This is a genomic window from Rurimicrobium arvi, from assembly GCF_039540495.1.
Classification (GTDB): Bacteria; Bacteroidota; Bacteroidia; order Chitinophagales; family Chitinophagaceae; genus Rurimicrobium; species Rurimicrobium arvi.
The window spans coordinates 1,013,474-1,071,144 of record NZ_BAABEZ010000022.1 but is presented as its reverse complement, the minus strand read 5'-3'; the positions used below and the strand labels follow the sequence as shown (position 1 = coordinate 1,071,144).

Annotated in this window: 46 protein-coding genes (1 of these 46 cut by a window edge); 30 read left to right on the top strand and 16 right to left on the bottom strand. The window is 49.5% G+C overall.

Going from position 1 to position 57,671, the window contains the following annotated elements:
* Positions 1–3,352, bottom strand: partial view of a T9SS-dependent choice-of-anchor J family protein gene (locus ABD846_RS11440; protein ID WP_344826925.1) — the 5' portion only. Its footprint begins 446 nt before the window's first position; the window shows 3,352 of its 3,798 coding nt (coding positions 1–3,352); it begins with the start codon at positions 3,350–3,352; its stop codon lies off the left edge, out of view.
* Between the two features lie 485 nt (positions 3,353–3,837).
* Positions 3,838–4,737 (bottom strand): NAD(P)/FAD-dependent oxidoreductase, encoded by a 900-nt coding sequence (locus ABD846_RS11435; RefSeq protein WP_344826921.1) that lies wholly within the window; start codon positions 4,735–4,737, stop codon positions 3,838–3,840.
* Between the two features lie 127 nt (positions 4,738–4,864).
* On the opposite strand from ABD846_RS11435, the gene ABD846_RS11430 reads away from it, so the two are divergent.
* The 7 genes from ABD846_RS11430 to ABD846_RS11400 all read left to right on the top strand — a co-directional run bounded on the left by ABD846_RS11430 (position 4,865) and on the right by ABD846_RS11400 (position 12,699).
* On the top strand, positions 4,865–5,248 hold the full coding sequence (locus ABD846_RS11430; RefSeq protein WP_344826918.1) for a Fur family transcriptional regulator: 384 nt from the start codon (positions 4,865–4,867) through the stop codon (positions 5,246–5,248).
* A gap of 110 nt (positions 5,249–5,358) precedes the next feature.
* Positions 5,359–6,429 carry a sensor histidine kinase gene (locus ABD846_RS11425; RefSeq protein ID WP_344826915.1) on the top strand — a complete coding sequence of 357 codons (1,071 nt, stop codon included), beginning with the start codon at positions 5,359–5,361 and terminating at the stop codon, positions 6,427–6,429.
* Complete coding sequence (locus ABD846_RS11420) at positions 6,426–7,124, top strand: LytR/AlgR family response regulator transcription factor (RefSeq protein ID WP_344826910.1); 699 nt, start codon at positions 6,426–6,428, stop codon at positions 7,122–7,124. Before ABD846_RS11425 ends, ABD846_RS11420 begins: the two co-directional genes overlap by 4 nt.
* Before the next feature lie 110 nt (positions 7,125–7,234).
* Entirely contained in the window at positions 7,235–8,722 is a 1,488-nt protein-coding gene (locus ABD846_RS11415; protein WP_344826908.1) for a DUF3500 domain-containing protein, read from the top strand.
* A 119-nt stretch (positions 8,723–8,841) separates the two neighbouring features.
* Entirely contained in the window at positions 8,842–10,080 is a 1,239-nt protein-coding gene (locus tag ABD846_RS11410; protein ID WP_344826905.1) for a HupE/UreJ family protein, read from the top strand.
* Between the two features lie 171 nt (positions 10,081–10,251).
* Entirely contained in the window at positions 10,252–10,668 is a 417-nt protein-coding gene (locus tag ABD846_RS11405; RefSeq protein WP_344826902.1) for a CBS domain-containing protein, read from the top strand.
* Positions 10,669–10,833: 165 nt separating this feature from the next.
* Positions 10,834–12,699 carry a PAS domain S-box protein gene (locus ABD846_RS11400; protein ID WP_344826898.1) on the top strand — a complete coding sequence of 622 codons (1,866 nt, stop codon included), beginning with the start codon at positions 10,834–10,836 and terminating at the stop codon, positions 12,697–12,699.
* A gap of 5 nt (positions 12,700–12,704) precedes the next feature.
* Here ABD846_RS11400 and ABD846_RS11395 read toward each other — a convergent pair whose 3' ends face one another.
* Together ABD846_RS11395 and ABD846_RS11390 are read right to left on the bottom strand one after the other, a co-directional pair.
* Entirely contained in the window at positions 12,705–13,100 is a 396-nt protein-coding gene (locus ABD846_RS11395; RefSeq protein WP_344826894.1) for a response regulator, read from the bottom strand.
* Between the two features lie 124 nt (positions 13,101–13,224).
* Positions 13,225–14,412 carry a GAF domain-containing sensor histidine kinase gene (locus ABD846_RS11390; RefSeq protein WP_344826891.1) on the bottom strand — a complete coding sequence of 396 codons (1,188 nt, stop codon included), beginning with the start codon at positions 14,410–14,412 and terminating at the stop codon, positions 13,225–13,227.
* Positions 14,413–14,605: 193 nt separating this feature from the next.
* Between ABD846_RS11390 and ABD846_RS11385 the strand changes: the two genes are divergently transcribed.
* The 3 genes from ABD846_RS11385 (at position 14,606) to ABD846_RS11375 (ending at position 20,621) form a co-directional block, all read left to right on the top strand.
* Positions 14,606–16,342 (top strand): GEVED domain-containing protein, encoded by a 1,737-nt coding sequence (locus ABD846_RS11385; protein WP_344826888.1) that lies wholly within the window; start codon positions 14,606–14,608, stop codon positions 16,340–16,342.
* A gap of 6 nt (positions 16,343–16,348) precedes the next feature.
* Positions 16,349–16,780, top strand: a complete 432-nt coding sequence (locus tag ABD846_RS11380; RefSeq protein ID WP_344826884.1) for a PH domain-containing protein — start codon at positions 16,349–16,351, stop codon at positions 16,778–16,780.
* A gap of 88 nt (positions 16,781–16,868) precedes the next feature.
* Entirely contained in the window at positions 16,869–20,621 is a 3,753-nt protein-coding gene (locus tag ABD846_RS11375; RefSeq protein WP_344826881.1) for a DEAD/DEAH box helicase, read from the top strand.
* Here the strand turns inward: ABD846_RS11375 and asnB are convergent.
* Positions 20,614–22,503 (bottom strand): asparagine synthase (glutamine-hydrolyzing), encoded by a 1,890-nt coding sequence (asnB, locus tag ABD846_RS11370; RefSeq protein ID WP_344826878.1) that lies wholly within the window; start codon positions 22,501–22,503, stop codon positions 20,614–20,616. The two genes, ABD846_RS11375 and asnB, sit on opposite strands and share 8 nt — an antisense overlap.
* A 1-nt stretch (position 22,504) precedes the next feature.
* Positions 22,505–23,626, bottom strand: coding sequence for a glycosyltransferase (locus ABD846_RS11365; RefSeq protein ID WP_344826876.1), 1,122 nt, complete (start codon positions 23,624–23,626; stop codon positions 22,505–22,507).
* A 49-nt stretch (positions 23,627–23,675) separates the two neighbouring features.
* On the opposite strand from ABD846_RS11365, the gene ABD846_RS11360 reads away from it, so the two are divergent.
* The 8 genes from ABD846_RS11360 to ABD846_RS11325 all read left to right on the top strand — a co-directional run bounded on the left by ABD846_RS11360 (position 23,676) and on the right by ABD846_RS11325 (position 33,393).
* Positions 23,676–24,722: a glycosyltransferase family 4 protein gene (locus tag ABD846_RS11360; protein WP_344826873.1), complete on the top strand. Its 1,047-nt coding sequence runs from the start codon at positions 23,676–23,678 to the stop codon at positions 24,720–24,722.
* A 45-nt stretch (positions 24,723–24,767) separates the two neighbouring features.
* The gene (gene kdsB / locus ABD846_RS11355) at positions 24,768–25,502 is read left to right on the top strand and encodes a 3-deoxy-manno-octulosonate cytidylyltransferase (RefSeq protein ID WP_344826871.1); all 735 of its coding nucleotides are present in this window, start codon (positions 24,768–24,770) and stop codon (positions 25,500–25,502) included.
* Positions 25,503–25,527: 25 nt separating this feature from the next.
* Positions 25,528–26,604 (top strand): iron-containing alcohol dehydrogenase family protein, encoded by a 1,077-nt coding sequence (locus tag ABD846_RS11350; protein WP_344826868.1) that lies wholly within the window; start codon positions 25,528–25,530, stop codon positions 26,602–26,604.
* Positions 26,605–26,758: 154 nt separating this feature from the next.
* Complete coding sequence (locus tag ABD846_RS11345; protein ID WP_344826865.1) at positions 26,759–27,172, top strand: hypothetical protein; 414 nt, start codon at positions 26,759–26,761, stop codon at positions 27,170–27,172.
* Between the two features lie 50 nt (positions 27,173–27,222).
* The gene (locus ABD846_RS11340; protein WP_344826863.1) at positions 27,223–30,018 is read left to right on the top strand and encodes a PKD domain-containing protein; all 2,796 of its coding nucleotides are present in this window, start codon (positions 27,223–27,225) and stop codon (positions 30,016–30,018) included.
* A 102-nt stretch (positions 30,019–30,120) separates the two neighbouring features.
* A complete protein-coding gene (locus tag ABD846_RS11335) occupies positions 30,121–31,434 on the top strand; it encodes a cryptochrome/photolyase family protein (RefSeq protein ID WP_344826860.1) in 1,314 nt (437 codons plus the stop codon).
* An 11-nt stretch (positions 31,435–31,445) separates the two neighbouring features.
* A complete protein-coding gene (locus ABD846_RS11330) occupies positions 31,446–32,690 on the top strand; it encodes a DUF2130 domain-containing protein (RefSeq protein WP_344826856.1) in 1,245 nt (414 codons plus the stop codon).
* A gap of 67 nt (positions 32,691–32,757) precedes the next feature.
* Positions 32,758–33,393, top strand: a complete 636-nt coding sequence (locus ABD846_RS11325) for a nitroreductase family protein (protein WP_344826854.1) — start codon at positions 32,758–32,760, stop codon at positions 33,391–33,393.
* Here the strand turns inward: ABD846_RS11325 and ABD846_RS11320 are convergent, their stop codons facing one another.
* Complete coding sequence (locus ABD846_RS11320; RefSeq protein ID WP_344826851.1) at positions 33,394–34,050, bottom strand: NUDIX hydrolase; 657 nt, start codon at positions 34,048–34,050, stop codon at positions 33,394–33,396.
* Positions 34,051–34,105: 55 nt separating this feature from the next.
* Between ABD846_RS11320 and nadB the strand changes: the two genes are divergently transcribed.
* Complete coding sequence (gene nadB / locus ABD846_RS11315; protein WP_344826848.1) at positions 34,106–35,701, top strand: L-aspartate oxidase; 1,596 nt, start codon at positions 34,106–34,108, stop codon at positions 35,699–35,701.
* 7 nt (positions 35,702–35,708) lie between these two features.
* Here the strand turns inward: nadB and ABD846_RS11310 are convergent, their stop codons facing one another.
* The 4 genes from ABD846_RS11310 to prfA form a co-directional block, all read right to left on the bottom strand.
* Entirely contained in the window at positions 35,709–36,908 is a 1,200-nt protein-coding gene (locus ABD846_RS11310; protein WP_344826844.1) for a hypothetical protein, read from the bottom strand.
* 51 nt (positions 36,909–36,959) lie between these two features.
* On the bottom strand, positions 36,960–38,438 hold the full coding sequence (locus ABD846_RS11305; RefSeq protein WP_344826841.1) for an O-antigen ligase family protein: 1,479 nt from the start codon (positions 38,436–38,438) through the stop codon (positions 36,960–36,962).
* Positions 38,438–39,412: a Wzz/FepE/Etk N-terminal domain-containing protein gene (locus ABD846_RS11300; RefSeq protein WP_344826837.1), complete on the bottom strand. Its 975-nt coding sequence runs from the start codon at positions 39,410–39,412 to the stop codon at positions 38,438–38,440. The genes ABD846_RS11305 and ABD846_RS11300 overlap by 1 nt, the downstream gene beginning before the upstream one ends.
* 64 nt (positions 39,413–39,476) lie before the next feature.
* Positions 39,477–40,562: a peptide chain release factor 1 gene (gene prfA, locus ABD846_RS11295; protein ID WP_344826834.1), complete on the bottom strand. Its 1,086-nt coding sequence runs from the start codon at positions 40,560–40,562 to the stop codon at positions 39,477–39,479.
* Positions 40,563–40,747: 185 nt separating this feature from the next.
* On the opposite strand from prfA, the gene bamJ reads away from it, so the two are divergent.
* The 3 genes from bamJ (at position 40,748) to ABD846_RS11280 (ending at position 44,062) form a co-directional block, all read left to right on the top strand.
* Entirely contained in the window at positions 40,748–41,182 is a 435-nt protein-coding gene (bamJ, locus tag ABD846_RS11290) for a BamJ family beta-barrel-assembly machinery protein (protein ID WP_425568037.1), read from the top strand.
* A 91-nt stretch (positions 41,183–41,273) separates the two neighbouring features.
* On the top strand, positions 41,274–43,559 hold the full coding sequence (locus ABD846_RS11285; RefSeq protein WP_344826832.1) for an NADP-dependent malic enzyme: 2,286 nt from the start codon (positions 41,274–41,276) through the stop codon (positions 43,557–43,559).
* Positions 43,556–44,062: a DUF1905 domain-containing protein gene (locus ABD846_RS11280; protein ID WP_344826829.1), complete on the top strand. Its 507-nt coding sequence runs from the start codon at positions 43,556–43,558 to the stop codon at positions 44,060–44,062. Before ABD846_RS11285 ends, ABD846_RS11280 begins: the two co-directional genes overlap by 4 nt.
* Positions 44,063–44,064: 2 nt before the next feature.
* Here ABD846_RS11280 and ABD846_RS11275 read toward each other — a convergent pair whose 3' ends face one another.
* Together ABD846_RS11275 and ABD846_RS11270 are read right to left on the bottom strand one after the other, a co-directional pair.
* Positions 44,065–45,081 carry a glycosyltransferase family protein gene (locus tag ABD846_RS11275; protein ID WP_344826826.1) on the bottom strand — a complete coding sequence of 339 codons (1,017 nt, stop codon included), beginning with the start codon at positions 45,079–45,081 and terminating at the stop codon, positions 44,065–44,067.
* Positions 45,082–45,091: 10 nt separating this feature from the next.
* Positions 45,092–45,940: a UDP-2,3-diacylglucosamine diphosphatase gene (locus tag ABD846_RS11270; protein WP_344826823.1), complete on the bottom strand. Its 849-nt coding sequence runs from the start codon at positions 45,938–45,940 to the stop codon at positions 45,092–45,094.
* Between the two features lie 171 nt (positions 45,941–46,111).
* On the opposite strand from ABD846_RS11270, the gene ABD846_RS11265 reads away from it, so the two are divergent.
* From ABD846_RS11265 to rpiB, 3 genes are read left to right on the top strand one after another with little or no spacing between them, the layout of a single operon-like run.
* Entirely contained in the window at positions 46,112–46,834 is a 723-nt protein-coding gene (locus ABD846_RS11265; protein WP_344826820.1) for a carboxypeptidase regulatory-like domain-containing protein, read from the top strand.
* Between the two features lie 54 nt (positions 46,835–46,888).
* Positions 46,889–47,749 carry a twin-arginine translocase subunit TatC gene (gene tatC, locus ABD846_RS11260; RefSeq protein ID WP_344826818.1) on the top strand — a complete coding sequence of 287 codons (861 nt, stop codon included), beginning with the start codon at positions 46,889–46,891 and terminating at the stop codon, positions 47,747–47,749.
* A gap of 4 nt (positions 47,750–47,753) precedes the next feature.
* On the top strand, positions 47,754–48,212 hold the full coding sequence (gene rpiB, locus ABD846_RS11255; protein WP_344826815.1) for a ribose 5-phosphate isomerase B: 459 nt from the start codon (positions 47,754–47,756) through the stop codon (positions 48,210–48,212).
* Here rpiB and ABD846_RS11250 read toward each other — a convergent pair.
* Both ABD846_RS11250 and frr read right to left on the bottom strand, forming a co-directional pair.
* Complete coding sequence (locus ABD846_RS11250; RefSeq protein ID WP_344826812.1) at positions 48,209–49,099, bottom strand: sterol desaturase family protein; 891 nt, start codon at positions 49,097–49,099, stop codon at positions 48,209–48,211. The two genes, rpiB and ABD846_RS11250, sit on opposite strands and share 4 nt — an antisense overlap.
* 90 nt (positions 49,100–49,189) lie before the next feature.
* Positions 49,190–49,753, bottom strand: a complete 564-nt coding sequence (gene frr / locus ABD846_RS11245; RefSeq protein WP_344826810.1) for a ribosome recycling factor — start codon at positions 49,751–49,753, stop codon at positions 49,190–49,192.
* Between the two features lie 100 nt (positions 49,754–49,853).
* Between frr and ABD846_RS11240 the strand changes: the two genes are divergently transcribed.
* The 4 genes from ABD846_RS11240 to ABD846_RS11225 are packed head-to-tail and all read left to right on the top strand — an operon-like array spanning position 49,854 to position 55,288.
* Positions 49,854–51,098 carry an ABC transporter permease gene (locus tag ABD846_RS11240; protein ID WP_344826807.1) on the top strand — a complete coding sequence of 415 codons (1,245 nt, stop codon included), beginning with the start codon at positions 49,854–49,856 and terminating at the stop codon, positions 51,096–51,098.
* Positions 51,099–51,115: 17 nt separating this feature from the next.
* Positions 51,116–52,039: a ribosome small subunit-dependent GTPase A gene (rsgA, locus tag ABD846_RS11235; protein ID WP_344826803.1), complete on the top strand. Its 924-nt coding sequence runs from the start codon at positions 51,116–51,118 to the stop codon at positions 52,037–52,039.
* Positions 52,033–53,073: a hypothetical protein gene (locus ABD846_RS11230; RefSeq protein ID WP_344826800.1), complete on the top strand. Its 1,041-nt coding sequence runs from the start codon at positions 52,033–52,035 to the stop codon at positions 53,071–53,073. Before rsgA ends, ABD846_RS11230 begins: the two co-directional genes overlap by 7 nt.
* On the top strand, positions 53,033–55,288 hold the full coding sequence (locus tag ABD846_RS11225) for a hypothetical protein (RefSeq protein ID WP_344826797.1): 2,256 nt from the start codon (positions 53,033–53,035) through the stop codon (positions 55,286–55,288). Before ABD846_RS11230 ends, ABD846_RS11225 begins: the two co-directional genes overlap by 41 nt.
* An 11-nt stretch (positions 55,289–55,299) precedes the next feature.
* Here the strand turns inward: ABD846_RS11225 and porT are convergent, their stop codons facing one another.
* Positions 55,300–56,007 (bottom strand): type IX secretion/gliding motility protein PorT/SprT, encoded by a 708-nt coding sequence (porT, locus tag ABD846_RS11220; RefSeq protein ID WP_344826794.1) that lies wholly within the window; start codon positions 56,005–56,007, stop codon positions 55,300–55,302.
* Positions 56,008–56,139: 132 nt separating this feature from the next.
* On the opposite strand from porT, the gene lysA reads away from it, so the two are divergent.
* Positions 56,140–57,351 carry a diaminopimelate decarboxylase gene (gene lysA / locus ABD846_RS11215; protein WP_344826791.1) on the top strand — a complete coding sequence of 404 codons (1,212 nt, stop codon included), beginning with the start codon at positions 56,140–56,142 and terminating at the stop codon, positions 57,349–57,351.
* Positions 57,352–57,671 lie beyond the last annotated feature (320 nt).

The window sequence follows — 57,671 nt, the reverse complement described above, 5'->3', positions numbered from 1 at the left end:
TAATCAAGGGGTTCGGCGATGGTAAGATGGTAATGTTTACGGAAGCTGAGGTGTTTACGCATCCTTCCCTGGATCGCACCTTAACGCTGTATGTTCCGGAGTTACGGACAATCAGGCTTGAATCTGTGGACCCGAATACCGGTGCCCCGTAGCGTTGCCATTGGTAACTGAAGGAAGGAACAGGATTGGCATCCAGTCGTACCCCCTCGTTTTCGCAGGCTGTTGTAACCCCTCCGGGAATGGTAATCACCGCAACCGGTTTAGGGTTTATGGTTACGTTGATGCTGCGGGATAAGGCTTTGCAGGGAGCCGTTCCGTCATCGGCTGTAAGCGCATATGTGCCGGATGTCGTTACGTTGATCGATGCGCCGGTTGCGCCGGGAATGGGGACGTTGTTTCGCCTCCATTGGTAGGTAACTCCGGGTTTGGATGTGCCGGTGAGCACCAGTGAATCACCTTCGCAACCGAAACTGTCTTTAGGAGTGATGAGGTTTACGGTGAAGCCCGGATCTACCTGGCGCAACTCCACTTCGTTGGATATCGCCGGACAGGGGGAAACGGGAGAGGTTACTATTACTTTGTATTTGCCGGACGATGTGGCACTGAAATCGCTGAACTTCCATCCCGGTATCGGCGCGCCGTCTTTGATCCAGTCGTATACACCACCCGGGAAGTTGCTTGCATTCAGTTTTACGGTGTCTCCGAGACAAAATATTACGGGCGATGCGGAAGGACTGATCGACACCGGCGGATGCGGGGCGAACTGTGGTATGGAATAGATGCCGGACAAATTGGTGTCGTGCGAATTGCTGCAGACCACCCTTATGCGGTAGTCATATCCGCCCAGCGTGTCTGCTGCTAATGTTGAGTCGGTGGCCCCGGCTATATTTTTCCAGCTGCTGGTTCCTGAAGGGGTACGCTGCCATTGGTAACTGATCCCTGTGATTGCGCTGCTGGTCGCTCCGATGGTTTTCAGTGTGATAAAGGTGCCGGGGCAAACTCCTGTGCCCGAAGGCACCGATCCATCTATTGTACCCGCAACCGGCATGCCCGAACAGGGACGGAATTGCATTCCGATATCATCAATACTCATGTAAAACGGAACGCCTGTTGCATTGCAGTAGATGCCAAAGTTGTAGATGCCGGATTTACTTACACTGAAGGTGTCGGCATACTGAACAAAGGTTGTGTTTTTAGCATTGCTGACCGTTTTCAGCGTTGAAGTCATTGCCGCAGCCGTCGCATCGTTGCCATACTTTACGTTCAGCGTAGTCCAGCCGCTGAGTCCATCGTTCACGTACCAGAACGAAAAGATATATTGTACACCGGCGGTAAGCCTCATTGCGGGTGTGAAAATATAATCGTTGCAGGACCACCTGAAGAACGCATATTTACTGCCTCCGGGCGTATGGTTTGCCCTGCCGAGTGTACCCGGAGCTACCTGTGACTGCACGAATGTTCCTAGATTGGTGGCAGACATACATATAGGCAATGTATTCGGTGCATTAATGGATTCGAAGTTTTCAAAATAGGGTAAGTCGTAGGGGCCCGTGGGCACAAGTACCGAAGGCGAGATAGCTGAATCCCCGGTCAGTGAACACCGTACGATGCAGCGGAACCAGGTATTTACGCCAAAGGCGCCGGTAGTGAATGGCAGTGTATTTCCCCCGAAACTAGGCCGGCCCGGAGCATTGCTCCACCGGGAACCCACGCTGGAATCCTGCCATTCGTAGGTAAGTCCCAGGGCCGGTGGCATGGCGGGAAGATCGAGTTCTACCGAGCCTGAGCTGCAGATACGGATGGGTAATGCCGCCGGTGCACCGGTAAGCGGTTTGCCGCCGCAGGGTGGAACTTCCTGTAGTCCGATATCGTCAATAGTGAGTCTGTTGGGAGCAAGCTTACTGATGCAGTTGATACCGAAATACTGCACAGCGCTGCTTGTTGCAACAAAGCGAACTGTATACTTGCGATAGGCGGTGTTCGTCAGATTACTCAGTCGCGGGAACAGCTTAGTCGTCATGGCTGCCGCATTGGGAGCGCTTCCGTAATTCAGCGAAAGCGAATCCCATCCTGCAACGCCGTCGGTCACATACCAGAATGTAAACTCGTAGGTTTTGCCCGCAGTAAGCTGTATACCGGGCGTAAACAGGTAGTCGTTTGCGCTGAATAAAAATGATGCGTATTTGCTTCCTCCGGGTGTATGATTGATCTGGTTGGCAAATCCGGTTGGATTGATCTGTGTTTCCACACGCGCAGTGGCGCTCATACAATTCGGAAACTGGTTTACCGCGGTTATGCTCTCAAACGTTTCTGAATAGGGCGGGATGATCGCGCATTTTGTGGTCACGGAAACCGATTTTGATGTGTCTGAAAGGCTTACCGCAGCACAGATCGTTCTCCTCCTGTAATAGACAGTTTTACATGCAGACGGAGCTGCCGTGTAGGTAGTGGCGGTTGCTCCCGGTACCGGCGACCAGGGTCCTCCGCTGCTCACAATGGAAGAATCCCATGCGTAAGTAAGTCCGCTCACCGTTATTGTAGATCCCGTAACACTCAGGGTGGCCGTTGCGCCGGGACAGATGGCTGTCACTCCTGCTGAACTTACTGCAGTTCCGCCTGCCGGTCTGCTATTGCACGGAGGAGGTGGATTCCAGATGTAATTCAATCCGGAGGCTGGAGCTATGGTAGGGGAGACCGTCATTGATGCAGTGTTTAACGTACCTGCAGCAGATGCAGCCCAACTGCTGGTGGAGGTGCGGTTGTTGAAGTCCGTACTGCTGCCGCGCAGGCCCACCTGATTAGGAGAGGAAGTGGTAGCGGTGACGGTCAGGGTATTGTACACAACGCGTATTTCATTGGTGCTGGTGTTCAGCCGTATCTGAAATGTATAATTCTGCGCGGTGGAAAGAAAGTTCGCCAGGTTCGTCCATTGAAAAATCACTTCCGATCCGATTGTCTGCGTGCGTAGCGATGAACCTGTTTTGCCGGCCAGGTCGCGGCAGAACGCAGAAATGCCCGTTCTGGCTGCAGCATCGGTAGTTGAAATATATCCTGTACGCATTCCTCCTGTGGGACTTGTTGCCCCGAATTGAAGAAAGCCGTTCTCGCTTGCCCATACCTGTGTATATGCCGTTCCGAGAAACGTGAACGAAGGGATAGTGACTGAGAAAGAAGCATCGTCCATCGTAGCTCCTGAAGAAAGCAAAGTGCCGCCGGTAATGGGCGTGTAAGTGCCCGAAGCGCTTGAAAAGACATAAGACGCTGCCGTTTGTGCAACTGATCTGCCGGGAGATAATAATAGCGCTATTCCCAAAATGACAGTCAGCCTGAGCGTACATACAAAACGTTTCATAAAAATGTTTTTGTGTGGTGAGATAAATCCGCTCAGGCAACAGATGCAAATCTTACAGCCGGCGGCATTTTTTTAAATACATATACGGTTGCTTTTTTGTTGTGTATTTGCGGAATCCGGATGAAAACCGTTTTACGCGAATGCTGCAGGTCTGTAAGAGAGGCCGTATCAGCCGGGCTGTCTGGTAATCGTTGAATTCCGGCGTCAGACGTCTTTGGTTTCGGAAGGCGGGTGGCGCACTACGCAAGTCTGATACAAATGTGCAGCTGAAACGGTTAATATTGAAATAATTTCCAGACTTTTTTTTCTGGTCCTCAGAATTTAAACGATATGCTGCTATGTGATCCGGTACTGTAGTGAAGCACAAGTCTGCCTTAGCTTATGATTGATAAAGCATTGCGCGCTACGTCAGCGCTCCGAAGTCCGGAACGGCAACCAGGTTTCTTTCAGTAAACTACGCCTGCGCGGTACGCCGATTCCCGGACTCAGACAAAGTGCTCGTCCGTGAGTTCTTTGTTAACGATTGCCCCGGCAAGATTTCCCGACGCAACCGCGGCTGCAACCGAGCGCATTGCGGAACTATTATCGCCACAGGCATATACTCCCGGAACAGAGGTTTTCTGAAGGTGGTCTACTTTTACATGTCCGTGTTCCGTAAGTTCACATCCGAGCTGGAACGGAATGCCCGAATGGGGCTCAAACGGCAGGGCCGCATACATTGCGTGGAACCTGCGTGTATGACCGTCGCTGAATTCCAGTTCACGCAACTGCCCGTTATCATGCTTTATCCTGCTGAGCGGCGTTTCGATAATATCGATATTATGGCGCATCAGTAACGCGGTCTGCTCATTGGTGAATGATGCTTTGCCATTCGTTACTATAGAAACATCAGGGCTGAGATTACGCACGAGTCCGGCCAGATGGAGGGCGCGTTCTCCATCGGCAAGAATGGCGGTCCGTTGATTTCGGTTTTCGTAACCATGACAGTAAGGACAGTGGATCACGGAAATACCCCAGCAATCGGAAACTCCCTCAATATCGGGAAGCTTGTCTTTGATGCCGGTAGCGCAGATCAGCTTCTTTCCGCTGAAGCTTTTACCGGATTCAGTTACTATTTCAAATCCACCCGGAATTTGCTTGGCCGTTTCGGCTTTGTCCATGAGAAAAGATACTGTCTTGTATTGCTGCACCTGCTCCCTGGCCTTCGCTGCAATGTCTGCCGGCTTCTCGCCGTCACGGGTCAGAAAATTATGGGAGTGAGGCGTCTGCTGGTTGCAGGGTTGCCCGCTGTCAATAATGAGCACCTGCCGGAGTGAGCGTCCGAGAGCCAGGGCGGCGGACAGACCGGAGTAGCTGCCGCCGATGATAATTACTTCGTATTGCATAGTTTATTCTTTTTTGTAGTGTACGGTTATTGTATTTATCCTTTGAGTATCCTGGTATTTCTGATCAATGCAACAATGTTGCAAATGTAGTATTATCTTTGCTGTGCAACAATGTTGCAATAAGATAATGAAACAATTCCGCAATACTGCTGCCCGGACAGAGATTTTAAGGTATATATGTGAATCGGGTAAAGCCCTTTCTCATCCGGATATACAGGAAGGATCCGGGATTTCGTGCGACCGGGTAACTATTTACCGTGTGCTGAACCGCCTGCAGGAAGAAGGGTTGGTACATAAGGTGATCGACATTGACGGAACTGTCCGTTATGCTGCGTGTCATACTTGCGGAGCCGGTAATGCACATACTCATGGTCACGTACATTTCAGTTGCAGTAAATGTCATTCCGTAACCTGCCTGGAACGGGTGCAGCCCGAGCTCAGGCTACCACGTAAATATAAAATGCAGGAAGTACATTTTATAGTCTCGGGCATATGCGCGGCGTGCTCCTGAAGATTTATCCCGGTAAAGCGGCAGTTTGTACCTATCTGTATTGAAGGTCGGAATAATCGGATATTTTTGAATGCCTGATCCCGATATTGCGCAGGCAAGCCATCCAAGCTATGAATGTACAAGAGATCCTCCGTAAGGCTTCCAGGAGACTTATTTTCCTGCATGTGCTGGGATGCCTCATATTTATTGCAATCCCTGTCCTCGGAGAACGCCGCGGACCCGGAAATCACTATTATGCCGAAATACTGGAATATGGATTCACCATTTTCTTTTTCTATCTCAACTATTACTTTCTGCTCCCGCATTTCTTCTTCCGTAAGCGTTACGTAGCATTCGTCTTATGGGCTTTATCCGGTTTCGCTGTTGTGAGTGTGCTTCCTGAAATAATAGTCGGAGATGTATTTTTGACACGGGGAGATCTGTTAAATACTAGGGGTACGTCTGTTTACCATCTGCCACCACCACATCACCCGCATGGCTTGTTCCCGGCGCTGAGCAATACCGTTTTCGGTCCGCTTGATGAAAATTTTCTGAAGTACAGCGTGATGTTTGTGATGGCAATGACTCTGCGGTTTTCGGTTCAGATAAGAAGTGTGCAAAAACAAATGGCAGATGCGGAGATCGGTTTTCTGAAGGCTCAGATCAATCCTCATTTTCTGTTCAATACACTTAATAGTATCTATACGCTCACTGTGGAAGCGGGTGCGGACGACGCGGCTAAAGCAATTGTACAGCTTTCGGCGCTGATGCGCTATGCCGCAGGAGATGCTAATGCCGAAATGGTACCCCTGGATAAGGAGTTGAAGTATATTGATAATTATGTCACCTTGCAGCGGATGCGGCTGAATGAACGCGTTCATGTTTTTTACGCTGTTAATGCCGACGGAGCAAGCGGCAATATTGCGCCTTTCCTGCTGATACCGTTCATAGAAAATGCATTCAAATACGGAGTAAGTACGGAAGAGGCTTCCGATCTCCGGATCAGTATTTCGGTTCAGGGCAAATCATTGCATATGCTCGTACGCAACCGAAAGGTGCATGCGCAGATTGCTGAATCCGGCACTTCCGTCGGAATTGCAAATACGCGCAGACGGCTTGAATTATTATATCCGGGCGCTCATCACTTGGATATACGCGATGAAGCTGCTTTCTTTGAAGTGAAATTGGCATTAGATATATGATACGCGCGGTAGCACTGGATGACGAACCTTTAGCGCTCAGGTTGCTGAAGGCATTCTGCTCCCGGACCTGCCTTGTGAGCCTGGATGCGGCATTTACCAGTCCTGTGGATGTGATGGTGTATGCAGGCAACCACGATTTCGATCTGATATTCCTGGATATACAGATGCCGGGTATTTCGGGGATCGATTTCCTGAGACAGTTTCCCCGCCCCGTGATGGCTATTTTCACTACGGCTTTCAGTGAGTTTGCGGTCGAGGGGTTTAACCTGCGCGCCGTCGACTATCTGCTCAAGCCGTTTGAATTCGATCGATTCCAGCAGGCTATAGAGCGTGCCCGTCTTTATTCCGGATTCGGAAAGGAGGCACGGGTGGGGGAAGATATTTTTGTAAAAGCGGACAACGGTCTGCAACGTATTCAGACAACGCAGATCCTGTATGTTGAAAACGTGGCGAATTACGTGAAAATTCATTTGGATGGTGCACGTTATGTCCTTGTACGTTCCAGTATAAGAGAAATGGAGGAAAAATTGCGCGGCAACGGATTTTTAAGGGTTCATCGATCCTACATTATCCCTGTGGCAAAGGTCGTTTCGGTACGCGGCCGTACGATCTACCTGGGTTATATGGAAATACCGGTGGGTATCAATTTTATAAAGGAAGTACAGCGGGTATTTTCACAGGGGCCGAATCAATGACGTTGCCTCTGTGCCGGGGGCTTGCCGTTCGTACCCGATACAGATAAGTTCATACCAAATGAACGGGGTTGCGTTCTGTGCTCCGGTAATTTTACCATAAATCAATTCCTATGCTACAGTCTATCGCTAACACCAGCGCACAGGTACCCGGGAAAGCCGGTAAATGGGGCCGGTTTTTTATCGCCGCGTCCGGTGTATGTCTTGTTTCCCTGTGCTTTATATCCCTGAGAGATTCCGCCCGGGAGCATCTTGCTGATTTTTCCTGGCTGTCTGGCGGCGACCGGCCGCAAATGGCTGATGTTGGGATTCCGCTTGCCAAAACAACGGGAACCACATCCGTAACCGATGTGGTGAACAATGCACTTGCTTTTAAGACAATGCTCACAACGGCCCAGCAGGCTACGCTTCAGCAATCGTATACCACGAGTCTTGCCCGTAAATGGAGCAATCTTCCCTGTGGCGCCTCCTGCCGCAATGGTATCCAGTTTGGTACGCTTACAAGTGCACAGCTGACTGCAGCAATGGCTGTGATACAGGCTGCGCTGGGTACGGGTACCAATGATGGTTATGATGAGTTTCACAAAAACTACATTGCAGAAGCGTATCTGCATGCTGCCGGTGGAGGAAGCGGATACGATACCACTCTGCGTTGGATATCATTTCTGAATACGCCATCAGAAACAGGTGCGTGGATGCTGCAGTTTGGCGGTCACCATTACGCGGCGAATATCTCTTTTAACAACGGACATGTTATCGGTGCGACACCTTTCTTCCAGGGACTTGAACCGAAATCATTTACATGGGGATCAGATACGTATGCGCCGCTGGACGATGAGAAAAGCGCTTTTGCTGCGATGCTTGCATCGCTGAGCAGCACAGACCTTGCGAGTGCCAAGCTGTCTGCAAGTTTCAGCGACTGTGTAATGATTCCCGGTGAGACAAATGGAGGAACGAGTACATTCCCTGCTTATAATATGGGTATTTCCTGTGGCTCACTGAGTTCGTCACAGAAAAGTCTCGTGCTGGATGCTATCTCACGTTACGTGGAAGATATGGATGCGACAACAGCCACGGCTATCATGGCTGTATATACCGCTGATATCGACAATACGTATATCTCCTGGCGGGGAACAGGAACTGCAGGTTCAGCAGCCAGCTTCTTTGTGACGAATGGAGACTATGTTCGGATTTCGGGCCCGGAGGTATGGGTCGAATTTACCTGTCAGAATGGGATAGTGGTATCCGGGCAAATCCATTATCATACTGTATGGCGCGACCGTGCGCATGATTACGGGTTGGATCTTACAGGCCCGGCCATTGACGGCAGTACTACGGGTATCGCCGGCGTTGTGAAGAACACCTCCCTGAGTGTCTATCCGAATCCTGCCAGCAATCAGATTTCCTTAAACTGCGGCAACAGTGTCAACGATGGCAGACTGATGATCATCAGTGCAGCTACGGGACAGGTAGTAAGAACACAGGATCATCTGAACGGCAGCTCATTCAGCGCGGATGTCTCCGGTTTGCCTTCGGGGTCATACGTGTTAAAGCTGATCGACCAGACTGCGGTATACAGCAGTAAGTTTTTTAAATTTTAGGGTCACATTTACCGGCGGCGGCAATTCGCTGCCGCTTTTTTTTCAGCAATTTTATGAGGAACCTCGTCTTGATTTTGATGTTATTGCTGGGCGGGATATACTGCTGCCATGCACATCCTATGCCGCATTCCGTTATGTTGCTGGATGTAAAGGAAGATGGTATCCGGGCGGAATTGCAGTGGCCGCTTAAGGAGTTTGATTTTGTCTTTCCGGACGCAGCTCTGGATTCTGATGTGTCCACACTGGTTGCACGCAGAGGTGCCTGGTTGGATCACTACCTGCTGCAGCATATGCGCATTACCGATAATAGCGGACGCAGATGGAGTGTAAGGGTGCTCGATAAAAACGTCTTACGGGACGAACAATTTCTGACCGGAACCTATAATGAGCTGGTATTCCATTTGTGGCTTCAGCCTCCCGGACAAAGCTCCCCACGCAGCTTTACCTTGTACTATGATGCTGTAATGCACCAACTGATCACGCATAAAATGATGATCCGGATCCGTCAGGATTGGGACGGAGGCCTGTCAGGAAAGGATAGTGCGGCAGCCGAACTGGGAATGCTGATGGTCAATCCTTCCGATAACTCTGTTCCTCCGGTTGTTGTTAATCTCGACGAGGGCAGTAAATGGAAAGGTTTCAGACAGATGTTCTTCCTGGGTATGGAGCATATAGCAGATGGTACCGATCACCTGATGTTCCTGCTTGCGTTACTGTTACCTGCGCCACTTATTGCCTCCGGCGGAAGGTGGTGTCAGTCGGGTGGCGCGCGTTATGCAGTACGTAACCTGCTGAAGATAGTGACGGCATTCACAATCGGTCATTCGCTTACATTGCTCGCAGGTGCGCTGGGTTGGCTGCGTCTTCCGGCTCAACCTGTGGAAGTGCTGATCGCCTTATCTGTATTGATCGGATGTATTCATGCGCTGCGACCTTTATTTCCCGGTAAGGAGTTATTTATTGCCGGCGGCTTCGGCCTGATCCATGGACTTGCGTTCGCAGGCACATTGTACAATCTCGATATCGATGGCACGAGAATGGCGCTGAGCATTCTCGGGTTTAATCTCGGTATCGAAATAATGCAATTGTTTGTTGTATTACTGGTTGTTCCGTGGCTGATCCTGTTGGGTCCTTTTGCTACATACGGATATGTACGCACAGCGGGAGCTTTGTTCGGCGTGGTCGCTTCACTGGCATGGATAACAGAGCGGGTCAGCGGAAATGCCAATGAGATTTCCGCCGTGGTAAGCCGGTTACTGCTTCATGCACGCTGGATGATTTTGCTGTTGGCTGTTCTTGCGCTCTTCAAATATGTTCGCTTCTTTTATACTGCAGGTCACAGGAAGCGTTATTTATAACGGGTTCTTATAGTGTCCCGAACCTTTTCAGCATTCAGTATAATTTACAGAATGACTGTCTGAATGCAAGCAAATTCGGAATGATTTCTTTCATGTGAATGGCTGTTATTGCTCATGAGAAACATGATAACGCACAGGTACTTTTGTTCTGTATCAATTCAAACAGAAATTATGAAAAAGAGAGAGCCGGTGTCGCACATCATGACTAAAAACGTTATATCCGTGAGAGAGCAGGATTCGTTGGAGGAAGTCGTTTCCGTACTCCGCAAAAACCGTATCCGTCATATTCCGGTTATGAACGGGCATAAGGTGTCCGGAATTATCAGCAGCACGGATATTAACAGGCTTACATTCGGAACCTTGTTTGAAAACCAGGATGGCGCAGACGAAGCCATACTGCAGATGCTTTCCGTTCCGCAGGTGATGACTTCGCATCCGCAGACAATCTCATCCGAACTTACCATTAAAGAGGTCGCTGAATTGTTTGCTCAGTCAGATTTTCATGCGGTACCTGTAGTGGACGCAGGTGAACTGAAAGGGATCGTTACTACTACCGACGTGATCCGCTATATGCTGGATCAGTACTGATGTGACTTTTGCGAATGATATCCCGGCCTCTGTAAAAGGGTCGGGATTTTTGTTGCTTAATTTGTGAAAGCAGAGTCTCTGTTTGTAAAATAGCCGGTTTTATTTGTAAAGTTCATGGTATCGGCATATATTGTAGTATACATAACCAGTGAACTGTTTCCCCTTATGAAATATGCCGGTCCGCTTAAGATTAGCATCGTCTACCTGCTTACCGGTTTCATCTGGATCTATGGAAGTGACTCTTTCACCCAAGCTTTTTTTCCTGCCGTATCCCAGCAATATCTTTTTCAGACCGTCAAGGGTATCTTTTACGTAGTGTCGACGGCGCTGCTCTTGTATTATCTGTTGCTGCGTTTTTATAAAGCGCAACAACAGAAAGTAGATGAACTGCGCGAATCAGAACAACGGTACCAGTTTCTTTTTCTTTCCAGCCCGCTTGCAAAAATTATTTACGACGCAGATACGGGCAAGATACAGGAGGTGAATGAGCGGGCAAGTGTTTTTTTAGGTTTTTCAGAAGAGGAATTGCTGCGTCGGCAGGTAACGGAAGTGTTTCCGGAAAAGGACTTGACTGAACTGGCGGTCCTGGAAGGTGTGGTGCGCTATGTAAAGCCGGATGGAATGCACCTGAGTCTTGAGGCGGCGGCGAGTGCTTTCAACTACAAGGGAGCACACATGATTTTATTGTCGCTCGATGACGTGAGTGCGCGGGAAGAAGCGCAGCTGCTGCTGGAAGAACACAGACGAAAACTGATAGCCGCACAGAAGATTGCCAACATTGGTTACTGGCAATCCTTCAATGGCCTTTATTGGTCCGACGAGGTCTATAAAATATGGGGTCTGAACAAAGATACCTATGAGTTGAACTACGAAAGTTTCCTGCAAACAGTTTACCCGGAAGACCGGTACCTGTTTTTTTCTGAATATGAGGATGTGGACAAGGATGAACTGGAGTATGATATAGAACACCGTTTTATGAGACCGGACGGCAGCATTCGCTGGGCGCGCCAATGGGGTATACTCATCCGGAAAGACAAAGACAGCCCTTTCAGAGGAGAGGGCACGGTGCAGGATATCACCGATGTGAAGAACATTTCCCTGTTTCTGGACAAGGCATCGAGGATGGCAATGATTGGCGCATGGGAGTGGAATATATCAGACGAGCACGTTCGCTGGTCTCCGATCACGCGGGAGATTCACGAGGTGCCCGAGGACTATGAACCCAGCCTGGAAGGAGGCATTGCGTTTTATACAGGCACATCACGTCAGGCAATACTGGAGCTGATCCATATTGCCGTCAATAGCGGTCAGAGTTGGGATATAGAAGCCCAGATCATGACCGCAAAGGGAAATGTAAAATGGGTTCGCTCGCTTGGTCAGGCGGAAATGGTCGATGGAGTATGTGTAAGGCTCTACGGAAGTTTTCAGGATATCGACCGGCTGAAGCGCTCCGAGGTCGCGATTATTGAGGCATTACAGACGCAGGTGCTTACTCTCGAGCGTATGCGTGATGGTTATATTTCCGTAGACCGTGAGTGGACGGTGCGCTATTGGAACAGCAGCGCGGAGCAATTGCTCGGTCGTAAGCGCGGGGAAGCACTCGGAAAAAATCTGTGGGAGCTGTATGCAGATGCAGTGGATTCTGATTTTTACCATCATTTTGTGTCGGTTATGGAAACAGGATCTTCGGCAAGCTTCGAAGCATTTTACCCTACTACAGATGCATGGTATGAGCTCGACGTGTTCCCTTCCGATCAGGGAATCGCGATCTTTTTCAAAGATATCACCGAAAGGAAAAATTATTTGCAAACAGTCGAAAGGCAAAACCAGACCCTGAAAGAGATTGCCTGGTCACAGTCGCACGAAGTGCGTTCTCCGCTCGCTCGCTTGCTTGCGTTGGTCCGTCTGCTTGAAGATATGCGCCCGGACCGGGATGATGAATTGAAAGAACTGCTGCAGCTGATTACCGGTTCTGCGCATGAACTGGATGATATTATCCGGAAAATAACCGTCAGTACCAGCTCGCACTGATAAAGCTACCTTCTTCCGTCGGCAATCTCTTCGAGCAGTTCCGGAGCTATTGGTTTGGTTACAAAATCGGTAACCAGGGAAAATGAACGGGCGCGTTCTATATCCGCAGGGTTGATGGAAGACGATACCACATAGAGTTTAGGCGTTACCGGAAGTGTTATTTCCGTTAACGCTTCCAGAAACTGCCATCCGTCCATTACGGGCATATTCAGATCCAGTAAAATCACTTCGGGAAAAGCTTGCTCCAGTTGTATACGTTGCTTCAATCCTTCAATTGCTTCCTTCCCGTTACGATAAACAAGCGTTCCGGTTGCGAAAGAGCGTAATTCCATTTGTTTACCGGCTGCAAAGACGAAGATCGGATCATCGTCGATGATACAGGCCAATTGAAAAGGTTCCATAAATACGTTTACTAGGTATCCAAAGATATATCTTTTTCGTTGTATATTCTTTCTGTTTAGATGTATTCTTTCGCCAGATAACAACGGATATGCCTGGTTACGGCGTCCGTCAATCTGCCTGTAACTATTGTTTATGGATGGGAAGTGTGATTGTGAATTGTGCTCCTTTCTGCTCAGGGTCCGATACAACCTGCATGTTTCCTCCCAATGAAGCGACCAATTGCTGTACCAACGGCAGTCCGAAGCCGAATCCCGTTTCTCCCGAAGTGCCGGTGGTAGACTCGGCTTTGCCGGAAGCGATCTGCTCGATTTGGGCCGGACTGATCCCGGGTCCGTTGTCGCTGATCTGAATAAGCATAGTGCTTTCGTGTTCTGCCGGAACTATATGCAGCAGTACGGATACAGCTCCTCCCTGCGGCGTGAACTTTATAGCATTGGATATCAGGTTCCCGCAAATCTGCAATAATTTGTTTTTAAGCGTAAGGAGCCCGGTGCCGTTGTCTGCGGATGATACGGTGAGTGTGATGTTTTTATTTCTTGCCTGCGGCAGATAGAGTTGAATAAGCTTCGACTCAAGCATCTGCAGGGTAAACGGCTCCTCCGGCGCAGCAATTTTACGGGAAAGGATATCGTCTGCCATTTCGAGCAGGGAGTTGCCGCTCGAAGCAATGAGTTGCATCATTTCGATGATCTCTTCAGTGTTGGTGTTGCCTCCCTGAGCGTGGATATATTCCGCAATACCGATAATGCCACCCAGAGGACCACGTATATCATGAGCGACCTTAAGCTGTGCGCCGGATATGTCTTTAAGCTGCTGCTTAAGCATATCTATATCTTTCATCGTCTGCAAACGCTGTACTACTTCCTCTGCAATGATCTTGAGCAGTTCCAGTTTCTCCGGGCTAAGCGGTTTGTGCTGCGGATCCAGTACACAAAGCGTACCGATGTTGCAGCCGGACGCCTGTAGCGGAATGCCCAGGTAATACGACAGGTGCGGCTCTTCCTTCACATAATCTTTATCACTGAAGCGGTCATCCGCTGTGAGATCGTTTATTTCCAGGTATTGTTCCTGCTGGATCGTGTAATGGCAGATGGAATCCTCGCGCGGAAGCTGTTCTATTTTCAGACCATGCGAAGAAACAGTCCATTGGGTATACGCATCGATAAGGTTGATGAGTGAAATATCGGTGCCGGCCACCTTCGCGGCAAGACGGGCCAGATCGCTGAAGTGATTCTGAAAGTCTGAATAATCTATTTCAAGCTCCATTAAAGCCAGGAGCCGTTCCATTTCTTTTGAAGTAGCGTGCTGCATACGGTTTAAGTCCTCCTTGCGAATATACTGTTTTCAGGCCCAGACAGATGTCGCCGCAACGTAAAACTTATCTGAAGTTTACAGGTTCACATAGGTTGCCTGTACATGTTCTGAGGTTTACCTATGGTAAAGCTTGCGCCAGATACTTTTTGTATAAAGAAAACGTTAATTTTACAGCGCAAAAAAATCACCCATGAAAAAAATATTTGTTGCGGTAGTTTCACTCATCGCTGCACATGCCGCTTCGGCACAATACAAGTGTGGAAATGATCTGTTAGATCAGAAGATCCGCAAAACAAACAGCAGGTATGAAACGGTAAAAAAAGGCGCCAGTCTGAAGTGGGCTGAGTTTTATCGTATGCAGGAATTGTCCAAAATGGTAGTAACCGGCACGGATACCAGTTATGAAATTCCGGTGGTGGTTCATGTAATGCATACGGGCGGCGCAATTGGCACGATATACAATCCAACTGATGCCGCGATCATCAAAATGATCGACTATCTGAATAAAACCTGGGCTGCCACCTGGCCGGATTACTATGATGTTGCACACGGAGGAACAAAGTTTCCGTTTGTGTTCAAGCTGGCTAAGCGTGGTCCCAACTGCTCTTCCACTACCGGTATCAACCGCGTGAATGCTTCTGTTCTGAGTGGCTACACCACCTACGGAGTTTGTCCTTTTGAAACAGAGCCCGGCCCTACGGACGCCGAACTGAAGACATTGAGCCTGTGGCCACCGCAGGATTATTTTAATATCTGGCTCGTAAATGATATCGAAAATGGCGGCGCCGGCGGCTACTGCCCCTGGCCCTGGTTTGCGGATGGCGCATTGATTGATGGTGCGGTCGTATTGGCGGAATATACCCTGCCGATAAGCGGATCCAGCTATTATCAGGCACTGCCGCATGAAATCGGTCACGGTTTCGGTCTGTACCATACATTTCAGGACGGCTGTCATGCCCCCTCTGCTTGTCTTACAGCCGGTGACGAACTGTGCGATACGGAGCCGCATGATTTTATCGACATGTCCTGCTACGCAGGTAAGATCAATACCTGTACCGGTGTGACATACGCTGGTGTGGAATATAATTTCATGAACTATACAAGTTGTCCGGAGAAATTCACGCCCGACCAACGCCTGAGAACAATCAGCACCATGCGCGGCTACCGCTGGGGCCTCGTGAATTCGATGGGCGCTGCAGCTCCGGACCCTGCTTTTGTGGCACCTAAGACAGCCTGTGCGCCTGCGATCACTGTTCCTTCCAATACCGAGAATGCCGGCCCCTGCAATATTGCCATCGGCACGATGAATACATCTTCCGGAGGCTACAATACGGATGGTGCGTCTTACCTCGACAGGACCTGTATCCAGCAGGCCTTCACGCTGGACGGAGGAAAAACGTATAACATTGATATCTCAACACGCAATACCGCACAAACAGTCGCAGCATGGATCGACTATAATAACGATGGTATCTTCCAGACTACGGAAAAGATTTTCACCCACACAGGTTTCTCTGCGGATGAGACGCACAGCGGTTCGTTCAAAATTCCTTCCGGAGTTACGTATGCAACGAATCTGCGCATGCGTGTGAAAGGGGATGTAGGCGTGATCTCTGATGCGTGCCTGAATGTAAATGTGGGTCAGACGGAAGACTACACCGTATATATCAACAAGCCTGCGTCTATCAATGAATTTGCTGCCAACAGCAGCTTCCGGCTGATGCCGAATCCTGCAGCGACAAGCGTGCGTATTGAAGGCGGTGAAGCGGACAATTATACCATCCGTTCCGTGGACGGACGTGTGGTGATGGACCTCAAACAACAGCGTGTTGCGGATATCAGTGCACTCGCTCCCGGATTTTATATGGTCTGGGCAGAACAGGACGGGGTATGCGTTGCGGTGGAAAAGCTGGTTGTTGCGCATTAATTTTACATGCCATTTAAGTCTGCAATTCAGTGGGGTTTGTTTATTCCGCTGATCATTATTCTGATCGGAACAGGCGTGTGGATCGCCTGTTCCGGTTTTTGGGGGATATTGGTTCTGAATCTGCTGTTGTCCGTATTTATCGTGCAGATGATCACCGGCACTTCGTATCGCATTGCGGACGGTAATCTGTATATACGCTGCGGAATTACCTTCCGGCAGACGATTCCGGTCAGTTCCGTACGCAGGATCAGTACTACCACCAGTATTTTAAGCTCACCGGCAGCATCTTTGCGCAACCGGCTCGAGATTAAATATGGGAAATATAATTCTGTGATCGTTTCCCCTGCGGATGGAGCCGGCTTCGTTGCTGCACTGCAGGCCGTAAACCCGGAAATTGAGTGGCGGGATATGCGCGGCGGAAAGCGCCGGAGTAAGTAAATCTTTGTTTCCAAAGAGAATCTCCGCACCTTTCATCCATATTGCGTATTTTTGGAGATTGCTTTTTTGAACAGGATCCTGATTTTCTATGTCTTTACCCGCTTTATTGCGTTTTATTTATAATCATGGTTCCGGTCAGGTGATTACCCGCGGTAAGAAGATCTTTTTCAACAGGGGAGTATCCCTGCTGGATACTGATTACCATATCGAGCAAGTACGCTTCCGGGTCCGCAACGATGTTTATAATAACCACTATACCGTAACCGTATCCAAATTTCTGCAGCCCGATCAGGTTTCTGTGCGCTGTCAGTGCCCGTATAATCTCGGCGAGATATGCCGTCATGAGGTAGCCGCACTGATGCATCTGAACGATCTGATCCAGAGTGGCTTCTTTCAGAATACACAGGTACGCTATCAGCAACATCATACGGTGGTGCGTATGCGGGATATCAATCTGCCGATGCTGCGCATGTTTACAAATGAAGACATGATGCAGCGTGCTACGGAGCTTGCATCGCAGCGCGTATGCGAAGTGCTCTCGGCAAAGAACGAAAAAGTAACAGGCAGATTGCAGCTGGAAGAAGATGCGGAACCGCGTGAAATTGTGCTGCTGCAGAATGAAGACAGGTACTTCGATACTTCCTGCTCCTGCTCTGAAACTGCTTATCCCGTTTGTATCCATAAGCTCACGCTATTTGTACAATTACACAACGAACACGGATCTCAATATTTCCGCGGTCTGCAGAACTGGGATGAACAGAAGAATAAGCTGCTGCGTCTGTACGGCTATTCCCTGAATGACGACCTGGAAGGTAAGTTTGAGTTCATTTACCAGGACGGGAAACCGTTTTTGCGGGTACTGGATCCATCCATTAAGAAAATTGGGGCGGCTCCGGCTCCGGTAGTTCCGGTGGTACAGGAGGCCGAACCGGAAAAAGAGGAGGAAGAAGATGAAACCCGTTCGCTTGGCCTGGTGCTCGAAGCTGCAACGGAATGGTATCCTCACTGTTCTGTGCAACTGGTGATGGGCAACGCCGACGAAGAACGGCAGGCATTCACAGGCCCTATAGAAAGGGTAGACCTGCAGAAATATCTGAATGTGGATGCGTTTGAACCGCATGAGCGGGAATGGATCGCACTGGCGCGTAAAGCCGCACCGGAAGAACTGGTACGGTACCTGAAGAAATCACTGCCCTTCGGGGATTTCATCGGCGATTATAACGCAGTGCTGAAAGATAAGCCTGAAGCAGAATTGTTTCATCCGATATGGGAATATTTACTGCCGAAGTATAAAAGCCTTTTTGAGCAAAGCCACGATTCCGGTCTTTGTTTTGTGCATCTGCCCGGTAAATCTTTTTCGACAAAGGGGCTCATGCCTGTACGCTTTGCTGCGGAACCGGCTTTGCCTCTGCTCAAAGTAAGCAGACAGGGAAAAAAGTACCGTGTTACACTGGGCTGGCAGCTTGGAGAAGAGCTTGTAGCCTATAAGGAAGTGCGCTCACTGAACAGCGCTCTTCTGGAGCGCAATGGGGTATTGTATGCAGTACAGACCATCGATGAAATTGCGATCATAGAGGCCATCGGTCCCGATGGTATCCTGAACCTCGAAGCGGGAGCATGGCCGGAGTTCCTTAAGGAAAAACTGGTGCCCTGGAAAAAGATCGTTCCGGTCGATTTTCCCGCTGATATGGTGCAGATACAGGAAGATATTCCTGTACAGTTCCGGCTATACCTGTTTGAACAGGGAGAATCGCTGCACATGAAACCCGCCTTTCTGTATGGAAATATGGAGGCGAGAATGGGCGATCCTGTGGAGCTCACTGAAGCGAAAGACGGGATGGTTGAGATCATCCTGCGTGATACCGTACGGGAAACGGAGTTCTGCAATATGCTTCAGGGGTTGCATGAGAATATGCTGTACAGCATGCGCGAAAAGCAATTTTACATCCATTCCAAAAATGTGCTGAAAGCTACCTGGGCGCCGAATTTTAATGCACGGATGCAGGAATGGGACGTACAGCTGCTCGGTTATGATAATCTCAAAAACCTGCGCGTAAACCGGAATATACCGGAAGCAAAAATCAGTATATCCAGCAATATCGACTGGTTTGAAACAACCTTGAATATCGCGTTCGGCGACCAGGTTGTTTCCATTGCCGAAGTGAAAAAGGCATTGGCGCGCAAAGAGAATTTTGTGAAGCTGCCGGACGGTACCGTTGGAGTATTGCCGGAAAATATGCTGCAAAAGTTTACCCTCCTCACAAAAATGGGGGAGATAGACGGCAACAAACTTAAAGTCCGGAAAATACATTTCAGCATTCTCGACGAGTTGTTGTCCGAGGTGGACGAAACGAGTCTTCAGGAAGAGCTTGAATCGAAAAAGGAAACGCTCGACCGTATTATTGATAACGATTACTCGAACATACAGGCTCCGGAAAGCCTTAAGGCCGTACTGCGTCCTTACCAGCTTGCCGGTTTTCAATGGCTGATGTTCCTGAAGGAAGCCGGCTGGGGCGGTATCCTTGCCGACGACATGGGTCTCGGTAAAACAGTACAGACTTTATCCTGGCTTTCCCATTATAAGAAAGAACATCCTGAAGCTAAATTTCTGGTGGTGTGTCCCACAACGCTTACCTATAACTGGGAAAAGGAAATTCAGAAATTCACGCCGCATATTACGGCATTGATCCATCATGGCCCTAAACGGGCGTCCAACCCTGCAGCTTTCGAACAGATTGATGTGGTGATCACCTCATATGGTACGATCCGAAGCGATATCAAGATGTTTGCAGATATGGAGTTCGATTATGTGGTGCTCGATGAATCGCAGGCGATTAAAAATCCGAAGTCGCTTGCCACAAAAGCTGTCTCATTACTGAAAGCAAAATACAGACTGGCACTCAGCGGTACACCTATTCAGAATAATACCTTCGATCTGTATGCACAGATGAATTTCCTGAATCCGGGTATGCTCGGTTCCCGCGATTTCTTCATGAATGAATTTGCCGTACCTATCGACAAGTTCCAGGAAAAAGACGCGAAAGACCAATTGCGGAAACTTGTGTATCCGTTTATGCTGCGTCGAACCAAAGACCAGGTTGCGCGCGATCTTCCGGAAAAAACGGAAACGGTATTGTACTGTGAAATGGGCAAAGATCAGCGAAAGGTTTATGAAGCGTACCGCAGCAGTTATCAATCCAAAATACTCGGCATGATCGACGAGCAGGGATTGCAGAAATCCCAGTTTCATATTTTACAGGGACTCACGCGCCTGCGGCAGATATGTGATTCTCCTGCTATTGTGAACGACGGGGAAAAGTATGAAAATCATTCGGTGAAGCTGGAAGAGCTTACGCGCGAACTGGTTGAGAATACGGGTAACCACAAAGCGCTTGTGTTTTCGCAATTCCTCGGCATGTTGTCGCTGATCCGCGATGAACTGAAAGCTCAGAATATTCCGTTTGTATACTTCGACGGGGGCACCTCATCCGCCGACCGTGAAAAGGCGATCAGAGAATTCCAGGAAAACGATGCATGCAAGGTATTCCTGATCTCATTGAAAGCCGGGGGAGTGGGTCTGAACCTTACCGCCGCGGATTATGTGTATATCGTAGATCCGTGGTGGAATCCCGCCGTGGAGCAACAGGCTATCGACCGGACACACAGGATCGGTCAGACGAAGAGCGTATTTGCATACCGTTTTATCTGTAAGGATACGATCGAAGAAAAAATGCTGTTGCTGCAGGAAAGGAAAAGGTTGCTGGCCGAGGATCTTATCACAGACGATTCTGCGATCATGAAGCGGCTCACACGTGAGGATATTGCGTTCCTGTTCAGTTAGCCGTAAACTGCCGGAGCCAGCTTTCAATCGCAGCCAATGCAAAAAGAGTATAGGCTCCGTCGGTCCTGTTGTTTATCGTGTCATTGTAAAACCGTTCGACCTGCTGTCTGTCGAAGTATTCCGGCCATTGGCTGCAGACCTGCATGACCCTTTCGCGCAGGTTTTCGCGGAAGGCTGCATCTTCCTGTAACCATGAGCGTATGGGTGCACCGAATCCGGTTTTGGGTCGTTTGATAATATGCTCCGGAACATAGCGGGACGCTACTTTTTTCAGGAGATATTTTGTTTCGCTTCCTTTCATCTTCAGTTGCGGCGGCAGGAGCGCACTTAGTTTTGCAAGCTCCGTATCCAGGTAAGGCACCCGGATCTCCACGCCGTGCGCCATGCCGATCTTATCCAGGTAATTCAGGTTGTGGGCCGCGAGGAAGCAATGAGTTTCCAGTTGCAGCATCTGGTTCAGCGGATCGTGTTCTTCCGGGATAGCAGCAAGCAAACCGGCACAGTAAGTATCAATTGTGTCGAGGGTCAGTTGCTCCCGCAGGTCGGCCGAGAACAGGTTCATGGCTTCACTGCGGTTGATCCACAGAAAGGATTGTAGCATACGTTCGTTCGGTGGAGCCAATGACAACCGGAGCAGTTTTTGCAAACGCCGGACTTTCCCCGCAGGGAGCATTTTTAGTAATGCGCCGCCGGCTTTTCTCAGGCCCGCGGGTATATTGTCGAGTGCATTGTAATAGTACAAAGCCTGGTGTCTTCTGTAGCCGGAAAACAGGTCGTCTGCGCCGGTTCCTCCTATCAGCACATCCTGTCCCGCGTCTTTCGCACGCGCAGCAATGTCCGAAACAAAGAAACACGCCGGATCTGCCTGCAACTCTTCCAGTGCATATATTATTCTGTCCAGATCATGTATCAGATCGGGTTGCGCGTTTACAGTATGCAAACGGCATTGTATTTGTTGCGCAAATGATACTGCATGGGCATAATCGTCCGCAAAGCCTTCCTGCACGAATGCAGCACCGGCTTTTACGCTGTAAGCATCTAACTGTCTGCCGGGATATAATCGTTTCGTGAGTCCTGCCAATAAGCTTGAATCTACGCCTCCGGAAAGAAAAAAGGAAACAGGCTTGTCAGATAACAGTTGCCGCTGCATGCTTTGCTGCAAAGCGGTATCAAGCTGATCGATCCAGTCTGCTTCTGTCTGCACGGTGTATTGCCTGGTGTATAACGGTCTTGCCCAGCTGACCGTTTGACGGCGTTGCGACCGCATGTCTATTGTTATGAATTTTCCAGGCCCGAGCCGCTCAATTTCCCTGAAGCCGCTTGTTTCCGTAAGGTTATATTGCAGCATCAGGCATTCAAGCATCGATTCCGTGCGGACACTTAAAGGAGAAGATGAAAGCAATCTCAATGTCTTCAGTTCCGAAGCGAATGAAAATGCGTTTGGCAGCTCATCCCGGAAATAAAGCGGCTTTACACCGAAGCGATCGCGTGCCAGTATCAGTTGCTGCTCCCCCCGGTCATAAAAGGCAAACGCGAAAATGCCATTCAGTTCTTCGAGTATATCCGTGCCATAACGGATCAACAGATGGAGCAACGTTTCTGTGTCAGAGTGGGAACGGAATGAAATCTCCGGCAACTTATTACGCAGTGCCGTATGATTGTAAATTTCGCCGTTGTATATAAGGACATAGCGTTTGCTTTCGTCCTGCATGGGCTGGGCTCCTGCATCGCTGAGGTCTTGTATTGCGAGTCGCGTATGGAACAGCTGCAATGTATTGTCCGCGTAATATCCGCTGCCTTCCGGCCCGCGGTGATGCAGGGAATCCGTAATCGGTTGGATATTCTCTACAGGTATTCCTGTCTTTCCGGCTATCCCGCACATATTATCGTTTGGCGATCTTTTGCAGCAAACTTAATAATTTTTGGGCGCGACCTTCAGGAGTTTCCATTTTTGCGAGCCGTGCAAAACCTTTTTGAGTGAGGGTTTGCCGCAATGCTTCAGAAGATGCTATGGCTTCAATCCTGGCTGCAATATCCTGTACATTCAGCGGATCAAAATACAAGGCTGCATCGCCGCAGATATCGTGGGCAAAAGGTCTGTCGGAACACAAAATTGGTTTCCCTGTCTGCATGGCCTCCGGAAAACTTGCAGAAAAAGTTTCCAGCAGCGAAGGGATGAATGCGGCATCGCATTGGTCGTAACAACTCTGTAGCTGGTCTGTTGTCACCGGACCGATATTCTCCAGATAACCGGCAACGGAAATCTGCTGCGCCAGTTTCTGAAACGCAGACTCAGGAAGTGTCAGTAAAAAGGTAACTTTTCTGTTAGTTGCCGCCAGTTGCCCGATCAGCGAAGGCAGTATTTCAAAGTTTTTATGCGGGTAGTAGGCGCTCAGGTAAAGCAGTCGGAGTCTGTCGCCGTCAGGTGCAACAGGTGCGTAACGCAGTAACCCGGGATACGTGTTGCCGATGACGCTGATTGCGGAACTGCTGATGTGTACTTCCCTGGATAAAGCTTTGGCTGCAGTCTCTGTCTCTACCCAGAAATGATCGGCATTATTTTTCAATTCGCGGAAAAGCAGCATACGGCGCAACGCGTAGGACAGTTTGCTGAAAAGCCCTTTTCTGAAACGCTCCTTTATGAATGCATCGCTGCTGAACAGAAATACGCCGTTGGCGAAGCCGCACAGATGCGGGCCTTCCGGTCGCCACAGTGACGGGCCGAACACCGTAAATATTGCGTCGGGCCCGATCTTTAGTTCCTGCTGCTGCATGAAGCGGCGATGGCGCGACATTTGTACAGTTCCATACACGGGTTTTTCCGCGAGTCGGGTAATATGCAGCCACGGACGCTGCATAGACAAATCGGACTCGCCGAAATATGGAGAAAGAAAAAAATGAAATTCATGGCCCGCGTCGGACCTGCCCCACTCATACATAAGGCTCCGTGTTACCTGGAGCGCTCCGCCGCTGCTGAGATTGGTTGCATTAATGATGAATTTCATGTCGTACGACTAAGGTACAGGATTTTGTTCTGAGTGGTATCTTTGAGCAATGGCGAAGCGCATTTTATTCCTTACTGCCCGGTTGCAGCCCTATCTGTGTTCCGGCATAAATGCACTGATGGCAGCGGCGGATGTGGAAATTCTGGTCTATACGCAGCGTTGTCCGGAAAATGAATTGCTCCGTTTCAACACCGGACCGCTACGGATATTCACCTATGATTACGAACCGGAAACTTTCTTCTGGAAAGAGATCCGGTCTTTTAAGCCCGATCTTGTGTTTTGTGCGGGATGGATGTACCGGATATACCTCTCCTGGTGCCGTACCCTGAAAGCGGATGGGGCGCACACTGTCTGCGCCATGGATACACAATGGAAAGGGAGCTTTCGTCAGCGAATACACCTGCTGATCGCTCCGTTTACAATACCGTCATCTTTTACCCATGCGTGGGTTCCCGGTTCACGTCAGTATTCCTATGCGCAGCGCCTGGGTTTTCGTAAGGAACAGATAATGGAAGGGTTGTATGCGACCGATACGCGCCTCTTTTCAGCAACCTGGCCCGTATCTGCGAACAGGCAGGCAACAGCCTTTCCCAAACGCTTATTGTACGCAGGGCGACTGGAACCTCACAAGCTTCAGGGACTTGTTAAAGCCTTTCGCGACATAGCGGATACAGAAAGAAGAGGCTGGATATTGACCATCGCGGGAAACGGCTCTATGTCTGATGATCCGCTGTTGCGGGCCGGCAATATCCGTCTGTTATCGCATAAGAGTCAGCCGGAACTCGCGCAGCTGGCTTCGGAAGGCGGCGTGTTCTGCCTTTGCAGCAGCGATGAACCCTGGGGGATGGTGATACAGGAGTTTGCTGCGGCAGGTATGCCCTTGCTGGTATCGCATCAGTGCGGCGCCTCCGATCTTTTTTTAAAAGGTAACGGATGGATATGCGACGGTAGAGATACAGCAGATATACGTAAACAACTAAAGCAGATTTTCGCCGTATCGGATAAGGAACTGTTCCGGATGGCAGCCGAAAGCCGCAAAATAGCGATGCATCCTGACCCGGAAGATTGGGCGGCTGTTTTATGCGCGCTTGTGTAAATCTTTTTTCGGCATTTCCTGATCATAAAGCTAATTTTGGACTCTATGAAAGCAGTAGCTTTAATACCTGCGCGCATCGGGTCTACCCGCTTCCCGCGTAAGATGCTGGCCTCTCTGAGAGGAAAGACCGTTATCCGGCGCACATACGAATCTGCCGTACGTACGGGCTTGTTTGCCGATGTAATCGTGGTAAGCGACGATGACGACATTATTGCCGAAGTGATCAGCTGTGGCGGTAAAGCGGTAAAAAGCAGCCGCACTTTCGAAAGTGGTACGGACAGGATTGCGGAAGTGGTGGCCGGCATGGAAGCGGATGTTTTCGTGAACATTCAGGGCGATGAACCTTTTGTACAACGTGAGCCGCTCCGGCAGCTGCTGGGTTTATTTGAAGAATCCGGCACCCTGGTAGGGTCGCTCGTTCAGGAGCTGAGCCATCCGGAGTTCATCGAAGATCCGAACTTCGTTAAAGTCGCACTGGACCTGCACGGTAATGCCTTGTTTTTTTCCCGTAGCGTAATCCCGTATCCGCGTAATACACAGGCAAAACGCACCTATTATGAACATATCGGCGTATATGCGTTCACCAAGCCTGCGCTGATGCAATTTGTCAGCTGGCCGGTAAGCCCGTTAGAGGATATCGAAAAGGTGGAATGCCTCCGTTTCCTCGAAAACGGAATCCGGATGCGCATGGCAATTACCCGATATATGGGTGTGGAGATAGATACACCCGAAGATATACAACGGGCGGAAGCGATTATGGATGAGAAAGGGTGGGAGTAAATAATAAAAGAAAGCAACATACTATATGCAATTCAGAAATTTTAAAATGGTGGACTATGTGGTGTATGGCCGCGGATGTTTCGCCCAACTGGATGAAATCCTTGCTCCGCGCCGGAGCGACGGTAAACCCATGATCTTTTTGCTGGACCATCATTTCGAACAGGATGCTGCGTTTCAAAGCCGTATTCCGCTCAGGGGAACAGACGAACTGATCATTGCCGATGTGACGCATGAGCCCAAAACGTCTTATGTGGATGAGATCACCCGTAATATCAGGGAACGTCATGGGGTTGTTTCCGGCATTATCGGGATCGGCGGCGGCTCCGTAATGGATCTCGCAAAGGCGGTTGCGATCATGATGACCAATGAGGGTAGGGCACAGGACTATCAGGGATACGATCTGGTAAAGAACAAAGCGGTTTATAAAGTGGGCATTCCAACTATTTCCGGCACTGGCGCTGAAGTATCGCGCACATGCGTACTCACCGGGCCCGAGAAAAAGTTGGGTATGAATTCGGATTTTACACCGTTTGATCAGATAGTCCTGGATCCGGAATTGATAAAAGGCGTACCTAAAGACCAGAACTTCTATACAGGTATGGACTGCTATATCCATTGCATTGAGTCCCTGGATGGAACTTTTCTGAATATGTTCAGCAAGTCATATGGTGAAAAAGCGCTGGAAATGTGCCGTAACGTGTATCTGCGTAAGGATGTCTGGGATGAAGACAGCGATGAGCAGCTGATGATGGCGTCATATGCAGGCGGGATGAGCATTGCTTATTCCCAGGTTGGGGTCGCACATGCCGTAAGCTATGGACTTTCCTACCTTTTGGGAACCAAGCACGGCATCGGGAACTGCATCGTTTTTAATCATCTGCAGGAGTTTTATCCCGAAGGGGTGGCTGAATTCCACGAAATGGTCAGAAAACATAATATACATATTCCAACGGGTGTATGCGCAGGTCTGAGTGATGACGAGTTCAACAAGATGATTGATGTTTCCCTGGGAATGAAACTTTTATGGGAAAATGCACTGGGTAAAGACTGGGAGCGCCAGATGACGCGTGAGCGGCTGAGAGCACTGTACGAAAAATTATAATGGTTAATAAATTGTTAACACGATTAAATGCAGCCAACCTCTGCAAAAAAGCAGACGTCTACCGTTAGTTAGACGGGTTTATGTTCGATTAGGAAAATTTGGAATTTAAAAAAGCGAATCGTAAATTCACATCCAAAATATAGAAATCTAAACTATGAAAAAGATATTTGTAACCTTCGCAATTGTATTGGGTCTTGGTACCGTATCTAAAGCCCAATCGGCTGTTGTTAACGCCAATGAAGAGGCGGTTAAAAACTACGATGGCGTGAGAGGTAACTTCTTATACCCGTTGAACGACCGTGAAAAAGTTAATGTTAACTATGATCTGACGCCGAAGCATCCCACTTCTGTAGCTCATGTTACCATTCATACACCTAATCCTATGCCTTTTTCCGCAAATATCACCGATGCAGCGGGTAAGGTTGTTCATACATGGAAACCTGAATCTCAGGTATATCTGTACAAAGCAGACTGGAACATTGAAAAGCTGCCTGCAGGCAAGTACAATGTAAATCTGTTCATGGGTGACAACAAACAAAGCATTTACACATTCCAGTTCAGCAAATAGTCGATCTGGATTGCCGCTTCTATAAACTTTAATACCCTTAAAAGATTAAAATGAAAAATCTTTTCTCAAAATTGCTCGTGGCGTGCTCCCTGTTATGGGGTACGCAGGCTGAGGCCCAGCTCTCGGCCCCGAACGCGTTTATTTACGGAGATTACGTTGAGGTCGGAGTTTCGGTAACCGGAGCTTTCGGAGGATGTACTCCGCCTTCAGGCTATCACCCGAACGTAGCCGGATCTTTAGGATTCGTTTCTGATCCTGATAAAGACGGTTGGGGTGTTGCTGCTCCCGGTAGTGCAAACTACATGGGGGATTACTTCGTTCCGGGTTCTCCGTACGAAGGTTGGGATCTTCAGTATAACGGTAATACTTATCGCTATCGTAACTGTCCTTCCAGCGGCAGCTGTCCGGGTTCTGCCTGTGCGAATGTGTCTGCCACCCTTACCGGTACAGATTATTCAACAATCTGGCAAGGTACAAACGGTAACCTTCAGATTACTCAGAAAACGGTAGTTAAAAAGGATAAGGTGTACTTCGTTATCTTCGTGGATATCGAAAACGTGGGTTCCTCTACGGTGAATAACATTTATTATTTCCGCGGACTTGACCCGGATAATGATCAGCCATGGCCCGGCGGCGGTTTCCCTACAGACAACCGCGTGGTATTCCAGCCGAATGCAGTTTCCAAAAACTGTCTGGTGACGGCTAATGGTCGTGGTTATCCGACTCAGGCTTACCTGGGATTGGGTACTAAAGACTGTCGCGCTAAGTGCTGTATTTTCAACCCCTGGCCTTTCAGTGCACAACCTTCTGATGTGTACAACCAGTCAGGTACCGCTTCCACTTCTTCCGGATTCTATTATAACGTAGGTACAGCCACCATCAATCAGGATATTGCAATTGGAATGGTATTTAACCTCGGAACACTTGCTCCGGGTCAGAAAACATCCCTTGCTTACACTTACATCCTGAAACAGGCTGACCTTGACTCTGCTCTGGGCGAGACCGCTCCTAAATTTGAATCAGCAGGTTCTCCTTACTCTCCATATTCCACTTTCCGTGTTTGTCCGGGTAAAACCGTTAACCTGCGCATCATCAATGGTGGTCAGTACAAATGGGTGTGGACTACTCCTTCTTTCCCGAACTACATGACTGCTACCGGAACTTCTACCCTGATCGCTCCGGGCGGAACAATCCCAACCGTAACCGGATCTGTTACTTATCCATATGGTGCGGTGTACGGAGACTCACTGGTAGTAACTGTTTGGGGACCTAAAACCTACACTGCTACGGGTATATCCAACTGTGATACGCAATACCTCGTGTTTTATGTAGATACGATCAGCTTCTCCGTTCCACCTTCGGTTGTATCCCCTGTCCGCTACTGTGAAGGAGCTACTGCTTCGGCTCTGGCTGCTACAGCTGCAACGGGCGCTACGCTGAACTGGTACACCGCTCCTACCGGAGGAACGCCGACAGGAAGTGCGCCAACGCCAAGCACCGCTTATACCGGCTCTTCAGGAACAGATTTTGATACGGTGAATTACTATGTAAGTCAGACAAATGCCGCAGGTTGTGAAACTCCGCGTGCACGCATACAGGTAATCGTTACCAAGAAACCAACTGCACCTGTTGTGAAAGATACTATTTACTGTATCTGGGATACTGTTGCTCAGGTTTCCGCTACAGGCAGCAACCTCAAATGGTATGATGCCGCCACAGCCGGAACCAGATATGCACTGCCTCCGACTCCGAACAACACATCTGCAGGAACACAAAGTTTCTGGGCGACTCAGACCATCAATGGTTGTGAAAGTGACCGTTCTCAGTTGAATGTGGAAATCAGTCAGGCAATTGCAGCATTCGTGAAAACAAAAGATTCTCTTTGTGGTCCTGAATTGCTCTCCCTCACAAACAATTCAACAACGAGCTCTCCGGGCAGCTACACTTCCCTGTGGGAATTCGGTGACATGGCTACATCTACAGACAGTAATGCTACTCACTCTTACGCAGATGCTCGCGGTACCTACACCGTTCGTCTGACGGTTACCAACGCAAATGGTTGTCAGGACAGCGCTAAACAGGTTGTTGAAGTGTTCCCTGTACCGGTTATGTCCGTAACTGCTGACTCCGTTAAAATCTGTCAGGGTGAGGCGATCAACTTCTCCGGTTCGGTTACTCCGGGATACCGTAGCCTGTTCTGGGATTTCGGTGACGGTGATCCTGCTTACTCTACGTTGAATGTTCGTCACTCTTTCACAAAAGGTGGTGTGTTCAATGTACAACTGAAAGGAGATTACCCTGCATGTCCTGCGGCTGTAGCTTCTATTACGATCGAAAGCGTATCTATCCCGAATGTAAACCTGGGTGATGATATTGATTTCTGTCCCGGAAGCACTCCTCTGGTTCTGAAAAACCTGTCTTCAGCTTCAGTTGATAAGTATGAATGGAACACTGGCGATACAACTGCCACATTGACCGTTTCCACTCCTGGTTTCTATTCACTTCGTGCTCAGAACTGGAGATGTGCTTCTTCAGACAGCATTACGATCAACAAAGCCTGCTTCCTTGAAGTGCCTAACGCATTCTCTCCGGGTTCAGGTAGCGACTATACTGCATACTTCCTGCCTCGTAACCTGCTGGCGAAATCTGCAATCACTTTCCACATGCAAATCTTCGATCGCTGGGGTCAGCTGATCTTCGAAACAGATAAGCTTGATGGTAAAGGATGGGATGGTAACTACAAAGGTCAGGCAATGCCAATGGGCGTTTATGTATACATGATCCGCATATCATTTGAAAATGGTACCAGCGAATCTTACAACGGAAATGTAACCCTGATGCGTTAATACATCGGGTTCCTATAAATGCAAAGACGCCGCAACTCAGTTGCGGCGTCTTTGTTTTAGAAATTACCTGTACGTACTTTTGACTGGTTGAATCTTTACCTCATGCACAAAAAGCAATCTGTGGCAATATGCTGGTTCCGTCGTGATCTGCGGCTTAACGACCATGCGGCATTATATCACGCACTCAGGTCAGGCTTGCCGGTATTACCTCTGTTCATCTTCGATACCACTATCCTTTCCCGTCTGGAAGATAAAGCTGACAGGCGGGTGGATATGATACACCAGGTTGTGGGCGGATTACAGGAACAATTACGTACACTGGGTTCAGATATGCTTGTCGCACACGGTACACCGGAAGAGGTGTTCCGGCATCTGCTGCAGGAATATAATGTGGCGGCTGTTTATGCCAACCGCGACTATGAACCGGCTGCAATTGAAAGGGACAATACTATTGCAGCAATATGTACGGCAGCAGGAATTGAGTATCACAACAGTAAAGACCAGGTTATTTTCGAGCCGCAAGAGATTCTGAAAGACGATGGAACACCTTACACTGTTTATACACCTTACAGCAAAAGATGGCTTGCCAGGCTGAACCCTTTTTTCCTCAAGGCATACCCGGTGGAGCAATATTTTTCTGCGCTGTTGCAATTCCGTGATAAACAGCTTCCATCATTACAGCAACTGGGTTTCAGGAAAACCGACTTTACATACAAAGCGCCTGAACTGCCGCATCAGGTGATTGCCCGCTATGGTGAAACGCGCGATTTTCCGGCGGTAGAGGGTACCTCGCACCTTGCACCGCACCTGCGCTTCGGTACGATCAGCATCCGGCAACTGGCTGCATTCGCCCAAAAGAAGAACCTTGTTTATCTGAAAGAGCTTGCGTGGCGTGAATTCTTTATGAGCATCCTGTTTCATTTCCCGCGTGTGGAACAACACCCGTTCAAACAAGCGTATGCCGGGATCAAGTGGCGTAATTCTGAAGCGGAATTCGACGCATGGCGCAAGGGGCAAACGGGCTATCCGATGGTAGATGCCGGGATGCGCGAACTGAATACTACCGGAACAATGCACAACCGCGTAAGAATGGTCGTTGCGAGTTTTCTGACGAAGCACCTGCTGATCAACTGGCAGTGGGGTGAAGCCTATTTCGCAAAGAAGCTGATGGATTTCGACCTCTCAGCCAATAATGGTAACTGGCAGTGGGCAGCAGGCTGCGGATGTGATTCCGCCCCTTATTTTCGTGTGTTCAATCCGTCCGAACAAGTGAAGAAATTCGATCCCGATTTGAAATATATCCGTAAGTGGGTGCCGGAACTCGATAGTCTGAGTTACCCGCAGCCGATAGTCGAACATAGTTTTGCCCGCGACAGGGCATTAAAAGCGTACAAAGAAGCATTGAATAATCAGTAAGCGTCAGAAACATGTCACAGACAAAAATTACCTGTCCCAATTGTAATACACAGTTTGAACCCAATGATGCACTGCGCGATGAAATGCGCCGTCAGATGCAGGAATGGAAAGTGAAGCAGCAGCGCGAATTTGAGCAGAAAGAGCAGGAGTTCCGAACATCGCAGGAACAGCGTGAGCAGGAATTGAAGCGTGAGTTCGAAAAGCAGCGCACCGTGATCGCACAGGAGGCAGCAAAGGAACAGGAAGCCCGCATTGTCCAGCAATACGAACACCAGATACGACATCTCAACGAAGCGAATCTTCAGAACGAAGAACGCTTGAAGGCCGCGCGAGAGAAGGAGTTGGAGTTTTTGCGCAAGATGAGCGAATTGCAGCATAAAGAACAGGAAATGAATATCCGCATGCAGGAACAATTACTTCAGGCTCGCTCAGAATTGTCGCAGCAGGTGCGTAAAGAGGAAGAAGAGCGCTCGCGCATCAAAGAACAGGAATACCAGTTTAAACTGAAAGAGATAGAACAGCAGCTGGAACAGCAGCGTAAGCTGGCAGAGGAAATGAAACGCAAAGCGGAACAGGGTTCTATGCAATTGCAGGGAGAAGTGCAGGAGATTATGCTCGAAGCCTTACTGAGACAACGTTTTCCTATGGATCAGATTGAGGAGGTAGGTAAAGGACAACGCGGAAGCGACTGCATACAGCTGGTGCGCAACCAGTTCGGACAGCCCTGTGGTAAAATAGTTTATGAAAGTAAACGCACCGCGGCCTTTTCAAACGATTGGATTGATAAAGTAAAAGCAGATATGCGCAGCCAGGGCGGGGACATTGCCGTTATCGTGACACAGGTGCTGCCAAAAGAAATCGAATCGTTTGGCATGAAAGACGGTGTGTGGATATGCTCGTTCCGCGAGGTGGCCGCACTGGCATTACTGCTGCGTGAACAGATATTGAAAGTGTATCAGGTAATCCAGAGCCGTGAGAATAAATCAGATAAAATGTCGTTGCTGTACGAATACCTTACCGGCAACGAATTTTCCGAGCAATGGAAAGCCATACGTGAAGGTTTCCAGTCCATGAAAATGTCCATCCAGAAAGAGCGGGATGCAATGGAGCGATTGTGGAAGGCCCGCGAAAAGCAACTGGAAAAAATATTGCTGAATGCAGCCCATATCCGGGGATCGGTGGACGGAATAGCCGGTCTGCAGCAGATCAACCTGGATCTGAATGCGGATGACGATGAATTGCTTCTATTGGAATAGTCGATGAACTTATTATTTTTTGCAGGCAGCTTCAACGCTGAATAATAGTAATTTGCACTCCAGGAATATGAGTCTGAAAGATGTTTTACACTGGCGCTATGCCCCAAAGCGAATGACCGGAGCGGCCGTTCCGGAGGAGCATATAGAGGCGATATTGAAAGCAGCGCAGTATGCACCCACGTCGATGGGGTTGCAGCCTTTTACCATGATCCTGATCCGTAACCGGGAAATGGTGGAACGTATCCGACCGATCGCTTATAACCAGCCTCAGGTCTCGGAAGCTTCCCATTTACTGGTATTCGCTTCTTATTCGGTGCTTACAGAAGCGCATATCGATAAATACCTTCAGAATATTTGTGCTACCCGTGGCGTGACGATGGAAAGTCTTGACGCATTCCGCAGGTCTATGCTGCGCTTCATGGAAAACAGCTCTGATGAAGCTATTCGCGTATGGGCCGAACATCAGACTTATCTTGCGCTTGGTTTTGCAATCGCAGAAGCTGCCCTGCTGAACGTGGATGTAACCCCTATGGAGGGCTTTGATCCTGTTCAGCTCGATCAACTCCTAGGATTACAGGAGAAGGGACTGCGTAGTACAGCATTGCTTGCTATCGGTTACCGTGATGCAGAGAATGATTTCCTGGCGCATGAAAAGAAGGTGCGTCGTAGTCTTGACGAACTGGTTATCCGCATATGCGGGTAATCAGGGATTCGGATAAACCAGATCCCTCAATACAAGTTCCAGTTCCGCTATCATAATAGCTGTAGCTCCCCATATGATCGTATTGCCGGCAATGCGGTATGCATTCACTATTCGTTTGATATCCGGAAAAGCCGGAGATACGACCTCCGTCTGTGTTTTCGATTCGGGTGCAAATAATTCGCGTAAGGGAATACGCAATACAGATTGCACTTCCGAAGCGCTCAAACTAAGGTTGTCTACATCGTCTATGAAGCCGACGAACGGCGATACATTAAAATTGCTCACCACCACATATACGGGACTCAACTGTCCCGCCACACGGATTCTGCTGCTCTCGATACCTACCTCTTCGAAGGTTTCGCGTAAAGCAGTTGTAAGAAGATCCGGATCCTCCGGTTCCCTTCTCCCTCCCGGGAAGCCGATCTGACCACTATGCGCATGCCCGTCTTCGGTACGCCGTATTGCAAGCAGGTGCCATTCTCCGTCTTCCGGAAATAATAAAGCCATCACAGCACTCTCTTTAACAGTAGGAGGCAGCTTATCCGGCATGGCCTTGATATTCGGAAACATCATCTTCAAGGCTTCCTTAGATGGCAGCGGCGCTTTCAGCGATTGTTCCAGTACTTCGGGCAGATGTGGGAAACTCATCAGATTCATACACCAAAGTTATTGTCTGATACAGTAATATTGTAAGCATTTTCAGCAGTTTACTATGCAGACAGACTTCCTGGTTATCGGCTCCGGCATTGCGGGCCTCTCCTTTGCGATCAAAACAGCAAAGAATTTTCCCGATAAGGAGATCACGATCCTGACAAAGGCGAATACCGATGAAACCAATACCAAGTACGCTCAGGGCGGCATAGCAGTAATGAGCGGTCATGATTCGGATACATTCGACCAGCATATCCAGGATACACTGATAGCCGGAGACGGACTCTGCAACCGGGAGATCGTGGAAATTGTAGTCAAAGAAGGTCCCGAACGCGTGGCGGAACTGATCGAATGGGGAGCCAACTTCGATAAAGACAGTAAAGGCGAATATCTGCAGGGAAAAGAAGGCGGTCACTCCCAGCACCGCATCCTGCACCATAAAGACATTACCGGTTTTGAGATAGAACGCGCACTGCTGACGGAGATGCAGCAATATCCGAACATCAAAGTGTACAACCACTGGTTTGTGATCGATATTATCACCCAGCACCACCTTGGTTATCTGGTTACCAAATCCACTTCAGATATTGAATGCTACGGCGTTTACGCACTTAACCTGCACAACGGTAAAACCGAGCGCATTCTTTCCCGGGTTACACTGATGGCGTCCGGCGGAGTAGGGCAGGTATACCGGACTACTACCAATCCGTCTATTGCCACCGGAGATGGCATCGCGATGGTATACCGCGCGAAAGGCCGGATCGAGAATATGGAATTTATCCAGTTCCATCCTACGGCAATGTACCAGCCGAATACCCATCAATCGTTCCTGATTACCGAAGCGGTACGGGGCGACGGAGGTATCCTGCGCAATCATAAAGGCGAAGCGTTTATGGAACGTTACGATAGCCGGAAAGACCTTGCTCCCCGCGATATTGTAGCGCGTGCAATCGATAATGAGATGAAGCGTTCCGGTACTGAATTCGTGTACCTCGATTGCCGTCAGATGGACAAAGAACGTTTCCTGCAGCATTTTCCCAATATTTATGAAGCCTGTAAGCGTAACGGTATCGACGTATTTGAGCAGATGATACCTGTCGCGCCCGCCGCGCATTATTGCTGCGGGGGTATCAAAACGGACGAGCACGGATGCTCTTCCATCCGGTATTTGTATGCATGCGGTGAATGTGCGGCAACAGGCCTGCATGGAGCCAACAGGCTTGCCTCCAATTCGTTGCTTGAGGCATTGGTTTTTGCGCATCGCTGTGCAGAACATGCAACGGCTTTGTTCCACAATACATCCTGGAAAACGGAAGTGCCAGCCTGGGATACAAGCGGTACCACAGATCCGCGCGAAATGATCCTGATCACTCAGGGGCTTAAGGAATTGCAAAGCACGATGAGCGATTATGTCGGTATTGTACGTAATAACATCCGTCTCAAAAGGGCGATGAGGCGCCTTGATCTGCTGTTTGAAGAATCCCAGGAATTATACGCATCCACTACGCTGTCGCCGCAATTGTGCGAACTCCGCAACCTGATCACTATAGGCTATCTGATTGTGAAATCTGCGGAATTAAGGCAGGAGAGCAGAGGGCTGCACTTTACAACGGATTATCCCGAAAAGGCCGCTATTCTTCAGAATGTAGTACTGTAAAAAATGATTACCGCTTATCCGGATTGTAATCATATGCCACTTCGTAGGGCGTATGCTTCAGATTGTGCGCAATCCGGCCAATCGGAAGATCTTCAATTTGCGGCGTGGGCTCGCACACGTAATATTTTTTATCCTTGTAGATAATGGGTTTTCCTGCCTGCTGCTGGAACTGTACCGCAATGGTTACGTGCTTCGGATAGAGCAGTACGATCATCGGCAGATTGTAAATTTCTTTCACCAGAGAGAAAAAGAAGGCAGCCCGGTCGTCACAATCACCCACACCCTTCTGCAGCATCTGCTCGGGTGCAAGCCTTTTTTCCCGCCCGAATTGTTCCTGGTCGTTTTTGTAAGCAAACGCATTGCGTGAAAAACGCATCAGGTAATCCACTCCCTTTTTCTGACTCATCCCTTTCACGGCTTCTTTCAGTTCGGGGATCAGTGAATTATATGTTTTTTTGCTGAGCGGAATATTGAAATACGCTTCGTAATCGACCACCGGATAATTGACGAAGATGTTTTGCACATCCGGGTTTACCATCACCTTAAAAGTGTAGTTCCTCTTACCGTATGCAAACCGGATATCCTGTTCCTGATATTGCTCGTTCGTAAAGTCGGGCATACGTGTCACACGATAAGAGAAATTCTTTACCGCTTCAGGGTCTTCGATGGGGACTTCAAAAAAGCTGAGGTGATCGAAATCAAGCTGACTGCCATAATCATGATAATTCAGGCATACATATTGGCGGCCATTTTTGCGGAAGAACGGGATGTCGTAAATATTATCATCACTTCTCACATAAAAAAGCAGCTTATGCTCCGAAATCGCCAGACGCGCATCGAAGCCCGACTTGCACATCAGGAACCATTTATACAACGTATACAATTCAAAATTCTCCTGCTTGGCACATATTTCCTGGGCGGTTTTGCGAACCAGCTGATAATAGAACCAATCATCCAGTTTGTTTTTCTGACGGTAATACAGCAGACGGTTCACCAAGGCCTGATAAGGCTTCATGCTCGCTGCTTTATAAAAGCCGATCACAGAATCTGCGTTCCAGTTTTGTTTATCAAAGCGGATGGATTGCCAATAGTCGGTCTGGATTTTAAGGGAATCGCCGTAAAAGTCAAAACTACGGGTAGGGTCAGCAGATACTTGTACAGAGCTGACCAATAGCATGAAAAGCACTATGTAAGACCGCAATTTCATTTCCCCTGGTTGAGTGAAATGAAGTTACGAAATGGTAACAATAAATTAATATTAAATTTTTGGAGGTGCAGCCGTTGCTTCAGGTTCCTCTTTCTGCTGAGAAACGCGGCTCTTGTGGTCGAGAACTATCAGCAGGGAAATGCACAGATAGAAGATAGACCCGATCTTATGTGTTTCTATAAGTTCGGAGAAGAAATTGTTGACGAAGCTGGCCGCAAACACCATAGCGACGGCCATGGTACAGGCTTTATAGAACCTGTCTTTGTGCCGGTGAAAAACCCTCTGTGCTTTCGCAAAAAACGCAAATACCAGTAGGGCATACAGCAGCATAGCGGGTGCTCCCTGTTCCACCAGCATGAGCAGGAAGTAATTGTGTGTGGTGGAGCGTTCCGGATTCCGACTTACATACGTAACGAACGAAGTATTGGTATATGGCTTGTAATAAAAATAGAACGAGTTTGGCCCCCAGCCTTTAACAGGCTCGTCTGTACTCATTCTTACGGCACCGATCCAGCGGTAAATACGCTCCATAGAGCTGATGTCCCTTCCCTTAAAAGTAGCAATCAGATGCTCTTTGAAGCTTTTGTGCATATAGGTGTTCCGGAAATCGGGACGGTAATCGATGTAGCGGTTGTTTGTAGCCGCATAGCTCACTATAAAAATAATGAATGCATAAAAGGCGGGCATGATCCAGTTCACCAGCCTGAAACGGATGGCAGCCATAATTGTAAACGAAAATATTACTGCCAGTACGGCTGCACGCGCATAAGCGAAGTGAATCGCCGCAGCGTAAAACGCGATCAGGAACAGGAAAAAAGTCCGGAGGAACAATCCTTTACCCCGGCTCAGGTAGAATGCCACGCAGATCACCGGGAATATCATCGAGAGGAAGGTCGAATAATCCACGTGGTTGTAAAACAGGTAGCGCACCGCAACCTGTATCAGCTCAAAGGAAAAGCCTAATCGCCAGTGTTTGTAGAACACGATGGTTACCAGGATAGTGGTGGGGATAAACAGCAGCCAGAATGCTTTGATCCAGTCTTTTTTCTCCCGGAAAATAAATACCGGTATCAGGAAAAACGAGGCCAGGAACCAGGTTTTTGCTGCCAGGAATTTCAGCGAGAGCAATGGTACGTGTGAATAGATTACTGATACAATCAGCCACAGGTATTGTGCCACGATGATCATGGTGAGTCCATTGCGCCAGAACCATTCCGGTATTATCTTCGGCTTTGCGGCGATCAGTACCACCGAAAGCAGCAGGAACAGCCACATGATCGGTTCGTCTGGTACGGATGTGGAGAGGCTGTCGCCGAGAAACCATATCTGTATGGAAGCGGGAACGGAAAACAGCAGTATCCAGAAACCGGTTTTCCAGTTAAAGAACAGCAGGAATGCAAACAGGAGTCCGAACGGCACCGCCAGGAACAGCGGGTTGCCTGAAAAACCGAATACGGCAACACACAGCATCAGTAATACGATGCCGGCGAGCTGCACGGTTTTAGCGTTCTTATCCAGCAAGGCAAGCATCAGCGTTCTGTTTGCGCAAGCGCCTTAATGTAAGCGGTGAGGGCGAATAATACCACACAGAAGAAAAATGCACCGAAAGCACAGGCTAAGGCGGTAAGCACAAGGCCCAGGCCGGAGGCTTTCACCGGAGGCTTAGGGGTACTCACATAATGCAGGATCTTTACCTCGTCGCTGCCGCTGGTCTCAAATTCAAGCGCTGCCGCAGATAATTCGGCATGAGCGATCACAAGCTGGTCTTTCAGTGTTTCCAGATTCTGGATCTTTTCCACACCTTCTCCGGCATTTACCTTTCCGGCTCCGCTCACTGATCCCACGATCAGGTTTTCGCGGGTAGGATTCAGGATGTCGTATATTTTATACTGATCCCGCAGACGCGCCAGGGAATCTGTGTACACCTTTATTTGCTGCTCCAGCATTTTTGTGCGGCCCAGGATCTGCTCCCGCGCATTCACTTTTACCTTGGCGATATATTTGCGGAATTTATCATCGGTCACGGAAACGATCATATCCAGTGTTTTTGCGGCACGCTCAGGATCTGTATCCGTGAAACTGCACATGATACTGATGTTTTCGGTGCGCTTAACCTCGAAGCTGCTTTTATAGCGCTGTTCCGCTGCAAGCCGATCTTTGGGTTTTGCAGGATCGAGCTGCCAGGCCTTGTACAGGTCTGCTGCGATCAGTACGGAATCCTGTACGTCTTTCGACTCGATCATGGTCATTGCTTTATCCACGTCACCTTCCGTTCCGAAGTAATCCACGAAACGCAGGTTTTCGGTATGACGCTGGATATTATTCCGGTCGCCATACATCGGGTTCAGCATATAAGTTTCCGCGTTGGCGGTATATTCCTTGTCTTTGATCAGGTGACTTACAGCTCCGAGCAGGGTGGCGGCTATTGTAATACCCGCAATTGTCTTGAAGTTGCGCTGGACTACTTTTACGATCTCAACCAGATCGAAAGTGGGTGTATTCATCAGAATATACTTTTATAAAACAGATAGGTCCGCAAAATAAGCTTTTGCGCGACAAGTTTCAGGATTAAATGATTGTTTCCCCGGCCTGCATTTTCTCCGCATTCTCGGCAAAAGCCAGTGCTGAGATCATCTCCTGGATTTCACCATTCATAAATGCATCGAGCGTGTACACCGTCATGTTGATGCGGTGGTCGGTAACACGGCCCTGTGGATAGTTGTAGGTACGGATCTTGGCAGACCTGTCTCCGGTACTCACGAGACTTTTACGGCGGGAAGCAATTTCCTCCTCCGCTTTGCGCACCTGTTCTTCGTAGAGTTTGGTACGCATCATCTGTGTTGCCTTCTCGCGGTTGGCCAGCTGTGTACGCTCTGTCTGACAGGTGATCACGGTTCCGGTAGGTACGTGGGTAAGGATTACTTTGGTTTCTACCTTATTTACGTTCTGGCCTCCCGCACCGCCGCTTCGCGCGGTTTCCATTTTCAGGTCGCTCTCTTTAAGCTCAAAATCAATTTCTTCTGCTTCCGGCATCACTACCACGGTTGCTGCAGATGTATGCAGCCGTCCGCTGGCTTCGGTAGCCGGTACGCGTTGTACGCGGTGTACGCCGCTTTCGAATTTAAGTGTGCCATAAACATCTTCTCCCTGCACTTCCAGCTGAATTTCCTTGTAGCCGCCCACGGTTCCTTCTGTTTCGCTTACCACGCTCACTTTCCAGCCTTTGCGCTCACAATAGCGCAGGTACATGCGCATCAGGTCGCCGGCAAAGATGCTTGCCTCATCGCCACCCGTTCCCGCACGAACCTCCAGCACAGCATTTTTCTCATCCTGGGGATCTTTCGGGATCAGCAGCTGGCGGATTTCCTCTTCCAGCACTTCCAGTTGCCCCTGCTGGGCATCCAGCTCCTCTTTGGCCATCTGGCGCAATTCCGGATCACTTTCCGTTTCCAGTACTTCCTTGCCGAATGCAATTCCATCCAGGCAGGCACGGTATTTTTTGTAAGGATCCATTACCTTTTCGAGCTTGCGGTATTCCTTGCTCACGGTAGTGAAACGCTTATTGTCGCTCACCACCTCAGGATTGGTCAGTGCAACGCCTAAATCGTCGAAGCGGGCTTTGATCGCTTCCAGTTTCTCAATAATAGAACTCATATGATAAATTCCTTCCTTTGCCACCCGGCAAAAGGAGTGCAAAGTTACTTTTTTAAAGCGCATTTCCCGGTAAAACAGCCTATTTGTTTAAAAAACAGCAAAGGACTGGTTAATACTTTACGGTATAAAGATTATACCTGCGGGAAACAAAGGAATTCGTTTAATTTAGCCGCAAAATCTATAATATGAGTATCGCTGATCGTTTATTTCAATCGAAGCAGGAACTCTCCAGGAAGAACCTGGAGGCAGGGACCAAATTCCTGGAAAATAATAAAACACGCGAAGGCGTGGTGACGCTGCCCAGCGGCTTACAGTACGAAATTATTAAAGCTGCCGAAGGTCCGAAACCCGGCGCGACTGATAAAGTAACCTGTCATTATCATGGAACGCTGATCGACGGTACCGTTTTTGACAGCTCCGTACAGCGCGGTCAGCCCGCTTCTTTCCCGCTCAATATGGTAATCCGTGGCTGGACAGAGGCTTTGCAGCTGATGTCCCTGGGTAGCAAATGGCGTCTGTTCCTGCCTGCCGACCTGGCTTATGGCGACCGTCATGTGAGTGCGGCTATCGGGCCCAATTCCACACTGATATTCGAAGTGGAATTACTCGGAATCAACTAATGTATAAGATATAGGAAAGCATCGGGACGAATTAAGTATCGTTCCGATGCTTTCTTTTTTTATTTTTACCGACTGTAAAACCAAGTCAAACATGACCAATCTGATCAGAAAAGAAGATGCGCTGGAGTACCACGAAAAGGGCAGACCCGGTAAAATCGAGGTGATCCCCTCAAAGGAAACCAAAACCCAGCGCGATCTTTCTCTGGCTTATTCTCCCGGTGTGGCCGAACCCTGCAAGGAAATTGCGAAAAATCCCGAAGACGTTTATCGTTATACTTCCAAAGGCAACCTCGTTGCGGTGATTTCCAACGGGTCTGCTGTACTGGGACTAGGCAATATCGGACCCGAGGCCGGAAAGCCGGTCATGGAAGGAAAGGGACTGCTGTTCAAGATATTTGCCGATATCGATGTGTTTGACATCGAGCTCAATGTGCAGGATGCCGACCATTTTGTTTCCGTGGTAAAAGCGCTGGAGCCTACTTTCGGGGGAATCAACCTGGAGGACATCAAGGCTCCGGAATGCTTTGAGATTGAGTCCCGCCTGAAAAAAGAACTGAACATTCCGATCATGCACGACGATCAGCATGGTACTGCGATCATTTCTGCGGCAGCACTTCTGAATGCGCTCGAGCTTGTCGGTAAAAATATTGCAGACATCCGGATCGTGGTGAGCGGCGCGGGTGCAGCAGCAATTGCATGTTGCAAAATGTACCTCGCGCTCGGGGCAAAAGTGGAGCATATATATATGTTCGATGTGAACGGAATGGTTGTTTCCTCCCGCACCGACCTCAGCGAGCAGATGAAACAGTTTGCACAGAACAAGCCTGCGGTCTCTGTCCGGGAAGCGTTGTCCGGTGCCGACATGTTCCTCGGATTGTCCGTTGGCAACATCGTCACTGCAGACATGATCACCCCTATGGCGGAACGTCCTATTATCTTCGCTCTGGCGAACCCGGAACCGGAAATTCCGTATGAAACCGCACTCGCCGCAAGACCCGATGCGATTCTCGCAACCGGACGCAGCGACTATCCCAACCAGGTCAATAACGTACTCGGCTTCCCTTACATTTTCCGGGGAGCACTGGATGTACGTGCCACTGCTATCAATGAAGAAATGAAGCTGGCTGCCGCTAAAGCGTTGGCTGCGCTTGCCAAAGAGCCTGTTCCCGATATAGTGAACGTAGTTTACAGTCAGAAGAACCTCCATTTCGACGAAACCTACATTATTCCGAAACCAATCGATCCGCGCCTGCTCACCACAGTCGCACCTGCCGTTGCACGCGCCGCTATGGAAAGCGGTGTGGCACGTAAGCCCATCAGCGACTGGGAGAAGTACGAGGCGGAACTGTACAGCCGTCAGGGTGAAAATGAAAATATTCTGCGCTTCATTATCAATAAGGCGAAGCAGTCCCCCAAACGGGTGGTGTTTGCTGAAGCGGAAAATCTGAAAATACTGAAAGCGGCGCAGCAGGTGCGCGATGAAGGAATCGCCGAGCCGATTCTGCTGGGCCGTCCGGAAAAAATATCCAATCTTATCCGTGACAACGACCTGTCGCTTGAAGGCGTGCTGATTATCGATCCCAAAAGCGACGATCAGGAATGCACCCGCGAACGCTACGGAAAGCTGTATTTTGAAAAGCGCCAACGCAGAGGCGTGAACCAGTATGAGGCGAAAAAGACGATGCGCGACCGCACCCACTTCGGTTGCATGATGGTGGAGCTGGGCGAGGCGGATATCCTTATTTCAGGGCTTACCCGTCAATATCCGAGCACATTGCGTCCGGCGCTGGAGATCATCGGGGTGGAAGAAAATGTCTGCAAAGTGTCGGGTATGTACATGATGCTGACCAAAAAAGGTCCTTTGTTCTTCGCCGATACCACAGTCAATGAGCATCCCACAGAAGATGAACTGGTCGACATTACCGTGCAGGCCGCAAAATTTGTATCGTCGCTGAATATTAAGCCGGTTGTCGCCATGTTGTCGTTTTCCAACTTCGGCAGTTCGCAGCTCCCGGAAACCGTTACCGTTCGTAATGCCGTTGCCAAAGTAAAAGCACAATATCCCGGGCTTACGATTGATGGGGAAATTCAGGCGGGGGTTGCATTCAACAAGGAGTTGCTGCGCGAAAATTATCCTTTTTCGAGTCTTGTGGAGGAATCTCCTAATATCCTGATATTCCCGAATCTCGCAGCGGGCAATATCGCGTATCATCTGTTGCAGGAAGTGGGTGGGGCAGAAGCTGTAGGGCCTATCCTGATCGGTATGAACAAGCCGGTGCAGGTGCTGCAACTCGGAAGTACCGTCCGCCAGATCGTAAATATGGTGGCCATTGCGGTGGTAGATGCGCAGAATAAATCCCAACCTGTGCGCTCATGATCCGTTTTGAGGCTGCCCTGCTCCGGTTCGGCGAAAAGGGCGAAAAGACCGGATGGACTTATCTTTCTATTCCGTCAGATCTGTCGGAGGAAATCAATCCCGGCGTCCGGAAGTCGTATCGTGTAAAAGGGAAACTGGACAAATATGTATTTTCCGGTGCTTCTGCATTGCCTATGGGCGACGGGAGCTTTATTCTTCCTGTAAACGCTGCCATGCGTAAAGGCATTGCCAAAAAAGAAGGCGCAATGGTGCAGGTACAGCTGCAGCTCGATCAGAGCGAATATGAATTGAACCCCTTACTGGTAAACGCACTGAAAGAATCTGATACTGCGTCAGATGCATTTTGCAAAATGCCGCGTGCCCACCGTAATTACTACAGCAAATGGGTGGATGCAGCTAAAACTGATGCCACGCGTGATAAGCGTCTCGCGCTCATCGTTGTTTGCCTGGAGCGCGGGATCGGTTATGCCGAGATGCTGCGTTCCCAGAAGCGTGAGCATTGATATCACATCGGTGCAAGTCCTGCCGGCTGCAGCGTCCAGAAATAGCGCATGATACGCTCCGCCACCATACCCGCATTGTCGGGATAATGCACCTGCACCGGCTCTCCGCAGTCGAGCCAGAAAGCGATCTGACTCCGGTTCCTGCGACTCAGACTGTCAATTACCGGCACACCCATCGTAGCGAGACAGGCTGCATTGCATTGTTGTTCGTACTGGCCTTTCATCGGCACCACCATCAGCTTCTTGTTCAGGAACAGCGCTTCGGCAGGAGTCTCAAAGCCCGCACCGCATAATACACCGGAAGCGGAGGCCATGCTTTGCACAAAAGCTTCGTTTTCTATAGGACGGATATAAAGGTTGCCGTCGCGGTAAGTACGTTTCGTTTTTTTGGAAAATACTTCCCAGCGTACTGTCGGGAACTGCGAGAGCTCTTCAATGATGTGCACATCTTCATATGCCGGCAGATACACCGTGTAATGGCCTTTGTCGTCCGGGCGCAGCTGACGTACCTGTGCGCGTATTACGGGAGTGAATACGTTATCTCCGAGCGGAATAAAATGAAAGCCCATCTGTATTTTCGCCGGCGCATAATGCTGCAATACCATACGACCAAATGCATCATCATGCTTTGGTTTCGGGGCATCCGCGTGCAACACGGCCATCTGGTGAGAAAGGCCGATAAGCTTTTTCCCCTGCAACCGGCAGGCCCAGCTGCTGATCGGCTCAAAGTCGCTCACCACGAGGTCATACTGGCGTAAGGGCAGTCCCAGGATATCCCTGATGAGTCGCAGCGGCTTCATCCGTTTGGCTGTTTCCCACTTGTCAATTCCGCCATGCTTGCCGAAAATGAAGCTGAGACCGTAAAAGCGGTATTTTACGGGGAAAGGCAGCTGCATTTCCGTCTGAATACCACTTACCAGTACATCCACCTCGCCATACTGACGCAAAGCGGGGTACATGTCCAGCGCTCGTGCGAGGTGCCCGTTACCGGTGCCCTGAATCGCGTATAGTATTCTCATAGGAATGGTATCAGAGGTTAGGTTTCATTTTCATTTCGGCCATCAGCACGTGCATCAGGTCTTTAGCGGTTTCTTTATATTGACTTTTCGGTCCGAGATCCACCTGCTGTGCGAGCGTATCTTCGTGATAGCGGTAAATCGACCAGTTGCCGTCGTTGTATTCCAGCGCGGTGAGGTTTTCTATCCAGTCGCCGGAGTTCATGTACACCACCGGGCCGAATTTGGTAGCCATTGTCCGAATTTCGGGTTGGTGGATATGGCCGCAGATCACGTATTGATAGTTGTTCTCTGCCGCGATATTGGTAACCGTGGTTTCAAACTGGTTGATAAATTTTACCGCTCCTTTCACCGAATTCTTCACCTTTTTGGAAAAGGACAATTGCTTACCGCGGAATTTGCGTGAGATGAAATTCGCGGCGCGGTTGATCAGGATCAGCGTATCATATCCGATTGCTCCCAGTTTTGCGAGCCAGCGGCTATGCTCCATCACCACATCGAAAACATCTCCGTGAAAGATCCATAGCTTATGTTTGTTGACCGTTATGGATAGCTTATTGGTGATCTTAAGAGAGCCGAGCTGGAAGTCTTTAAACTTGCGCAGCATTTCGTCATGGTTGCCCGGAATGTAAAATACGGGTACGTCTTCCGCCACCCATTTCATAATATGCCTTACCACCTGCATATGCTCGGCGGGAAAATAGCGCTTGGAGAATTGCCAGATATCGATGATATCCCCGTTCAGTACCACCATGCCGGGTTGTATGGTTTTGAGATACTGCAGTAATTCTTTGGCATGGCACCCATACGTTCCGAGATGGATATCGGATAAGACGACTATTTCCGGTTGGCGCTGCTGCATAAGGATCGTGTTTTGCAAAGCAACGGAAGGCTTGTAAAGGCATTATTAAGGGCTAATTAAGATAGTATCAAGTTTCAGTCGGGTAACTTATTATAACTAATCCTTAAGAACAGGAATGCAACAACAGAAACCGGCTCGAGTATATTTGCAGGCTCACGTTCCAGATATCCTATGCGCATATTACCGTTCCTCTGCTGCCTGATGATCTTTGCCCTGCAGGCTAAAGCCGTTGTATGGAAGGGCTGCCTCCGGGATGCGGAAACAGGCGCACCGCTGCTGGGCGCTACGATCACCAACACGCGCAGCGCACAGAGTGTGCAGACCGACCGGGACGGGAATTTCGAAATCGAAGGTTCGGAGGGTGACCGGGTCACTTTTGTATGTCCCGGCTACGCCACGGAAACGCATATTATCCTCAAAGGACTCGAAGGGGTCCGACTGACGTTCAAACTCAGGATGAGCGGGCTGCAGTTGCGGGAAGTGATCATCAAGCAGCGGTACAAGACCATTTACCAGCGCGATTCCGCCGACCGCGCATCGACCTACACCCGTACCATGGCCGACAAAAAGGCCAGTATTGCCAGTCCGGTCAGTTTCCTGGCCGACAGGCTGTCGCGTCAGCGCCGGGCCGTATTCCGCTTTCAGCGCGATTTCCGGAAAAATGAAGATATACGGTTTGTAGACAGCCGCTATAGTCCTGAACTCACAAATTCCCTCACGGGATTAAGCGGCGACACGCTTGCGTATTTTATGTATACGTATCAGATGCCCTACGATTACGCACGCAGCGCCAGCACCCTCGAGCTCCGGGCATGGATACGCGCCAATTACCGAGATTTTTTACAGAAAACCGATAGCCTGCGTAATATAAAATTGCCCGCAGATAGCAATTAACTGGCTGTTTACCGGACGAAACTCTATACCTTTGCCCACCTATTTACGTCAACGTTGAGCCTGCTCGATACTTTTCTGAAAAAACGCCAGACCAATGCAACCGCCGATATGCATTTTACAGATCATATCGAGGAACTGCGCTGGCATATTGTCCGTTCGCTTGTCGCAATCATTGCCGTAGGAGTTGTCGTATGGCTGAACATCGAGTGGATCTTCGATAATGTGCTGTTGGGGCCGGCTAAAGCCGATTTCATCTCTTACCGCCTGTTGTGCAGGCTGGGGCAGGAGCTTAAGATTAACGGACTCTGCCTTCAGGACCTGAAAATCAAATTCCAGAATACCGAACTCGCCGGTCAGTTTACCATGAGCTTTTCCGTATCCTTTATGATCGGACTCATCCTTGCGTTCCCTTATGTGTTCTGGGAATTCTGGCGTTTTATCCGTCCGGCATTGAAAGAAAACGAACTGAAGCATGCATCGGGTATCGTTTTCTGGTCGTCATTCCTGTTCATCAGCGGAGTGATGTTCGCGTATTTCATTATTGTACCTTTTACAGTGAACTTCTTCGGCAATTACCAGCTCAGCCCTTCATTTCAGAATATCATCACCATCGGCAGCTATTATGATACGATGGCCGACCTGGTGCTCGGAATGGGCTGTGTGTTTGAAATTCCGATCCTGGTATACTTCCTCGCAAAAGTGGGTATCCTTACACCCGCATTGATGAGAAGTCAGCGCCGTATGGCCATCCTGATCATCTTCGTCGTTGCTGCAGTGATCACACCGCCCGACTGGTTCAGTATCTGGATGGTGGCATTGCCGCTGATCCTGCTCTATGAGGCGGGAATCATTATCGCCAGCAGGGTGGTGAAAGAAAAGCAGTTAAAATCTTCCAGCAAATACGATAATATCTAATTATATGTCAGCCAATACAACGTTCGATAAGCAATTGCCGGTAGTGATCGGCGCAGACCATGCCGGTTTTGCCTATAAAGAAATGCTGAAACAGCAGCTTGCAGACTGGGGATGGACCGTAGATGACAAAGGAACTTACAATACGGACAGTGTGGATTATCCGGACTTCGCGCATCCTGTTGCGTCGGCTGTGGCATCCGGCGCCGCTGCATTCGGCGTGCTGATCTGCGGCAGCGGAGAGGGCGTTTGTATTACTGCCAACAAGCACAACAATGTCCGTGCTGCGCTGGTATGGAACAATGACGTTGCACAGCTCGCGCGCCAGCACAACAATGCCAATACGATCTGTCTGCCTGCGCGCTTTGTAAGCGAAGAACAGGCAAAAGAAATGCTGCGCTTGTTTATTGAAACGCCTTTCGAAGGCGGCCGTCACGAGAACCGTGTGGCGAAGATCGACTGCTAATCTTTTTTATTCTGCAGCCCGGCTCTCAGCTGGGCTGCCGTTTGTGTGCTTCCGTCGTGGCTCCAGCCCGGAGGCATAAACAGGTATTTCAGCTTATTTCCCAGGCTGGTTTTCTTCTTCAGGTCTCGTCCTATCGCCTGCCATTCGTGGAACACAATGTGCGTGGGGTGGAAAGGCCGCTCCAGTGGTTTCGTGAGGCCGAATCGTACCGGCTCCTCCGGAAGTTCGTCTGCAAACGTTCCGAACAGGCGATCCCAGATGATCAGCACCATGCCCATGTTTTTATCGAGGTAAGGAATGTTGCTTGCATGATGTACACGATGATGCGCCGGTGTAACCATAATATATCCCATCCATCGCGGTAGTTGCTTTACCGCCTGCGTGTGCACCAGAATGCCGTACAGCTGTGTAATCGCATACATAAACAGGATGTCCAGCGGGGCAAAGCCCAGCAGCGCCAGCGGTATAAAATACAGGTAACGGTAGAAAGGCATGAATACGGAAGAACGAAACCCGGTTGTAAGGTTATATTCTTCCGAAGAATGATGCGTAACGTGTACTGCCCAGAACAGGCGTACATGATGGTCTACAAAATGCTCGAGCCAGAACAGGAAATCTTCGCACAGGAACAGACATATCCAGTACCATACGGGATTCCAGCTCAGCGGGAGTTTATATTGCGCACACAGAATAAGCACAAACAGCGCGAGTCCCCGAAGCAGCAGGTCCACACCGAAATTCAGCAGGTTCAGGTAAATATTCACCGCTGTCTCTTTCCACGAATAGAGCTTCCATCCGTTAAAATGACTCAGCACGATCTCCAGGGGTATGAAGAACAGGTAGATCGGAAGGGAAAAGAGAATGCAGATCTGCTCGCGGAAGGTCATGGCTTGTATGGCTGAAAAGCAAAACGACAAACCGGGAATTGCTCCTGTTTGCCGTTTTTGTTAGGTATTAAAATCATGCTGCGGAAAGCATTAGATGGTCATGATCTCTTTTTCTTTTTCCTTGCACACCCCGTCAACAGCAATAATCTCTTTGTCGGTAAGTGTCTGAATGCGTGTCTCGGCATCTTTCACCGCATCTTCGCTCAGACCGTCTTTCTGCATTTTTTTAATTTGTTCGATACTCTCGCGACGCACATTGCGGATAGATACTTTCGCCTGTTCTCCTTCGTTGTTCACGCGCTTCACCAGTTCTTTACGTCGCTCTTCTGTAAGCGGCGGCAGGAACAGGCGGATATAATTACCATCGTTGGAAGGTGTGATGCCCACATTGGACGCCATGATCGCTTTTTCTATGGCACCCAGCATGTTTTTTTCCCAGGGTTGGAGTGATAAAGTGCGCGCATCAGGAGTAGTGATGTTTGCCACCTGCGCCAGCGGCGTCGGCGAACCGTAATAATCCACGGTAATGCCGTCCAGGATCTGCGGATTCGCTTTCCCCGCACGGACACGGCTCAGTTCCACCTCCAGGTGGGTAATGGTTTTACGCATCAGTTCACCTGTTTGTCTGATAATCTGATCAACAGCTTCGGTCATAAGTTTAGTACGTTTTGGGATCGCAAATGTACTAAAATATGGGCATTTTATGCACTCCGTTTCTTGCCAATATCCCATTACCTTTGCGGGTAACCGATTTATGCTACAGCTGTTTTTCAATATAAGTCAGGCGCTGCGCACCATCCGTGCCAACCTGCTCCGTTCGGTGATCACCATCCTGATCATTACGCTCGGTATCACAGCTCTGGTAGGCATCCTCACCGCCACAGACGTGATGAAGTCGGGCGTAAGCTCCAACTTCAGCGATATGGGTGCCAATTCGTTCCAGATTACAAGTGAAGCCGTGCACACCAAAAAAGGAAGGCGCGGCGCGCAGGTAAGTTATTCTTCTGATGTTGAGATCACTTACGACCAGGCCCGGTTGTTCAAGCAACGGTACCGCTTCCCCGATACTAAAGTGGGTATCTCCAAAGTGGGCTCATCAGTGGCAACCGTACGGTACGAATCCCTGAAGACCAATCCGAACATCCGTGTGATGGGTGTGGATCAGGAATACCTCATTATCTCACAGACCGGCCTGCTCGGCGGCCGTAATATTTCGCAGTACGATGAAGAGAACAGCAACCTGGTCTGTGTGCTTGGTTACGACGTTGCAAAAAAGCTGTTCACTAAACCGGAGAACGCTGTCGGAAAGGTCGTTTCGGTCGGGGCAAACAAAGTGCAAGTGATCGGTGTGGCAGTTAAGAAAGGCGGCAGTATGATGATGAATGCAGACAATATGGTCATGCTGCCCTTGCAGACCGCACGTATGTTCTACGGTGGCAGCGGCTCCTACGGTATCAATGTGCTTGTCGGGAATATTCATACAAAACAGATTGCTGCCGAAGAGGCGGAAGGATTGTTCCGTGCAGTGCGCAGGGTACCGCTCGGGGCGCAGAATGATTTCAGCGTACAGCAGAATAATGCAATGGCGGAGATGGTGCTCGATATCGTGAGTAAGATCGGTATCGCGGCAATGGTGATCGCCATCGTTACTTTGCTGGGCTCCATCATAGGGCTCATGAACATCATGCTGGTGTCTGTAGTAGAGCGCACGCGCGAGATTGGTCTCAGCAAAGCGCTCGGCGCAAGAGCCTCCGAGATACGGCGGCAGTTTCTGCTTGAGTCGGTAGTGATCAGTCTTATGGGAGGTATGCTCGGTATTATATTCAGCTTATTCATCGGGTTGGCGCTTGCCGCGTCGTTCCATGTACCGTTTATGATACCCTGGGCCTGGATCGTACTGGGTGTCACGATCTGTACTGTGGTCGGTATTGTTTCCGGTTTTTACCCCGCGCTTAAAGCTGCACGCCTCGATCCGATCATTGCCTTACGCACCGCTTAGATGAAACAGTATTAACAGTGGAGGGACTCGTATATAAATCAACAGGAAGCTGGTACCAGGTGCACATCGCTGCGCAGGGTATGGTGCCCGCGCGCATAAAAGGCCGGATGAAAGTAGATAAATCCATCTCTTCCACCAACCCGGTAGCCGTCGGCGACAAGGTGCAGATCGAAAAAGATCCGCAGCAGGAAGACTGGATGATCACTCATATCCTGGATCGCGAGAATTACATAGCACGAGTGTCTCCGCACAACCGGCACCAGAAGCATATCGTGGCCTCCAACCTCGACCTGGCCGTTATGATTGCGACGATCGCTCATCCCGCAACTTCACTTGGATTTATCGATCGTTTCCTGGTGACTGCCGAAGCATACCATATTCCCACACTCATAGCATTCAATAAGACCGATCTGCTTAACGATGAAGGAACCGGTATGCTGGATTATCTGTCTCAGGTGTACACTGATGCCGGTTACGATGTGCTGCCGGTATCGGCTGTGGATGGCAGCGGTATGAATGAGCTGCGCGCTGCACTCGCCGGAAAGACCGCATTGTTCAGCGGTCATTCGGGAGTAGGGAAGAGCACCCTGATCAATGAACTGGTTCCGGATCTGAACCTGCGTACGGATGTGATCTCCGATTACAGTGGCAAAGGGCAGCATACCACCACTTTTGCCGAAATGTTTGATCTGCCGGGCGGTGGTCATATCATCGATACACCGGGTGTGAAAGAATTCGGGATCATTGATATGGAGCAGGATGAGCTTGCCGGCTATTTCCCGGAAATGCGCCGGCTCATGCATGCCTGTAAATTCAACAACTGCCAGCACATCAATGAGCCGGGCTGCGCTGTAAAGCACGGACTCGAAACGCATGAGGTAAGCCCGGAACGCTATATCAGCTATCAGTCTATACGCGAGTCCATCGAAAAGCAGTGGTAAGATTTCTACGCAATATTTATCAGTATGCCGTACTCCTCCTGTGGGCTCCGGCTTTTGTTTCCTGCCATAAGGTACAGAAAACACCCGCCGTTTCCTTTTATTACTGGAAGACGACTGCGCACTTCGGAAGGGAAGAACGTTCCGCTTTGACGCGCAATCAGGTCTCCCGCCTTTACCTCCGGCTGTTTGATATTGTATGGAATCAGGAAAAGGGATTTGCGATACCGGATGGACTGCTGCAGGTGCAGGAGCCGCTTCCGGACTCTGTTACATTGGTGCCGGTGGTATTCATCCGCAATGAGGTGTTCCGGAATAACCCCGACAGCGCACAGGCAACGCATCTTGCGGCGCAGACGTCTCAGTTGATCCATAAAATGATGGAACGGTTTGGCAGACATTTTGCTCAGGTGCAGTTCGATTGTGACTGGACAGCCGGTTCCGGAAAAGCTTATTTCACTTTTCTGCGCGCATTCCGCCGGATCAACCCTTCGCTGCAACTCAGCGCGACCATACGCTTGCATCAGGTGAAGTACCCGGCGCAGCAGGGTGTTCCTCCGGTGGACACAGGAGTACTTATGTATTACAATATGGGCAGGATCAGCAACGGTCCGTCCCTTTCTGTGTACGACCGCGATGCCGCTTTGCAGTACCTGCCGGCGCTCAGTCGTTATCCGCTACCGCTTGATCTCGCGCTTCCGGTATTCTCCTGGGGTATCCTCGTTCGCAACGATCAGGTGCATGCACTGCTGAACAAAACAGATGAACGGGATTATGCGGATACGGCTTATTTCCTGCAGGAAGCTCCGGGCCGTTACCTGGTGAAGCAGGCTCATTTCCGCAAAGGCTTTTACCTTTGTCGTGGCGACAGGGTAAAGCTCGAGCAGATCAGTGCAGGCATGCTTGAAGAAATGGCCGGTGACGTGCACCGCTATTACCCAAAAACTCCCGCCCGCATCATTTTTTACGATTTAGACGCATTCAATCTCTCCCGGTATGACACTTCAATATTTCAGGAAATCGCTCATCGCTTTTAGTGCGGTTGCTTTTCTCAGTGCAGGAATGGTATGGGCCTGCGGATGGTGGGAACCGGATGTTTCAGAATCCAGCGCCTTTGCACCGGAATCATTTGCCGGAGCGCAATACACCCCTTTCTTTTATGAACCGGATTATCCTTTTTACGGCGATGAATCCTACAGCACCAATTCCTCGGGCAGGTTCGACGAGAATGTAGTTCAGGATTGGCTTACTTATCTGAAGCGTCCGGAAAGTGACAGCTCTGTTGCCTATTTCCTGCTGAAAGCATCAGCTGAGCTTATCGATTCTGTGTATCGGCTTCCGGCCTCCCAATTGCCTGCGTCCCTTCAGGGAATGTACCTGGTGCAGCACCGGTCGAACAAAAAGATCAGCTCATTTTTCCGCTTTCTCACTTTTGCAAAAGCGAATGAGCCCTACGCAAAAGGCCCAGACGACTATTGGGGCTATGATCCTGTGCCTGCCCGGCAGTTGGAGGCATCGGACATTGCACGTATCGATTCTATGACGGCAGAAATGAAGCGCTCCAAAGATGCATTTCTGCTTCAGCGCTATTATTTTCAGATCGTCCGCGCTTATTATTTCGCGCAGGACTATGACGCATGCCTTCGCTTTTACGAAGAGCACAAATCTTTGCTGGATGAAAGTCTTTTTGCATCCCGCATCACCGCTTACAGTGCCGGTGCTTTGTACAAGCAGAAAAAATTCGGAATGGCAAACTACCGCTACAGCCGCATATTTGCACAGCATCCGGAGCAGCGCCTGGTGGCGGAGTACTCCTTCCATCCGCAGGAGGAAGCAGACTGGAAAGAATCGCTCGCTTTATGCAGGACCGGTGAGGAGCGGATCGGTATGTGGCTGCTGATGGGTATTTATAACGACGAACAGCGCGCAATTGCCGAGATATACCGCATCGATCCTGCTTCAGACAAGCTGGATCTGCTTCTTTCGCGGCTCGTGAACATTACCGAAGCTTCTTCCGCTACCGACGGTGCCGACCGTCAACAGCGAAACGAAGGGAAAGACGGGACTTTTATTGCTGTGAATGCCGACAGATTGGCCGCTGCAATCTCCCTGCTGCAACATATAACGGAAGCCCATAATACACATCAGCCTTTTGCCTGGCACATGGCACTCGGGTATTTGTATTTTCTGAAAGGAGATGCGCGCGGCGCGACAACACAGTTCGACGCAGCGGCAAAGTACACGCCGGCACAATCGCTTGGGAAAGATCAGCTGCATATGCTGCGCATCATGAACCTTGCATTGACCTCCGTTGAAATGAACAAAGAGCAGGAGCAGGCTTTGCTGCCGGAGCTTGAATGGATGCAGCAGCGTTCCGCAGATACTGCCCGCACGCGATTGCGTTTATCGGGCGCATACTCCTGGATAAAGGGTCTGCTCAGCGAGCGTTACCGCCGTAAAGGCAACCTGCTTTTTGCGGAATTGTACGATCAGGATCTGAATTTTTACAACGATGCACAGCGTGCACAACAAATGAAGAATTTCATTCGTTCCGCGCAGCTGAGTCCCTACGAACGGTATATGCGTTCCATCTATCCTTATTCGGCTTCCGATGTTGCGGCGGTGCAGGCAATTGTAGCGGCATTCAGCGACCGGCTGCCCGAAGCGGTGAACCTGATGAGCGAAGTGCCTGAAGCGGAGCAGGTGACATTACCCGGCAATCCTTTTAACAACCGGATACAGGACTGTCACGACTGCGATCATGCGGCACCTCAGAAAGTGAAATACACCCGGCTCGATTTTCTTAAAAAGATGCAGGAGATGCGGGCAAATGTGGATGCAGGAAAAGATGTGTACAATAACGCTTTATTGCTGGGAAACGCCTTCTACAACATGAGTGTATACGGCAACGCACGCAGTTTTTACCAGTCGGCTATCACGGGCGAGATCAATTTTGCGGAAGACTTTGCATCGGATTTTTTCCGCGGATTGATACTGAGCCAGGAGCGTGCAGCCCATTATCTGCAACTGGCGCTGAAAGCAGCGGCCAACGATGAGCAACGTGCGAAGATCACCTATCTGCTGCTGAAATGCAAGCGCAACGATTATTATACACATGGGAGTGAAACGGGAGCCGAAGAAATTCCGCCGATTCCCTATGCATCGCTGTACGCATTTTCCAATACGCGCTATTACCAGGAAGTCCTCTCCGAATGCGGATATTTTGCCACATTCGTTAAACGAAAAAAGTAGGGAACGATCGCTTATCCTTCCAGGTGAATGGAGATAAGGATCGTGCGGGTGCGGATCTGGTCGATCGCATTCGTGAGCTGCAGGCTTTTATCCGGATATATCTGGTTCATCAGCCCCTCGCTGAGTTTGATCTCCGGGGAAAAGATAAAGTTAGGATAGTAGAATTCGAGTCCGAAACCCAGTTCGTACCCCAGATCCATCGGTTTGAATTTGAGGAATTCATCTTTGCGACGTGAGTTTGCGTTCGCAGCCATGTCGTAATCCATCTTACCACCGGCAAGTCCGTAAAAGCGGAAGTTATGGATACGGTCACTTTTGAATTTGAATTGCAGCGGCAGGTGAATATAAATTGATTCCACGCTTTTCTGCTGTACATCAGCAGACAAACCCGGCTGTACGTAAGAAAGTTTCTTTTCGGCGAAAGAGATGGAAGGGATCAGACGCAGGTCTACGAAGTTGCTGAGACGCAGATTGCCCATAATGCCCAGATTCAGTCCCGTTCCCCATCCCGGCTGCACATGCATAAACGTATCGTGCTGGGCAAAAGCTTCAGTATACTGGATACGGTAGCGGGATTGGTTGAGTCCGAAAGTGAGCCCGAAATAATACGGTTTGCTGTCGTGGTCCTCCATATTCATTATCCTGGCCTGGGCTCCGGCATGCAGCGCGGAGCAGGCAGCCACCACAGACAATACAGCGTATTTGAAGCAATTAGTCATAAACAAAGTCTTCAGCATTAACGTCCACGAAGATAGATTATTTCGCCGCTTACCGCGATTTTTCCTCCGTTGCGGCAAAAAATGGAACCATTTATGTGTTTTTGAAGGCTCAGACTGTAATTTTGCGCCCCTATGGAACAACAATTGACAGGAGAACAGCTGCTGGAAGCAGTGGCACAATTCGGTTCTCCCCTGTATGTGTACAATGCAGATAAGATCACCGCTCAGTACGGTAAGCTGCAGGCTGCGTTCAGCGGACATCCGACTCGTTTTTTTTACGCCTGTAAGGCACTGACCAATATATCCATACTCAAGCATATGAAGTCGCTCGGTGCTTCGCTGGATTGCGTGAGTATCAATGAAGTGAAGCTGGGACTGAAGGCCGGCTTCGAGCCCTCTGAAATCCTGTTCACCCCTAATTGCGTGGCATTCGACGAGATCCGTGAAGCCGTATCACTGGGCGTGAATATCAATATCGACTCTATTTCGATGCTGGAATTGTTCGGCAACCATTACGGCGACAGCTATCCGGTTTGTATCCGTATCAATCCGCACATCGAGGCAGGCGGTAACTATAAAATATCCACAGGACATATCGACAGTAAGTTCGGTATCTCTATCCACCAGATCCGCCATATTGTGCGCGTGGTGAAAACAACAAAGCTGCATGTGCACGGACTGCATATGCATACCGGAAGCGAAATCAAAGATATTAATGTATTCCTCGAGGCGCTGGAAGTACTGTTCTCTATTGCAGGTCACTTCGACAAGCTTCAGTTCCTGGATCTCGGAAGCGGCTTTAAAGTGCCTTATAAAGAAGAAGACCGGGAGACCGACATTGTTGGACTGGGTAAAAAGCTGCAGGTGGCTGTCCGCGAATTTGAACAGGAGTACGGGCGTCCGCTCGAAATCTGGTTTGAGCCGGGTAAGTATCTGGTAAGCGAGTGCGGATACTTTGTGGTGAAGGCAAACGTGATCAAGCAAACCACCGCTACTGTTTTCGTTGGTGTGAACTCCGGGTTCAATCACCTGATCCGTCCGATGTTCTACGATGCGTATCATAAAATCTCAAACATCAGCAATCCGAAAGGTGCGGAGCGTATCTATACCGTTGTGGGCAATATCTGCGAGACCGATACGTTTGCATGGGACCGTGTACTGAACGAAGTACGTGAAGATGATCTGCTGGTGTTTCATAATGCCGGAGCCTACGGATTTGAGATGAGCAGTAATTTCAATTCCCGTCTGAAACCTGCGGAAGTATTGTGGAAAGATGGGAAATATACCCTGATCCGCAAACGCGAGGTATTTGAAGACCTGCTCGCAGGACAGGTTTGGGAATAATCATTCTTGTGACTTTTAATGAAGCCGTCTCCTTCCGGAGGCGGCTTTTTTATTTTGCTCCGGGCGAGTAACGCCCAACTTTTCGTGTCGTTGCGAGACGCGTATAGCCCTTTGCGCTGGCGCAGCCCGATGTCGATAACTATCGGCATCGGGTGCAAATCGTTCTTGCCCGCCGTAAGCTTATCGTTTTTCACAGACCCACCCCGATCCCGATAGCTATCGGGAGGGATTCGCTCCGTGTTGGGGCACCGTCCAACTTTTCGCGTCATTGCGAGACGCGCATAGCCCCTTTGTGTAGGCGCGTCGAAGCAATCTCTCCA

Bases quoted from the DNA above. Each gene is read 5' to 3' on its own strand.
- ABD846_RS11405 (WP_344826902.1), top strand. From the start codon at position 10,252: ATGAAAAAGAGAGAGCCGGTGTCGCACATCATGACTAAAAACGTTATA.
- ABD846_RS11435 (WP_344826921.1), bottom strand. From the start codon at position 4,737: ATGCAATACGAAGTAATTATCATCGGCGGCAGCTACTCCGGTCTGTCC.
- ABD846_RS11390 (WP_344826891.1), bottom strand. From the start codon at position 14,412: ATGCAGCACGCTACTTCAAAAGAAATGGAACGGCTCCTGGCTTTAATG.
- ABD846_RS11275 (WP_344826826.1), bottom strand. From the start codon at position 45,081: ATGAGAATACTATACGCGATTCAGGGCACCGGTAACGGGCACCTCGCA.
- ABD846_RS11325 (WP_344826854.1), top strand. From the start codon at position 32,758: ATGAGTCTGAAAGATGTTTTACACTGGCGCTATGCCCCAAAGCGAATG.
- ABD846_RS11320 (WP_344826851.1), bottom strand. From the start codon at position 34,050: ATGAATCTGATGAGTTTCCCACATCTGCCCGAAGTACTGGAACAATCG.
- ABD846_RS11240 (WP_344826807.1), top strand. From the start codon at position 49,854: ATGCTACAGCTGTTTTTCAATATAAGTCAGGCGCTGCGCACCATCCGT.
- lysA (WP_344826791.1), top strand. From the start codon at position 56,140: ATGGAACAACAATTGACAGGAGAACAGCTGCTGGAAGCAGTGGCACAA.
- ABD846_RS11285 (WP_344826832.1), top strand. From the start codon at position 41,274: ATGACCAATCTGATCAGAAAAGAAGATGCGCTGGAGTACCACGAAAAG.
- ABD846_RS11300 (WP_344826837.1), bottom strand. From the start codon at position 39,412: ATGAATACACCCACTTTCGATCTGGTTGAGATCGTAAAAGTAGTCCAG.
- prfA (WP_344826834.1), bottom strand. From the start codon at position 40,562: ATGAGTTCTATTATTGAGAAACTGGAAGCGATCAAAGCCCGCTTCGAC.
- ABD846_RS11310 (WP_344826844.1), bottom strand. From the start codon at position 36,908: ATGAAATTGCGGTCTTACATAGTGCTTTTCATGCTATTGGTCAGCTCT.
- rpiB (WP_344826815.1), top strand. From the start codon at position 47,754: ATGTCAGCCAATACAACGTTCGATAAGCAATTGCCGGTAGTGATCGGC.
- ABD846_RS11430 (WP_344826918.1), top strand. From the start codon at position 4,865: ATGAAACAATTCCGCAATACTGCTGCCCGGACAGAGATTTTAAGGTAT.
- ABD846_RS11350 (WP_344826868.1), top strand. From the start codon at position 25,528: ATGCAATTCAGAAATTTTAAAATGGTGGACTATGTGGTGTATGGCCGC.
- frr (WP_344826810.1), bottom strand. From the start codon at position 49,753: ATGACCGAAGCTGTTGATCAGATTATCAGACAAACAGGTGAACTGATG.
- ABD846_RS11395 (WP_344826894.1), bottom strand. From the start codon at position 13,100: ATGGAACCTTTTCAATTGGCCTGTATCATCGACGATGATCCGATCTTC.
- ABD846_RS11335 (WP_344826860.1), top strand. From the start codon at position 30,121: ATGCACAAAAAGCAATCTGTGGCAATATGCTGGTTCCGTCGTGATCTG.
- ABD846_RS11280 (WP_344826829.1), top strand. From the start codon at position 43,556: ATGATCCGTTTTGAGGCTGCCCTGCTCCGGTTCGGCGAAAAGGGCGAA.
- kdsB (WP_344826871.1), top strand. From the start codon at position 24,768: ATGAAAGCAGTAGCTTTAATACCTGCGCGCATCGGGTCTACCCGCTTC.
- ABD846_RS11225 (WP_344826797.1), top strand. From the start codon at position 53,033: ATGACACTTCAATATTTCAGGAAATCGCTCATCGCTTTTAGTGCGGTT.
- ABD846_RS11380 (WP_344826884.1), top strand. From the start codon at position 16,349: ATGCCATTTAAGTCTGCAATTCAGTGGGGTTTGTTTATTCCGCTGATC.
- ABD846_RS11265 (WP_344826820.1), top strand. From the start codon at position 46,112: ATGCGCATATTACCGTTCCTCTGCTGCCTGATGATCTTTGCCCTGCAG.
- ABD846_RS11420 (WP_344826910.1), top strand. From the start codon at position 6,426: ATGATACGCGCGGTAGCACTGGATGACGAACCTTTAGCGCTCAGGTTG.
- ABD846_RS11330 (WP_344826856.1), top strand. From the start codon at position 31,446: ATGTCACAGACAAAAATTACCTGTCCCAATTGTAATACACAGTTTGAA.
- ABD846_RS11305 (WP_344826841.1), bottom strand. From the start codon at position 38,438: ATGCTTGCCTTGCTGGATAAGAACGCTAAAACCGTGCAGCTCGCCGGC.
- ABD846_RS11340 (WP_344826863.1), top strand. From the start codon at position 27,223: ATGAAAAATCTTTTCTCAAAATTGCTCGTGGCGTGCTCCCTGTTATGG.
- ABD846_RS11345 (WP_344826865.1), top strand. From the start codon at position 26,759: ATGAAAAAGATATTTGTAACCTTCGCAATTGTATTGGGTCTTGGTACC.
- ABD846_RS11415 (WP_344826908.1), top strand. From the start codon at position 7,235: ATGCTACAGTCTATCGCTAACACCAGCGCACAGGTACCCGGGAAAGCC.
- ABD846_RS11410 (WP_344826905.1), top strand. From the start codon at position 8,842: ATGCCGCATTCCGTTATGTTGCTGGATGTAAAGGAAGATGGTATCCGG.
- ABD846_RS11400 (WP_344826898.1), top strand. From the start codon at position 10,834: ATGAAATATGCCGGTCCGCTTAAGATTAGCATCGTCTACCTGCTTACC.
- bamJ (WP_425568037.1), top strand. From the start codon at position 40,748: ATGAGTATCGCTGATCGTTTATTTCAATCGAAGCAGGAACTCTCCAGG.
- ABD846_RS11250 (WP_344826812.1), bottom strand. From the start codon at position 49,099: ATGACCTTCCGCGAGCAGATCTGCATTCTCTTTTCCCTTCCGATCTAC.
- ABD846_RS11365 (WP_344826876.1), bottom strand. From the start codon at position 23,626: ATGAAATTCATCATTAATGCAACCAATCTCAGCAGCGGCGGAGCGCTC.
- porT (WP_344826794.1), bottom strand. From the start codon at position 56,007: ATGACTAATTGCTTCAAATACGCTGTATTGTCTGTGGTGGCTGCCTGC.
- ABD846_RS11425 (WP_344826915.1), top strand. From the start codon at position 5,359: ATGAATGTACAAGAGATCCTCCGTAAGGCTTCCAGGAGACTTATTTTC.
- asnB (WP_344826878.1), bottom strand. From the start codon at position 22,503: ATGTGCGGGATAGCCGGAAAGACAGGAATACCTGTAGAGAATATCCAA.
- ABD846_RS11360 (WP_344826873.1), top strand. From the start codon at position 23,676: ATGGCGAAGCGCATTTTATTCCTTACTGCCCGGTTGCAGCCCTATCTG.
- ABD846_RS11270 (WP_344826823.1), bottom strand. From the start codon at position 45,940: ATGCAGCAGCGCCAACCGGAAATAGTCGTCTTATCCGATATCCATCTC.
- nadB (WP_344826848.1), top strand. From the start codon at position 34,106: ATGCAGACAGACTTCCTGGTTATCGGCTCCGGCATTGCGGGCCTCTCC.
- ABD846_RS11375 (WP_344826881.1), top strand. From the start codon at position 16,869: ATGTCTTTACCCGCTTTATTGCGTTTTATTTATAATCATGGTTCCGGT.
- ABD846_RS11385 (WP_344826888.1), top strand. From the start codon at position 14,606: ATGAAAAAAATATTTGTTGCGGTAGTTTCACTCATCGCTGCACATGCC.